Source organism: Pantoea agglomerans, assembly GCF_021397715.1.
GTDB classification, from domain to species: domain Bacteria; phylum Pseudomonadota; class Gammaproteobacteria; order Enterobacterales; family Enterobacteriaceae; genus Pantoea; species Pantoea astica.
Map to the genome: position 1 here is coordinate 3,720,579 of NZ_CP090207.1, position 57,671 is coordinate 3,778,249.

The 57,671-nt window shown below is 58.1% G+C and carries 45 protein-coding genes and 2 tRNA genes (2 of these 47 cut by a window edge); 14 read left to right on the forward strand and 33 right to left on the reverse strand.

The features are described 5' to 3' along the window. The 5 genes from LZU96_RS17750 to LZU96_RS17770 all read right to left on the reverse strand — a co-directional run. Window positions 1-2,703 carry the 5' portion of a multidrug efflux RND transporter permease subunit gene (locus LZU96_RS17750; RefSeq protein WP_233985436.1) on the reverse strand. 399 nt of this gene lie to the left of the window's left edge, so 2,703 of the gene's 3,102 nt are visible here — the first part of the coding sequence; the start codon lies at window positions 2,701-2,703; the stop codon falls past the left edge of the window. Beyond that, window positions 2,700-5,888: an efflux RND transporter permease subunit gene (locus LZU96_RS17755; protein WP_233985437.1), complete on the reverse strand. Its 3,189-nt coding sequence runs from the start codon at window positions 5,886-5,888 to the stop codon at window positions 2,700-2,702. The genes LZU96_RS17750 and LZU96_RS17755 overlap by 4 nt, the downstream gene beginning before the upstream one ends. Beyond that, the gene (locus LZU96_RS17760) at window positions 5,885-7,120 is read right to left on the reverse strand and encodes an efflux RND transporter periplasmic adaptor subunit (RefSeq protein ID WP_233985438.1); all 1,236 of its coding nucleotides are present in this window, start codon (window positions 7,118-7,120) and stop codon (window positions 5,885-5,887) included. The genes LZU96_RS17755 and LZU96_RS17760 overlap by 4 nt, the downstream gene beginning before the upstream one ends. Before the next feature lie 477 nt (window positions 7,121-7,597). Continuing rightward, complete coding sequence (locus LZU96_RS17765) at window positions 7,598-9,325, reverse strand: penicillin-binding transpeptidase domain-containing protein (protein ID WP_233985439.1); 1,728 nt, start codon at window positions 9,323-9,325, stop codon at window positions 7,598-7,600. Between the two features lie 279 nt (window positions 9,326-9,604). After that, window positions 9,605-11,878 (reverse strand): molybdopterin guanine dinucleotide-containing S/N-oxide reductase, encoded by a 2,274-nt coding sequence (locus LZU96_RS17770; RefSeq protein WP_233985440.1) that lies wholly within the window; start codon window positions 11,876-11,878, stop codon window positions 9,605-9,607. Between the two features lie 192 nt (window positions 11,879-12,070). Between LZU96_RS17770 and galR the strand changes: the two genes are divergently transcribed. Then, window positions 12,071-13,075 (forward strand): HTH-type transcriptional regulator GalR, encoded by a 1,005-nt coding sequence (gene galR, locus LZU96_RS17775; protein WP_233985441.1) that lies wholly within the window; start codon window positions 12,071-12,073, stop codon window positions 13,073-13,075. A 30-nt stretch (window positions 13,076-13,105) separates the two neighbouring features. On the opposite strand, the gene LZU96_RS17780 is transcribed toward galR, so the two are convergent. Continuing rightward, a complete protein-coding gene (locus LZU96_RS17780) occupies window positions 13,106-15,505 on the reverse strand; it encodes a beta-N-acetylhexosaminidase (protein ID WP_233985442.1) in 2,400 nt (799 codons plus the stop codon). A gap of 250 nt (window positions 15,506-15,755) precedes the next feature. On the opposite strand from LZU96_RS17780, the gene nrdD reads away from it, so the two are divergent. After that, window positions 15,756-17,891, forward strand: coding sequence for an anaerobic ribonucleoside-triphosphate reductase (nrdD, locus tag LZU96_RS17785; RefSeq protein WP_233985443.1), 2,136 nt, complete (start codon window positions 15,756-15,758; stop codon window positions 17,889-17,891). Beyond that, complete coding sequence (gene nrdG / locus LZU96_RS17790) at window positions 17,888-18,355, forward strand: anaerobic ribonucleoside-triphosphate reductase-activating protein (RefSeq protein WP_233985444.1); 468 nt, start codon at window positions 17,888-17,890, stop codon at window positions 18,353-18,355. The genes nrdD and nrdG overlap by 4 nt, the downstream gene beginning before the upstream one ends. Here the strand turns inward: nrdG and LZU96_RS17795 are convergent. Next, on the reverse strand, window positions 18,347-18,982 hold the full coding sequence (locus LZU96_RS17795; RefSeq protein ID WP_233985445.1) for an NAD-dependent epimerase/dehydratase family protein: 636 nt from the start codon (window positions 18,980-18,982) through the stop codon (window positions 18,347-18,349). The genes nrdG and LZU96_RS17795 overlap by 9 nt on opposite strands. A 144-nt stretch (window positions 18,983-19,126) precedes the next feature. Here LZU96_RS17795 and LZU96_RS17800 point away from each other — a divergent pair, with 144 nt between their 5' ends. Continuing rightward, window positions 19,127-19,648 (forward strand): type 1 glutamine amidotransferase domain-containing protein, encoded by a 522-nt coding sequence (locus tag LZU96_RS17800; RefSeq protein WP_233985446.1) that lies wholly within the window; start codon window positions 19,127-19,129, stop codon window positions 19,646-19,648. A gap of 34 nt (window positions 19,649-19,682) precedes the next feature. Here LZU96_RS17800 and LZU96_RS17805 read toward each other — a convergent pair whose 3' ends face one another. Continuing rightward, window positions 19,683-20,111: a YhbP family protein gene (locus LZU96_RS17805; protein WP_233988227.1), complete on the reverse strand. Its 429-nt coding sequence runs from the start codon at window positions 20,109-20,111 to the stop codon at window positions 19,683-19,685. Window positions 20,112-20,196: 85 nt separating this feature from the next. Here LZU96_RS17805 and LZU96_RS17810 point away from each other — a divergent pair, with 85 nt between their 5' ends. Continuing rightward, window positions 20,197-20,496, forward strand: a complete 300-nt coding sequence (locus LZU96_RS17810; protein WP_233985447.1) for a GIY-YIG nuclease family protein — start codon at window positions 20,197-20,199, stop codon at window positions 20,494-20,496. Here the strand turns inward: LZU96_RS17810 and LZU96_RS17815 are convergent. Further along, window positions 20,480-20,986: a GNAT family N-acetyltransferase gene (locus LZU96_RS17815; protein WP_233985448.1), complete on the reverse strand. Its 507-nt coding sequence runs from the start codon at window positions 20,984-20,986 to the stop codon at window positions 20,480-20,482. The two genes, LZU96_RS17810 and LZU96_RS17815, sit on opposite strands and share 17 nt — an antisense overlap. Further along, the gene (gene ubiT / locus LZU96_RS17820) at window positions 20,980-21,504 is read right to left on the reverse strand and encodes a ubiquinone anaerobic biosynthesis accessory factor UbiT (RefSeq protein ID WP_233985449.1); all 525 of its coding nucleotides are present in this window, start codon (window positions 21,502-21,504) and stop codon (window positions 20,980-20,982) included. Before ubiT ends, LZU96_RS17815 begins: the two co-directional genes overlap by 7 nt. 204 nt (window positions 21,505-21,708) lie before the next feature. Between ubiT and ubiU the strand changes: the two genes are divergently transcribed. From ubiU to LZU96_RS17835, 3 genes are all read left to right on the forward strand, one after another. Further along, the gene (gene ubiU, locus LZU96_RS17825; protein WP_094122284.1) at window positions 21,709-22,704 is read left to right on the forward strand and encodes a ubiquinone anaerobic biosynthesis protein UbiU; all 996 of its coding nucleotides are present in this window, start codon (window positions 21,709-21,711) and stop codon (window positions 22,702-22,704) included. A 9-nt stretch (window positions 22,705-22,713) separates the two neighbouring features. Beyond that, window positions 22,714-23,592 carry a U32 family peptidase gene (locus tag LZU96_RS17830; protein WP_233988228.1) on the forward strand — a complete coding sequence of 293 codons (879 nt, stop codon included), beginning with the start codon at window positions 22,714-22,716 and terminating at the stop codon, window positions 23,590-23,592. A 116-nt stretch (window positions 23,593-23,708) separates the two neighbouring features. Further along, window positions 23,709-24,719 (forward strand): luciferase-like monooxygenase, encoded by a 1,011-nt coding sequence (locus tag LZU96_RS17835; RefSeq protein WP_233985450.1) that lies wholly within the window; start codon window positions 23,709-23,711, stop codon window positions 24,717-24,719. Here the strand turns inward: LZU96_RS17835 and LZU96_RS17840 are convergent. Next, entirely contained in the window at window positions 24,681-25,640 is a 960-nt protein-coding gene (locus LZU96_RS17840) for an AraC family transcriptional regulator (RefSeq protein ID WP_233985451.1), read from the reverse strand. The two genes, LZU96_RS17835 and LZU96_RS17840, sit on opposite strands and share 39 nt — an antisense overlap. 185 nt (window positions 25,641-25,825) lie before the next feature. Here LZU96_RS17840 and LZU96_RS17845 point away from each other — a divergent pair, with 185 nt between their 5' ends. Then, window positions 25,826-26,572 carry an SDR family NAD(P)-dependent oxidoreductase gene (locus tag LZU96_RS17845; RefSeq protein WP_233985452.1) on the forward strand — a complete coding sequence of 249 codons (747 nt, stop codon included), beginning with the start codon at window positions 25,826-25,828 and terminating at the stop codon, window positions 26,570-26,572. A 57-nt stretch (window positions 26,573-26,629) separates the two neighbouring features. Here the strand turns inward: LZU96_RS17845 and LZU96_RS17850 are convergent, their stop codons facing one another. The 17 genes from LZU96_RS17850 to rlmE all read right to left on the reverse strand — a co-directional run bounded on the left by LZU96_RS17850 (window position 26,630) and on the right by rlmE (window position 44,641). Continuing rightward, window positions 26,630-28,546: a DEAD/DEAH family ATP-dependent RNA helicase gene (locus LZU96_RS17850; protein ID WP_233985453.1), complete on the reverse strand. Its 1,917-nt coding sequence runs from the start codon at window positions 28,544-28,546 to the stop codon at window positions 26,630-26,632. Between the two features lie 16 nt (window positions 28,547-28,562). Next, window positions 28,563-28,619 carry a protein YrbN gene (gene yrbN, locus LZU96_RS23630; protein ID WP_098053093.1) on the reverse strand — a complete coding sequence of 19 codons (57 nt, stop codon included), beginning with the start codon at window positions 28,617-28,619 and terminating at the stop codon, window positions 28,563-28,565. 105 nt (window positions 28,620-28,724) lie between these two features. Continuing rightward, window positions 28,725-29,609 carry a lipoprotein NlpI gene (gene nlpI / locus LZU96_RS17855; protein ID WP_233985454.1) on the reverse strand — a complete coding sequence of 295 codons (885 nt, stop codon included), beginning with the start codon at window positions 29,607-29,609 and terminating at the stop codon, window positions 28,725-28,727. Between the two features lie 129 nt (window positions 29,610-29,738). Continuing rightward, entirely contained in the window at window positions 29,739-31,874 is a 2,136-nt protein-coding gene (gene pnp / locus LZU96_RS17860) for a polyribonucleotide nucleotidyltransferase (protein WP_094122277.1), read from the reverse strand. Window positions 31,875-32,185: 311 nt separating this feature from the next. Then, a complete protein-coding gene (rpsO, locus tag LZU96_RS17865) occupies window positions 32,186-32,455 on the reverse strand; it encodes a 30S ribosomal protein S15 (protein WP_003851063.1) in 270 nt (89 codons plus the stop codon). A 131-nt stretch (window positions 32,456-32,586) separates the two neighbouring features. After that, window positions 32,587-33,531, reverse strand: coding sequence for a tRNA pseudouridine(55) synthase TruB (gene truB / locus LZU96_RS17870; protein WP_233985455.1), 945 nt, complete (start codon window positions 33,529-33,531; stop codon window positions 32,587-32,589). After that, a complete protein-coding gene (gene rbfA / locus LZU96_RS17875) occupies window positions 33,531-33,938 on the reverse strand; it encodes a 30S ribosome-binding factor RbfA (protein ID WP_233988229.1) in 408 nt (135 codons plus the stop codon). The genes truB and rbfA overlap by 1 nt, the downstream gene beginning before the upstream one ends. A gap of 65 nt (window positions 33,939-34,003) precedes the next feature. Next, window positions 34,004-36,697: a translation initiation factor IF-2 gene (infB, locus tag LZU96_RS17880; RefSeq protein WP_233985456.1), complete on the reverse strand. Its 2,694-nt coding sequence runs from the start codon at window positions 36,695-36,697 to the stop codon at window positions 34,004-34,006. A gap of 17 nt (window positions 36,698-36,714) precedes the next feature. Beyond that, the gene (nusA, locus tag LZU96_RS17885; RefSeq protein WP_031375412.1) at window positions 36,715-38,202 is read right to left on the reverse strand and encodes a transcription termination factor NusA; all 1,488 of its coding nucleotides are present in this window, start codon (window positions 38,200-38,202) and stop codon (window positions 36,715-36,717) included. Between the two features lie 24 nt (window positions 38,203-38,226). Further along, window positions 38,227-38,679, reverse strand: coding sequence for a ribosome maturation factor RimP (gene rimP / locus LZU96_RS17890; protein ID WP_031375413.1), 453 nt, complete (start codon window positions 38,677-38,679; stop codon window positions 38,227-38,229). A gap of 211 nt (window positions 38,680-38,890) precedes the next feature. Next, a tRNA-Met gene (locus tag LZU96_RS17895) sits at window positions 38,891-38,967 on the reverse strand. Between the two features lie 59 nt (window positions 38,968-39,026). After that, a tRNA-Leu gene (locus LZU96_RS17900) sits at window positions 39,027-39,113 on the reverse strand. Between the two features lie 49 nt (window positions 39,114-39,162). Next, window positions 39,163-39,501, reverse strand: coding sequence for a preprotein translocase subunit SecG (gene secG / locus LZU96_RS17905; RefSeq protein WP_233985457.1), 339 nt, complete (start codon window positions 39,499-39,501; stop codon window positions 39,163-39,165). Window positions 39,502-39,718: 217 nt separating this feature from the next. Then, the gene (gene glmM, locus LZU96_RS17910) at window positions 39,719-41,053 is read right to left on the reverse strand and encodes a phosphoglucosamine mutase (protein ID WP_233985458.1); all 1,335 of its coding nucleotides are present in this window, start codon (window positions 41,051-41,053) and stop codon (window positions 39,719-39,721) included. Continuing rightward, window positions 41,050-41,889, reverse strand: coding sequence for a dihydropteroate synthase (gene folP, locus LZU96_RS17915; protein ID WP_233985459.1), 840 nt, complete (start codon window positions 41,887-41,889; stop codon window positions 41,050-41,052). Before folP ends, glmM begins: the two co-directional genes overlap by 4 nt. 80 nt (window positions 41,890-41,969) lie before the next feature. Then, window positions 41,970-43,898: an ATP-dependent zinc metalloprotease FtsH gene (gene ftsH, locus LZU96_RS17920; RefSeq protein WP_094122268.1), complete on the reverse strand. Its 1,929-nt coding sequence runs from the start codon at window positions 43,896-43,898 to the stop codon at window positions 41,970-41,972. Between the two features lie 113 nt (window positions 43,899-44,011). Further along, a complete protein-coding gene (gene rlmE / locus LZU96_RS17925) occupies window positions 44,012-44,641 on the reverse strand; it encodes a 23S rRNA (uridine(2552)-2'-O)-methyltransferase RlmE (RefSeq protein WP_031375418.1) in 630 nt (209 codons plus the stop codon). Window positions 44,642-44,768: 127 nt separating this feature from the next. On the opposite strand from rlmE, the gene yhbY reads away from it, so the two are divergent. After that, window positions 44,769-45,062: a ribosome assembly RNA-binding protein YhbY gene (gene yhbY, locus LZU96_RS17930; RefSeq protein WP_008925418.1), complete on the forward strand. Its 294-nt coding sequence runs from the start codon at window positions 44,769-44,771 to the stop codon at window positions 45,060-45,062. Window positions 45,063-45,168: 106 nt separating this feature from the next. Here the strand turns inward: yhbY and greA are convergent, their stop codons facing one another. Beyond that, window positions 45,169-45,645, reverse strand: a complete 477-nt coding sequence (greA, locus tag LZU96_RS17935) for a transcription elongation factor GreA (RefSeq protein WP_094122267.1) — start codon at window positions 45,643-45,645, stop codon at window positions 45,169-45,171. 248 nt (window positions 45,646-45,893) lie between these two features. Here greA and dacB point away from each other — a divergent pair, with 248 nt between their 5' ends. Further along, window positions 45,894-47,327, forward strand: coding sequence for a serine-type D-Ala-D-Ala carboxypeptidase (gene dacB / locus LZU96_RS17940; protein WP_233985460.1), 1,434 nt, complete (start codon window positions 45,894-45,896; stop codon window positions 47,325-47,327). A 239-nt stretch (window positions 47,328-47,566) separates the two neighbouring features. Here the strand turns inward: dacB and LZU96_RS17945 are convergent, their stop codons facing one another. Further along, complete coding sequence (locus tag LZU96_RS17945) at window positions 47,567-49,822, reverse strand: TonB-dependent siderophore receptor (RefSeq protein ID WP_233985461.1); 2,256 nt, start codon at window positions 49,820-49,822, stop codon at window positions 47,567-47,569. A 252-nt stretch (window positions 49,823-50,074) separates the two neighbouring features. Between LZU96_RS17945 and fes the strand changes: the two genes are divergently transcribed. Genes fes through LZU96_RS17960 form a run of 3 tightly spaced genes read left to right on the forward strand, consistent with a single transcriptional unit; the run spans window position 50,075 to window position 55,461 of the window. Next, on the forward strand, window positions 50,075-51,292 hold the full coding sequence (fes, locus tag LZU96_RS17950) for an enterochelin esterase (RefSeq protein WP_233985462.1): 1,218 nt from the start codon (window positions 50,075-50,077) through the stop codon (window positions 51,290-51,292). Window positions 51,293-51,332: 40 nt separating this feature from the next. Then, window positions 51,333-51,542 (forward strand): MbtH family protein, encoded by a 210-nt coding sequence (locus tag LZU96_RS17955; protein ID WP_233985463.1) that lies wholly within the window; start codon window positions 51,333-51,335, stop codon window positions 51,540-51,542. Next, window positions 51,535-55,461 (forward strand): enterobactin synthase subunit F, encoded by a 3,927-nt coding sequence (locus tag LZU96_RS17960; RefSeq protein ID WP_233985464.1) that lies wholly within the window; start codon window positions 51,535-51,537, stop codon window positions 55,459-55,461. Before LZU96_RS17955 ends, LZU96_RS17960 begins: the two co-directional genes overlap by 8 nt. A 53-nt stretch (window positions 55,462-55,514) precedes the next feature. Here LZU96_RS17960 and LZU96_RS17965 read toward each other — a convergent pair whose 3' ends face one another. The 3 genes in view from LZU96_RS17965 to fepD are tightly spaced (each overlapping or abutting the next) and all read right to left on the reverse strand, a layout consistent with a single transcriptional unit that may run on beyond the window. After that, window positions 55,515-56,312: an ATP-binding cassette domain-containing protein gene (locus LZU96_RS17965; protein WP_233985465.1), complete on the reverse strand. Its 798-nt coding sequence runs from the start codon at window positions 56,310-56,312 to the stop codon at window positions 55,515-55,517. Continuing rightward, window positions 56,309-57,289 carry an iron-enterobactin ABC transporter permease gene (gene fepG, locus LZU96_RS17970; RefSeq protein WP_233985466.1) on the reverse strand — a complete coding sequence of 327 codons (981 nt, stop codon included), beginning with the start codon at window positions 57,287-57,289 and terminating at the stop codon, window positions 56,309-56,311. Before fepG ends, LZU96_RS17965 begins: the two co-directional genes overlap by 4 nt. Beyond that, window positions 57,286-57,671: the final stretch of a Fe(3+)-siderophore ABC transporter permease gene (gene fepD / locus LZU96_RS17975; RefSeq protein WP_233985467.1), read on the reverse strand. 604 nt of this gene lie beyond the right edge of the window; only the last 386 of its 990 coding nucleotides appear in the window; its start codon lies off the right edge, out of view; the stop codon is at window positions 57,286-57,288. Before fepD ends, fepG begins: the two co-directional genes overlap by 4 nt.

A 57,671-nucleotide genomic window follows, 5' to 3' on the forward strand; every position in this document is an offset into this window, starting at 1 on the left:
CAGCAGTAGCAGCGCACCGACGCCCGCCGACGGCAGCGTCGACAGAATGGTCAGCGGATGGATATAGCTCTCATACAGTACGCCGAGCACGATATAGACCGCCGCCAGCGCCGCCAGAATCAGCCACGGCATCGTGGCGGTGAGCTGAGAAAAGGCCGCCGCCGTCCCGGCAAAACCGGCCTGGATGGTGGCGGGCAGGCCCAGCTTCGCCATCGCCTGCTTGATCAGGACCTGCGCCTGCTCCAGCGAGACGCCATCATTGAGGTTAAACGCCACGGTGCTGGTGGCGGACTGGCCCTGATGGGTGACGGCCAGCGGCGCGTTGCCGCCGCTGAAGCGGGTAAAGGCCGACAGCGGAACCCGATCGCCGCTGTCGTTAATCACATACAGCTGTTGCAGCATCGACGGATTGGCGGTGTCGCTATCCTGCAACGACATCACCACGTGATACTGATTCAGGGTGTGATAAAGCGTGGCGATCTGCCGCTGGCTGAAGGCGTTATTCAGCAAGGTATCCAGCATCTGCACGTTGACCCCAAGCCGGGTAGCGCGGTCACGATCGATGGTCAGCTCAACTTCCTGGCCACCGGTCTGTGAATCGGAGTCGACGCTGTTGAGCTGCGGGATCGCTGCCAGCGCCGCCTGCACTTTCGGCGTCCAGCTGCGCAGCAGATCGAGATCGTCAGCCTGTAAGCTGTACTGGTAGGTGGCATTGGCGCTGCGTCCGCCTATGTGCAAATCCTGCGCCGCCATCAGGAACATCTGCGCGCCGGGGATCTGGCTGGTTTTGCGGCTCAGCCGGTTGGCCACTTCGGTAGCGGTGGCGTCACGCTGATCGAAATCTTTCAGCCGGACAAAGAAGTTGGCGCTGTTGCGTGCGCCGAACATCCCGCTGCCCATCGACGACATCACGCTCTCTACTGCCGGATCGGACTCGATGATTTTGGTGAACATCAGCATCTTTGGCTTCATCGCCTGGAATGAGATGTTCTGGTCAGCGCGTAACGCACCCATCAGCAGCCCGGTATCCTGATTCGGGAAGAAGCCCTTCTGCACCACCGAATAGAGAAACAGGTTGAGCAGCACCGTCAGCAGCAGGCTGAGCAGCGTGAGTTTCTGATGGCGCATCACCCACTCCAGCCCGCGCGAATAGGCCGCCAGCAGCCGATTCAGCAGGTTCTCAATTGCCTGGTAGAGCGGGTGCGGCCGCTGCCTGACCGGCGGTTTCGGTTTCAACAGCCGCGCACAGAGCATCGGCGTCAGGCTGAGAGAGACAAACAGCGAAATCAGCAGCGAGACGGTGAGCGTCACCGCGAATTCGCGGAACAGCCGCCCGACGATGCTGCCCATCAGCAGGATCGGAATAAACACCGCGATCAGCGACACGGTCATCGACAGCACGGTGAAACTGACCTCCTGCGCCCCGCGCAGCGCCGCCCGCAGCGGACTCAGCCCGCGCTCAATGTGGCGGGTAATGTTCTCCAGCACCACAATCGCATCATCAACCACGAAGCCGGTGGCGATAATCAGCGCCATCAGCGACAGGTTATCCAGGCTGTAGCCGAGCAGATACATCACCGCGCAGGTGCCGATCAGCGACACCGGCAGTGCCAGCGCCGGAATGATCACCGCCTGCAGATTACGCAGGAAAACAAACACCACCGCAATCACCAGCAGTACCGCGATCAGCAGCGTCTCTTCGGTGTCATACAGCGAGGCGCGCACGCCAGGCGAGCGGTCTACCACGATCTGTAACCGGGTATCCGCTGGCAGATCTTTTTCCAGCTGCGGTAGCTGCGCTTTAATGGCGTCGATGGTGTCGAGCATATTGGCGCCCGCCTGGCGCTTGATGCCGATCATCACCGAAGGCGTGGCATTGAGAAAACCGGCCTGATAGCGATCTTCCACCGAGTCATAGACCGTGGCGACATCATGCAGCCGCACCGCTTTGCCCTGCTGATAGCTGACGATCAGATCGCGGTAGCTGGCCGCCTTCTCCAGCTGGCCGTTGCTGTCGACCAGCCATGACTGCCCGCTGCCCTGTAAGATCCCTTTGGGCAGATTGGTGGTGCTGTTGGCCACCGCGCTGCGCACCGTATCCAGCGAGATGCCGTAATGGGTCAGCTTCAGCGGTTGCAGATCGATCCGTACCGCCGGTAAGGCGCTGCCCATCAGTGAGACTTCGCCGACGCCGTTGACCTGTCCCATCGCCTGTTCGATTTTGCTCTCGGCCAGATCGTAGAGCTCGCCGGGCGTGCGGGTGGCGGAAGTCAGCGCCAGCATCACGATCGGCGCGTCTGACGGGTTGGCTTTACGGTAGGTGGGCAGCGACGCCATCGCGCTCGGCAGCAGGCTGCGCGCCGCGTTGATCGCCGCCTGCACGTCACGCGCCGCGCCGTTGATATCGCGGTCCAGCTCAAACTGCAGAATGATGCTGCTGGAGCCCTGCGAGCTGCTGGAGGTCATCTCAGTGATACCGGCAATCTGCCCAAGTGAACGCTCCAGCGGCGTGGCGACGGTCGCCGCCATGGTTTCCGGGCTGGCGCCTGCCAGGCTGGCGCTGACCATGATGGTCGGGAAATCGACCTGCGGCAGCGGCGCGACCGGCAGCAGCCGATAGCCGAGTATACCGAGCAGCAGAATCGCCAGCGTCAGCAGCAGCGTCGCCACCGGACGAAAGATAAACAGCCGGGTCAGATTCATTGTCCGCTCCGCGCCTGCTGCTGACGGCGTTTCACCCAGCGATTACCGCGCTGCGCCAGCCCATCAAACCACAGGTAGATCACCGGCGTGGAGAACAGCGTCAGCACCTGGCTGACAATCAGCCCGCCGACAATCACCAGCCCCAGCGGCTGACGCAACTCTGCGCCGGAGCCGGACGCCAGCATCAGCGGCAGCGCACCGAGCAGCGCCGCCATAGTGGTCATCAGAATCGGCCGGAAGCGCAGCAGACAGGCCTGGTGGATCGCCTCACGCGGGCTGAGGTGCTGCTGATGCTCCGCCTCCAGCGCGAAGTCAATCATCATAATGGCGTTCTTCTTGACGATGCCGATCAGCAGGATGACGCCGATCAGCGCAATCAGGCTGAACTCGGTGCCCGCCAGCAGCAGCGTCAGCAGCGCCCCGACTGCCGCCGACGGCAGCGTCGAGAGGATAGTGACCGGGTGAATAAAACTTTCATACAGAATGCCGAGCACCACATACATGGTGATCAGCGCCGCCAGAATCAGCCACAGGGTGTTGCTGGTGGCGCTCTGGAACGCGGAGGTTTCACCCTGATAGCGCAGGGTAATGCTCTGCGGCAGAGCAAGCTGCTGCTGCACCGCCGCGATCGCCTGCTGTCCCTGCTCCAGCGAATAGCCGGGATTGAGGTTGAAGGAGATCATCACTGCCGGAAACTGGTTCAGCCGCATGTGCATCAGTGAACCGGTGCGCAGGTGGATGGTGGCAATCGAGGTCAGTTTTACCATCCCGCTGCTGGCCGTGCTGCTGCTGGTTGAGGTGCTGGTCGTTGCGGTTGTCGTGCTGCTGGAGGTGGAGGTGCTGCTCTCCGTGCTGTCAGAGGGTTGCAGCCAGAGATCATCAAACGACGCCGGCCCCTGCTGCCAGGCTGGTGCCACTTCCAGCACCACCCGATACTGATTCGACTGGGTGAAGATGGTCGACACCAGCCGCTGACCGAAAGCGTTGTAGAGCGCGGTATCCATATCCGCCGCCGTGATGCCGTAGCGGGCGGCCTTGTCGCGGTTCAGCTCCACGTAGGCGACGCGCCCCTGATCCTGCAGGTTGCTCACCACGCCGTTGAACTCCGGCCGCTGCTGCAGGGCCGCTACCAGCGCAGGCGACCATTTTACCAGGTTCTCGCTGTCGGCGTCGTCAAGGGTGAACTGATACTGGCTCGGTGAGACCTGATCGTTAACGGTCAGATCCTGCGCCGGTTGCAGATAGAGCTGAATGCCGGTTACGCCAGCGGTGGCCTGCTGCAGTTGCTTAATCACTTCGTCCGCCCTGACGTCACGCGAGGCAAACGGCTTGAGGTTGATCTGCAGGCGGCCACTGTTGAGGCTGCTGTTGGTACCGTCAATGCCGATGGTCGAGGAGACGCTCTCTACCGCCGGATTTTTCATGATCAGCGCCGACAGCGCCTGCTGCCGGGTCGCCATGGTGCTGAAGGAAACATCCTGCGACGCGACGGTGACACCCTGAATCAGGCCGGTATCCTGAGTCGGGAAGAAGCCCTTCGGCACCACCAGATAGAGCAGCGCGGTCAGGGCTACCGTCGCCAGCGCCACCAGCAGCGTCAGTTTCTGGTGGTTCAGCACCACCGTCAGCAGCCGGTCATAGCCGCCAATCAGGCGATCGAACAGCGCGCCGCCTTTGCGGGCAAAGGTGGATTGCCGTTCTGGCGGAATGTGACGCAGCAGATAAGCGCACAGCATCGGCGTCAGGGTCAGCGACACCACCATCGATACCAGAATCGCTACCGCCAGGGTGATAGCAAACTCACGGAACAGCCGCCCCACCACGTCGCCCATGAACAGCAGCGGGATCAGCACCGCAATCAGCGAAAAGGTCAGCGAGATGATGGTAAAACCAATCTGCTGTGATCCTTTCAGCGCCGCTTCCAGCGGGGTTTCGCCCTGCTCCAGCCGCCGGGAGATGTTCTCGACCACCACAATCGCGTCGTCGATGACAAAACCGGTGGCGATGGTCAGCGCCATCAGCGACAGGTTATTGAGGCTGAAGCCCGCCAGATACATCACGCCAAAGGTGCCAATCAGCGACAGCGGCACCGCCACACTGGGGATCAGCGTCGCCGCCACGTTACGCAGGAACAGGAAGGTCACCATCACCACCAGCGCAATCGACAGCATCAGTTCAAACTGCACGTCACTGATCGAGGCGCGAATAGTCTGGGTGCGATCGGAGAGGATGGTCATCTTCACGCCATCCGGCAGCGCCGCCTGCAGCACCGGCAGCTGCGCCTTGATGTTGTCCACTACCTGAATCACGTTGGCGCCGGGCTGGCGCTGCACGTTGATCACAATCGCCGGCTGGTTGTTGGCCCACGCCGACTGGAAACTGTTTTCCGGGCCCTGCTCAATGTGGGCGATATCCCTGAGTCGCAGCGCCGCGCCCTTCTCATAGCTGAGGATCAGGTTGCCGTACTCCGCGGCGGTGCGCAGCTGATCGTTGGCATCGATGGTCACCGAATGATATTTGCCGTCAAAGCCGCCTTTAGAGCCGTTGACGTTGCTGTTGCCAATCAGCGTATTGACCGCTTCCAGCGTCAGATTATGGGCAGCAAGCGCCTTAGGGTTGATCTGTACCCGAATCGCCGGCTGATGTCCGCCCGCCAGCGTCACCATCCCGACGCCGGAAATCTGCGACAGCTTGAGCGCCACCCGGGTATTCACCAGATCCTGCACCTGGGTCAGCGGCAGCGTATCGGAAGTGGCCGCCAGCGTAATCACCGCGCTGTCCGCCGGATTGACCTTTTTATAGGTCGGCGGATTGGGCAGATCGTCAGGCAGCAGGCTGTCTGCGGCGTTGATCGCGGCCTGCACCTCCTGCTCGGCGACGTCCAGCGACAGTTCGAGGCTGAATTTCAGCGTAATCACCGACGAGCCGCTGGCGCTGGCGGAGGTCATCTGACTCAGCCCGGCCATCTGGCCCAGCTGCCGTTCCAGCGGCGCGGTCACTGACGACGCCATCACATCCGGGCTGGCGCCGGGATAGAGCGTGGTGACCTGAATGGTCGGATAATCAACCTGCGGCAGCGCCGAGGTCGAGAGAAATTTATAGGCAAAAATGCCGGCAATCAGCACGCCGACCATCAGCAGGATGGTGGCGACCGGACGCAGAATAAACAGCCGTGACGGATTCATTTGGCCTCAGCGCTTGCCGGTGCGGGCGTCTCATCCGCCAGCGCGACCTTGCTGCCGTTGGTCAGCCGATCGATGCCTTCGGTAACCAGCCGATCGCCCGGCGCGACGCCGCTGAGGACCGCCTGATGATCGTCGTCAACCACCGGACCGGTGGTGACCGGTTTACGCGTGACGCTCTTGTCCTGATTGATAACAAAGACAAAGCTGCCGTCACTGCTTAACTGCAGCGCCTGGGCCGGGATCACCGTCACCCCTTTCAGCACCCGGGTTTGCAGCCGCAGGTTGACGAACTGGTTGGCAAACAGCGACTCATCCTGGTTGGCGAAAATCGCTTTCAGTTCGACGCTGCCGGTGGCGGTATCGATCTGGTTGCTGATGTATTTCACCTCGCCGCTGCCAAGAACCTGCTGGTTATCCTGATCAAACAGGGTGGCGGGCAGGCTCTGGCCCTGATGCAGGGCGCTCACCAGCGTCGGGATTTCGCTCTGCGGCACGCTGAAGGTGACCGCGGCGGGCTGCATCTGGGTGATGGTTACCAGGCCAGTGCTGCTGGAGGCCTGCACCATGTTGCCGGGATCGACCTGACGCAGGCCAACCCGACCGCTGATCGGCGCGGTAATGCGCGCATATTCGATGCTCAGCCTGGCGCTGGCGATCTGCGCCTGATCGGCGGCCACTGCGCCGCGATACTGCCCTACCGTGGCGATCTGGCTATCCAGATCCTGACGCGACAGCGAATCCTGCGCCGCCAGCTTGCGGTAGCGTGCCAGCGTCAGTTCGGCGCTTTTCAGCAGCGCCTGGTTCTGGTTGAGTTCGCCCTGAACCTGATTCAGCGTCGCCTGGTAGCTGCGCGGATCGATCTGCGCCAGCAGCTGACCGGCGCTGACCTGCTGGCCTTCAGTGAAGAAGACCTGCTGCAGTTGACCATCGACCCGGCTGGTGACCGTTACGCTGGCGTTGGGGATCACCGTGCCCAGCGCATTCAGCCAGACCGGCACATCGGCGCGGGTCGCCACACCGCTGTGTACCAGCGTCGCGCCGTCGCCCATCCTGCCGGGCGCACCGCGCCCACCCGGTGGCATCATCGCCCCGCCTGGTGGCATCGCTCCGCCCGGTGCTTTACCCATCGGCAACAGACGCCAGGCCACGCCAGCGATAATCGCCGCCACAATCAATAAAAGCAGCCATTTCAGCCAGCCGGAACGCCCAGAGCGTAAGTGGTGAGTCATCATCGAACTCTTCAGATAAACAGAAAAAGACCATCCCGGAGGATGCGGAATATGAAGTGAGTTACCGGCAGTGGCTGATGGCGCGGCGGCAAATCTGCCAGCATGAAAACCGCCCGCCGGGGCCTCACGGCGGGCATTATCGGTGAAATGTTACGCGCCTTTCTATCGGCAAAGGGTAAGGGTTTCGTTAAGAACAATGATGATGTTGACGGCACGCGCTGGCGGGAAAAATGCGGCCGGTGCGCTCTGCCCGGTACAGGCAAAAAAAAACCCACGCATCTGCGTGGGTTGGTGCAATAACAGGGTAATCACTGCCGAAGCGGTGTTGTTTTCACACCCATCAATACCTCTGGGACCTCTATCCTCGCACTGTTTCGTGCCGCAGCAACAGAGGGAAAACGCAACCGAATTCGGGGAAGTGCAACGAGGTGTGAATAATTCTCACACCTTCCTTACACTCTGATTTCATTCGGATTTATCTTACTTATTAGCCGCTACCGCGCTGTAAATCGCATCCGGCGCAATGTTCATATGCTTCAGCACCGGTCCCATGATGTTGCCAAATACCGGCGCGGCCACCGAGCCACCGAAGTGATCGCCGGCGGTCGGATGGTTAATCATCACCACCAGCGCCACTTCCGGATGACTGGCGGGCGCGATGCCGGCCGTATAGTTGACGTAGCCGCCATCATATTTGCCGCTGTTACCCATCTTTTCGGCGGTACCGGTTTTGGTCGCCAGACGGTAGCCCGGCACCGCGGCTTTCAACCCGGTCCCGCCCGGTAACACATCACTCTCCAGCATGTGTACCACCTCTTTCACCGTTTCCGGATTCGCCACCTGCCGTCCCATCACCGGTGGCGTGACCCGGGTGATCGACAGCGGACGGTAGATGCCGTAAGAGCCGAGCGTGGCGTATTCGCGGGCAATCTGCAGCGGCGTGACGCGCAGACCATAGCCAAAGGAGAAGGTGGCGCGCTCGATATCGGCCCAGCGGGTGCGATGCAGCGGGAAATAACCGACGCTTTCGCCGGTCAGCCCTAAGCCGGTGGGTTTGCCCAGGCCGAACGCATGATAGGTGTTTACCAGCGCTTCGGCGGGCATCGCCAGCGCGAGGTGTGATACCCCGATGTCGCTCGATTTTTGCAGAATGCCGGTCATCGTCAGGCGCGGCCAGTGTCCCACGTCGCGGATCAGGTGACCGTTAACGCTGTAAGGCGTGGTGTCGATCACCGAGTCCGGGCGCACCAGGTGGCGCTCCAGCGCTTCCATCACCACTAACGGCTTAACGGTCGAGCCCGGTTCGTAGCTGTCATTGATGGCAGAGTTACGCATCTGCGCGGGGGTGGCCCCTTCATAGTTGTTGGGGTTGAACGACGGATAGGAGGCCATCGCCAGAATTTCGCCGGTATCAATCTTCACCAGCACCGCCGCGCCCGAGTCCGCCTTGTTCAGCAGCACGCCATCGCGCAGTTTGCTGTAGAGCGTGTATTGATCGAATTTGTCGATACTGAGCTGCACCGTCGGCGGCTGCGTTGGCGGCTGATAGTTAATCATCGCGATGATGTTGCCCGCAGCGTCCTGGCGATAAACCTCTTTGCCCGGCTCGCCCTGTAACACCTTGTCAAAGCCCTTCTCCAGCCCGTTAAGGCCGACATTATCCGCGCCGACGATACCAATCAGCGGCGCAGAGGCCTCACTCATCGGGTAGAAACGGCTGTCGTCGTAGACCTCACTGATGCCTTTCAGCTTCAGCTCTTTAATATCTTTGGCGATACCCAGTTCGATTTTACGTCCCAGATAGAGAAAGCGACGTTTCGGATTGGCGGTGATCTGCGCAGCGAGTTGCTCCGGACGGGTATTCAGCGCGGCGGCGAGATAGGCCCATTTAGCACTGGTAAAGTCGGGGTTGCTCTCCAGCACCCGGAGCGGATCGGCGATCACATCGCGCGACGGTACGCTGAGCGCCAGCGCTTCGCCGTTACGATCCAGTAAGGTGCCGCGGCTGGTGGGCAGCGTGACGGTACGCAGCGAACGCTGATCGGCTTCGTGTTCCAGCATCGGCTGGTTAAGAAACTGCAGATCCGCAACGCGCGCCAGCAGCACCACCATGCAGGCCAGCACACCAAGGCAGATAAGACGGAAGCGAAAAGGGTTAAACGGGGCTTTGATCTGGTCTTTTCCCAGTAGTTTTTTAATCCGGGGCATGGCAATCCGCTGCGCTAAAGAGATAAAAGAGGGCTTAATTGAGCAGTTATAAAGAAAGCGCTGACCGGTTAACAGGAAAACTGTGTATCAGTTCGTTATCGGCCGCTGAATGGCGGGCAAAAAAAACCTGCGCATCTGCGCAGGTTGGTGTAATCAAGAAAATCTATTGATGTTCACCCATCAATACCTCTGGGACCCTGACTGTAGCAAGCGGGCTTAATCGGCTGCTATCGCACAAACGCAACAGTTACCGGCAAAGTGTAACCAGCCATGAGATCCTTACGCTATTTTGCAATCCTGATGTTTTTTGATTTCCACCAGGCAACTCATGGCGTTAGGTCCCTGAGTCAGTGACGAAGTGCCAATATCCAGCGTCAGCACGTTGGGGTTGCCCGCGCGATCCCAGGGCTGCCACGCCTGACCAAAACCGGGATCAAACCAGGCGCCGGTGGCGATAATCACCACGCCCTGCGTCAGTCCATCGGTCAGGCGCACGCCCGCCAGTATCACGCCGCGTGCGTTACTGACCTCAATCTCGTCACCGTCCACGATACCGCGCGCCGCCGCATCCAGCGGATGCATATAGAGCGTCTCATGACCGGCGGTTTTATTGCCCTGCACCGTTTCGGTAGCATCGAGCTGGCTGTGCAGCCGGTCCGAGGGCTGGATCGAGATCATGTGCAGCGGATAGTCGCGGCCGATCGGCGCACCCAGCCACTCCTGCGGTTCGCGCCACTCCGGATGACCGGCAAAATCATCAAGCTGGTAGTCGGCAATCGTCTGGCTGAACAGCTCGATTTTGCCGCTGGCGGTGTTGATCGGGTTGGCCTGCGGATCGGCGCGGAACGCATCCATAAAGACGTAAGGTTTGCCGCCCTGCGGGATCTCCACAAAGCCGCGCTGCCAGAACGCCTCAAACTCCGGGAAGTCGATGCCTTTGCGCTGGTGCGCCACGGCACACTGCTGGTAGAGATGCGCAATCCACTGCATCTCGTTGCGCCCTTCGGTGAAGGTGTCGCGGTAGCCAAGCCGCTCCGCCAGATCGGCAAAGATATCGAAATCATTGCGCGCCTGATGCTGCGGTTTGATCGCCTGATGCATCGCCAGTACAAAGCGGTCGCGTGACGATCCGCCAATGTCGTTGCGCTCCAGCGTAGTGGTGGCGGGCAGCACGATATCGGCCATCTGCGCCGCCGGCGTCCAGACAATATCCTGCACCACCACGGTGTCAGGCCGCTGCCAGCCCGCCACCAGCCGGTTGAGCTGCTGATGATGGTGGAACGGATTGCCGCCCGCCCAGTGCACCATATGAATGTCAGGATAGTGCAGCGTCTCGCCCTGGAAGCTGTAGGGCTGACCGGGATTGAGCAGCATATCGCTGATACGCGCCACCGGAATCGACAGGCCCGATGGATTAGGACCGGTACTCATCATCGGTGCCGGTCCCTCCTGGCGCGGATTGCCGACGCTGTTCATCGACCCGTGACCAAAAGAGAAGCCCGCGCCCGGCAGACCGGGCTGACCCAGCATCGATGACAGCGCGATCATCATACAGTAAGGCTGCTCGCCGCGATGGGCGCGCTGAACCGAATAGGAACAGGTGATAAAGCTGCGTTTGCCGATCAGCTGCTGCGCCAGTTGCACGATGCGGTCAGCCGGGATGCCGGTGATGCGGCTGGCCCAGCCGGCGGTTTTCGCCACGCCGTCGGTTTCGCCCAGCAGATAAGCGCGCAGCTGCGGCCAGCCGGTGCAGTGGCTGGCGAGAAAGGCCTCGTCCACCGCGCCGCGCTGGGTGATCTCATAGCCCAGCGCCAGCATCAGCGCCACGTCAGTATTCGGGCGAATCGGTATCCACTCGGCGTTAACGAACGCCGGGCAGTCGTCGCGCATCGGGCTGATATTGATCACCGGCGTGCCTTTAGCTGCCAGCTGCTCCAGCGCCGGTTTCAGGCTGTGCTGCCCGGCACCGCCCGAGGCGACCTGGGCGTTCTTCAGCGCCAGTCCGCCAAAGGCGACAAAAATTTCCGCGTGTTCCACCACTTCCGGCCAGTCGGTAACGCGACCGGTCAGTGGCATATAGGTGCCAATCACATAGGGCAGGAAAAATTGCGCTGCGCCCCAGCTGTAGTTGCCCTGCTGATCGACGCCGCCGCCGCCCTGAAAATAGAAGCGGCGAATCAGGGTGCGGGCGTGGTTCACTCGTCCGGCGGATGACCAGCCGTACGAGCCGTTGAAAATGCCCGAGGCACCGTAACGTTCGCGGATGCGGCGGTTCTCTTCCGCCACCAGATCGAGCGCGGTTTCCCAGTCAACGGCAACAAAATCTTCCCGGCCGCGCAGCGTGCGATCGCTGTTCTCTCGGGACTTCAGCCACGAGCGACGCACCATCGGCTGGCGAATGCGTTTATCGGAGTAGACCAGTTCAGGAATGGTGTTGATCATCGGCGAGGGATCGGCATCGGCAAAAAAGGGTTCGCACCCGATCAGGCGATCGTTTTCAGTGACGGCGGTGAAGGCGCCCCAGTGCGCCAGATGTGGCACTTTGGTTTTCATCGTTGTTTTTCACGGCAGAGAGTGAGGAATAATCAGCATACCATGCCGTGCGGTCCTGACAGAAGACGTGGCGGAGAGCCTGATTTTGCCGCCTTTTGCGACGTCGCTGACATTCTGCTGGCTTGATGTGGCGGCCCTTTTCCGTAACACTGATGCGATGTGTAAACGTTTTCCCCGGAAGCAGGTAAACGCATGGCTACCATAAAGGATGTTGCCCGACTGGCTGGCGTTTCTGTCGCCACAGTCTCCCGTGTAATCAATAATTCTCCCAAGGCCAGCGACAGCTCACGCCAGGCGGTTAGCCAGGCGATGGAGCAACTTCAGTATCACCCAAACGCCAATGCGCGCGCACTGGCGCAACAATCGACCGAAACGCTCGGGCTGATTGTCGGCGACGTGTCTGACCCGTTTTTTGGCGCGATGGTCAAAGCGGTCGATGAAGTGGCAGGTAAAACCGGCAACTTTTTGCTGATTGGTAACGGTTACCACAATGAGCAAAAAGAGCGGCAGGCGATCGAGCAGCTGATGCGTCACCGCTGCGCGGCGCTGGTGGTGCACGCCAAGAAAATCCCGGATGCTGAACTGGAGCAGTTAATGAAGCAGGTGCCGGGCATGGTGCTGCTTAACCGGCTGATTAAAGGCTTCGAGAAGCGCTGTATCGCACTCGACGATCGCTACGGCGCATGGCTGGCAACCCGTCACCTGATCCAGCAGGGCCATCAGAATATCGCCTTCATCTGTTCAACCCACACCATCTCCGATGCCGAAGATCGGTTGCAGGGCTACTACGATGCGCTGAAAGAGCACGGTCTGCCGTGCAGCGATCGGCTGGTCACCTGGGGCGAACCGGATGAAGTGGGCGGCGAAACGGCGATGACTGAACTGCTGGGACGCGGCAAAAACTTCACCGCGGTCGCCTGTTACAACGATTCGATGGCCGCCGGTGCGCTGGCGGTGCTCAGCGATAATGGTGTTCGCGTGCCGGAAGAGATGTCGCTGATTGGCTTCGACGACGTGCTGGTCTCCCGTTACGTGCGCCCGCGTCTCACCACCGTGCGTTATCCGATTATCACCATGGCGCAACAGGCCGCTGAGCTGGCGCTGGCGCTGGCTAACGACCAGCCGCTGCCGGAAGTGACCCATATGTTCAGTCCGACGCTGGTGCGTCGCCATTCGGTCAGCGGTCCGGCATCCTGAAAATGTGCGGCCGGGTCCGGCCGCATGGGGCTATTTAAAGGCGCGCAGTAGCGTCTCCAGCGGCCTGACCAGCGCAATTACCGTCTCGTCCTGCACCTCAGCCGCCGCGTCCAGCGTGGCGTGCATCTGTGCCACTTCGCTGGCCCCAAACGCCTGATTACGGGCATAAGCATTAACCAGTTCGATCCCCATCCGGCTCAGTGCATCCACCTGTTGCGCGCTGTGTACCAGCGGCTGCAGCAGATAGCTGGCCCTGAGCACCGGCATCACCTGCGCGCTGTTAGCCTGCCAGCGCTGCAGCTGATGGCGAAGGGCCGCTGCCGCGTCCGGGTCACTGCGATTGGCGATCAGCGCAGCGACCTGTTGCGCCAGCTGACGCACCGGCTCACTTTCGGCAGGCAGCACATCGGCCAGCCGGTTTAACGGTTCATGATAATCATAATGACCGGCCTGAAACTTCAGATGCTGACGGGTGTAATACTGCGCCGGTTCCAGCACCTCGGCCAGCACCTGCAGCGGAGTGATATCGCTGCGGTTCGCCAGTCGCATCATCTGACGCTCCGCCTGGGCATGTTGCTGCGTGCCAACAGAGATGCTGCTCCAGCGATCTATTACCGCCAGCCGCCGATACATCTCCTCGCTATCGGTGACGTTCTGAGCGGACCATAATCGCTCGGCGACCACAAAGGCGCGCGGCCAGAGTTTGGTATCAATAATCTGGCTGTTGATGTTTTCAGCCCACAGCGCCGCCTCACCGCCCAGCAGATTTTGCTGCATCTGCTGCGGTGTCGGCAGCACCGGCACCATCCCGGCCGGCACCTGCGGCAACGATTTGCCGGTGACCGGATAGCGCACGTTTCCCACCAGGAAATAGCCGCTGAGCATCTGCGGTTGCAGCGTTACCACCGGCTGCAATGGCCCCATCCAGCTGTCGACGTGAAAACGCACCTGTTGCGTTGATAACCAGTCGATCTGGCTGACCATCCGCCGGGCTTTGCCCGCAAAGTCGATAAAGCCGCGCCAGCCCTGTTGCCCCTCGATCAGCGTAAAACTGCCCTGCACCGGACTGCCTTTCAGGCGCGGCAGAGTAAACGCCCAGCTTTGCGCCTGTTCGCCCGGCTGCAGCTGATCCTCACCGTTCAGCGCCTGCGGAAAAACCTCGTTGCGGTAGTGATAACTGGCGGGCTGCGGCTGATCGAGATAGAAGCCGGTCGAGAGGATGCCGCGCATGTTCTCTTTGGCGACCTCGCTCAATGCATCCTGGCCCTGCCACGACTGGATCAGAATGCTGCGCGGCAGATCGGGATGGGCGATCTCATCCCAGCCCATCATCTGACGCTGATGCTTCTCCAGAATCTTCTCCAGCCGCTGATTAAAATAAGCCTGTAGCGCATGGGCATCTTTCAGGCCGCGATCGCGCATAAATTGCTGAATGTGCGGCGATTGATTCCACTGGGTCGGATCGACCTCATCGCCGCCGATATGCAGCCAGGGATCGGGGAAGATCGCCGCCAGTTCGCCCACCAGATCGTCGATCACCTGATAAACCTGCTCATTGCTGGGATCGAGTAAGGGTTTAAACACGCCCCAGCCACGCTCCATCTGATAAGGGCCCGGCGCGCTGATCAGTTCCGGCATGGCCACCGCCAGCGCCGAGGCGTGGCCTGGCAGATCCAGCTCCGGCACCACCCGCACGCCGCGATCGGTCGCGTACTGCACGATGTCGCGCATCTGCTGCTGGGTGTAATAGCGGCCGTCGCTGGCTTTCTGCTGCAGCTGCGGATAGCGGCTGGAGGCAAAACGCCAGCCCTGATCATCGGTCAGGTGCCAGTGAAAAACGTTCATTCGGGCGGCAGCGATGCCATCAATTTGCCGTTTCAGGGCCTCCATCGGCATAAAGTGGCGCGCGCTGTCGATCAGTATGCCACGCCATGGAAACCGCGGCTGGTCATCAATGGTGACGTAAGGAAGCGTGACGCCCCGGTCGCCGTTCTGAATCAGCTGTAACAGCGTTTCCATGCCGCGCATCGCACCAAACCGGCTGGGGGCGGTGAGCAGCACGCCGTTGCCATCAATCTGCAGATGATAGCGCTCGTCACTGTCGGGCTGCGGAAGAGGATCAACGGCGTCAGCGATCACAATGCGGATGGTCGGTTTTGCCACCGGCTGGCTGGCGGGCAGCAGCGGCCAGCCGGTCTGATTGCCGATGCGCTCCAGCCAGCGCGCCTCGGCACCGGCCAGATGATCGCCGGTAATCTGCAGGGTTAGCTGCGGCGTCAGGGTCAGCGACCCGCCGCTGGCTGGCTGCTCAACCCGCTGCGGCCAGGGCATCAGGGGCAGCTTTTCAGCCTGGGCGGCCGGGACCAGCGCCAGATTCATCAGGCAGCTGAGCGCCCCACAACCAGCAATCAGAGAACGGGGTAACCACATTGGCGGGCATCCTTGTAGAGTCAATGACTTATCACGGGCAAACCCTGATTAAAGTTGTTTCGCGCTGTTAAGCAAGTTAATCCATTAAGAAATTTGAACTAAAGGCGGAAATAGTTAACATCCGACGCTTTTTTCTGCCGCTCTCGTCCTTCCTTGTTGCAGGTCAAAATCCGATCGATTAATTCACAACAATAACTACATGTTGGGACTAGAATCCTGCAAATACCCATATATAGTCTCTGGAGGGATAATGGCGACGGTAGTAATTAAGCGTGACGGATGCCGCACAGGCTTTGATGCACAACGGATTCAGCAGGCCGTGGCTGCTGCTGCACGCGCGGCAGCAGTGGATGATGCGGCCTGGTGCGAGCAGGTGGCGCAACGCGTCAGTGCGCAACTGACCGATCGCCAGGAAGTGGATATCCGCGAGATCCAGTGCGCCGTTGAAGAGACGCTGATGGCCGGTCCTTATCCCCAGCTGGCCCGGACCTATATCGAATATCGCCACGATCGCGACGTTGCGCGCGATCGCCAGAGCCAGTTACATCACGCCATTCGCGGGCTGGTCGATCAGACCAACGCCGCCCTGCTGAATGAAAATGCCAATAAAGACAGCAAAGTGATCCCGACCCAGCGCGATCTGCTGGCCGGGATCGTGGCGAAGCACTATGCGCAGCAGCAGATCCTGCCTCGTGACGTGGTGCTGGCCCATGAGCGCGGCGAGATCCACTACCACGATCTCGACTACTCGCCCTTCTTCCCGATGTTTAACTGCATGTTGATCGATCTGAAAGGGATGCTGACCAACGGCTTTAAAATGGGCAATGCTGAGATTGAACCACCTAAGTCGATCGCCACTGCGACCGCCGTGACTGCGCAGATCATCGCCCAGGTCGCCAGCCATATTTATGGCGGCACCACCATCAACCGGATTGATGAGGTGCTGGCACCTTTTGTTGAGCTGAGTTATCAGCGCCATCACGCCATCGCCGTGGAGTGGCAGATCCCGCAGGCGGAGCAGTATGCGCAGCAGCGCACCGAAAAAGAGTGCTACGACGCCTTTCAGTCGCTGGAGTATGAGGTCAATACTCTGCACACCGCCAACGGTCAGACGCCGTTTGTCACCTTTGGCTTCGGGCTGGGCACCGACTGGGCGGCCCGACTGATCCAGCAGTCGATTCTGCGCAACCGGCTGGCCGGCCTGGGCAAGAACCGTAAAACCGCGGTATTCCCGAAACTGGTGTTCAGTATTCGTGAAGGGGTCAACCGTCGCGCCGGCGATGTTAACTACGACATCAAGCAGCTGGCGCTGGAATGCGCCAGTAAGCGTATGTATCCCGACATCCTCAATTACGATCAGGTGGTCCAGGTCACCGGATCGTTTAAGACCCCAATGGGCTGCCGCAGCTTCCTTGGCGTCTATGAAGAGAATGGCGAGCAGATCCACGAAGGCCGCAACAACATCGGCGTAATCAGCCTCAACCTGCCGCGTATTGCGCTGGAGGCGGCGGGTGACGACGCACGCTTCTGGGCCCTGCTGGATGAACGTCTGCTGCTGGCGAAGCGGGCCCTGATGACCCGCGTGGCGCGGCTGGAGAAGACGAAAGCGCGGGTAGCGCCGATCCTCTATATGGAAGGGGCCTGCGGCGTTCGGCTGAATGCCGATGATGAGGTCGGACCGATCTTCCGCAACGGGCGGGCGTCGCTGTCGCTGGGCTATATCGGCCTGCATGAAACCCTGAATGCACTGAGCGGCGGCGAGCGTCATCCCTACGATGACCCGGCCCTGCGCGCCAAAGGCGTGGAGATTATCGCCCATCTGCGCGCCGCCACCGACCGCTGGAAAGAGGAGACCGGCTACGGCTTCAGCCTCTACAGTACCCCGAGTGAAAACCTGTGCGATCGCTTCTGCCGGCTGGATGCGGCGGAGTTTGGCGTGGTGCCCGGCGTCACCGACAAAGGCTACTACACCAACAGCTTCCATCTCGACGTTGAGAAGAAGGTGAATCCATACGACAAAATTGACTTTGAAGCGCCCTATCCGCCGCTGGCGAATGGCGGTTTCATCTGTTACGGCGAGTACCCCAACATTCAGCACAACCTCAAAGCGCTGGAAGATGTCTGGGATTACAGCTATGACCGCGTGCCTTATTACGGCACCAATACCCCGATTGATGAGTGCTACGAGTGCGGTTTCAACGGCGAATTTACCTGCACCAGCCGCGGCTTTACCTGCCCGCAGTGCGGCAATCACGATCCGGCGCGCGTCTCGGTGACCCGGCGAGTCTGTGGCTATCTCGGCAGCCCGGATGCACGACCGTTTAACGCCGGTAAGCAGCAGGAAGTGCAGCGCCGGGTGAAACATCTTGAGGGTCCGCTGGGATGATGCATATCCATCGCTATTACGATGTGGATATCGTTAACGGGCCGGGCACGCGCTGTACCCTGTTTGTCGCCGGCTGCGAGCATCAGTGTCGCGGCTGCTACAACCAGAGCACCTGGCGGCTCGACTCTGGCGTGCCGTTCACCGTGGCGATGGAAGAGCAGCTGCTGGCCGATTTGCAGGATACCCGCATCCCGCGTCAGGGACTGTCGCTGAGCGGCGGCGATCCGCTGCATCCGCATAACGTGCCGCACATTCGCCGGCTGGTGAAACGGGTACGGCAGATGTGCGACGGCAAAGATATCTGGCTCTGGACCGGTTACCGGATGCAGGAGCTCAATGCGGCGCAGCGCGAGGTGCTGGATTATCTCGACGTGCTGATTGATGGCCGCTTCGTTGAAGCAGAAAAAGATCTCACTCTGCCCTGGCGCGGCAGCCGCAATCAGCGCATCTGGCAGTTACGCTGAGTGCCGGGGAATATCACCCGACTCGATAACGGTCACGCTGTCGCCGCCCGGCGTAAAGGCCTGCTGATGCAGGCAGCGCGCCACGTCGCGCGCGGTCACGGAACGCCAGTTGCCTGGCAGCAGCCTGAACAGCGGCGCCATCAGACTCTCTCCGGGGCGCGTCTGCGCCCGATCCCCCAGTAACAACGAAGGCCGCACCAGCGTCAGGCGCGGCCAGCCCTGATGCCGCAGCGCATTCTCCATTTCGCCTTTAACCCGATTGTAGAAAAACGGTGAGTGTCGGTTCGCACCGTGTGCGCTGACCACCAGCATCTGCTTTGCCCCCAGCCGTAAACCGCTCAGGCCGCTGTCGACCACCAACGTGTAATCGACATGGATAAAGGCCTGCTTGCTGCCCGCCTGTTTGCGCGTCGTTCCCAGACAGCAAAACACCGTGTCCAGCGAGGTCTGCAACGGGCCAAGCACGTCGGTGAGATCGGCTTCAACCGGATTGATCACCTTGCGCATCGCGGGCAGCGCCCGTCGGGTCGGCGCAATGATTTCATCCACCCGCGGGTCGTCAATCAGTAAGCGCAGCAGATGCGATCCGACTAATCCGGTGGCACCAGTCAGTAATACGCGATTCATCTCAGATTCATCCTTATTTCACTGCTCACAGGTTAAAAGATAGCTGATCTACACGGCTCGGCTTGCGTTCTGGCGGTGAGCGGCCAGGCTTAACAGGTTATTGAGGAAAGCGCATCCTGCGCTCCACCGTTTAAGGAGGAAAAGATGAGCAAGAAAGTTGCGGTGTTAATTACCGATGAATTTGAAGACTCAGAATTTACCTCACCGGCCGAAAGTTACAAAGGCGCTGGCTTTGAGGTGATCACCATCGAGAAGCAAGCGGGTAACGTCGTCAAAGGTAAACAGGGCGAAGCGGAAGTGACCATCGATCGCGGTATTGATGAGGTCAGCCCAGCCGAGTTTGACGCACTTCTGCTGCCAGGCGGTCATTCGCCCGACGCGCTGCGCGGCGACGATCGCTTTGTCGCCTTTACCAAAGAATTTGTTGCCAGCGGCAAACCGATCTTTGCGATCTGCCACGGCCCACAGCTGCTGATCAGCGCCAATGGCGTGCGCGGCCGCAAGATGACCAGTGTCAAAGCAATTGCTATTGACCTGATCAATGCCGGTGCTGACTTCCACGATAAAGAAGTCGTGGTGGATGACGATAAGCTGGTGACCAGCCGGACGCCAGACGATCTGCCCGCATTTAATCGCGAATCCCTGCGGATCCTCGAAGCGATTTAAGCTGTTGTGCCCTTCTCCGGCCGGAGAGGGGCGCTTATCCTTGCCGCACCCAGGCAATCTTCTTGCCGAAGCCCAACGCGTTATCCGTCATCTTCACCTCATCCAGCTGGATCTCCCACAACGGGGCTGACACTTTGCGTGCAATCGGGAATCGTCGCTGATAGGCGCTGCGTGCCGCGCTTTCCGCTTCGCCCTCTAACTGCACGATCTGGCCGCGATACTGCACCCCTTTAATCAGCAGCACGCTTCTGGGCTGGCCGTTAACCGTGCCAGCTACCTGCGGGTTTTTCATCACCAGCAGCCCGTGGCGGGTATCCGATTCGGTCATGATCCAGAACGCCATGCGTGTTTCATCGAAAACGTAATAGCAGTTGGCGCACCACAGCTCATCATCGGCGGTACAGCAGAGAGAAAGGACGTGCTGCTTTCTGAGATAGCGGACAAGATGGGCATGGTCGGACAAGGTGATCTCCTGGCTGCGTACCGGATAGCGGCAGGCGGCGAAGCGCGCTACACTGCCCGGCACTGTTTTTCTGGAATCGATTGCGATGAGTCAGCACTGGCAACTCTACATCGTCCGCACGGCGAAAGGGAGCCTTTACACCGGTATCACCACCGACGTTCCGCGCCGGGTGGATCAGCATCAGCGTGGGCGCGGTGCCCGCGCGCTGCGCGGCAAAGGCCCGCTGGATCTGGTCTTTCACTGTGAGGCGGGCGATCGTGCCAGCGCCTCCAGACTGGAGTACCGGGTTAAACAACTGACGCGCCAGCAGAAGTTGCGGTTAGTGGCGAGCCAGCCGGTCAGTCTGGAAAGCTGGCTGGGTGAGCCGGTTAAGGCTGACGGTTAAACGGCTCCGCGAAGTCGATGCGCCCTTCGGCATCCTCGAAAGCATTATCCGCCAGCCGATAAACCTGAAAAGCCGCTTCGCTGCCGGGCCAGCGGCTGTGCAGGCCATAGCGTGCCGCAGGCTCAAAGCCGAAACGGTTAAACAGCGCCGGATCGCCCAGCACCACAACCGCGCTATAGCCAAACTCATTCAGCGTATCCAGCCCTTCATAAATCAGCTGCTTAGCGATGCCCTGACCGCGCAGACTTTCGTCCACCGCCAGCGGTGCCAGCGCCACCCAGCCGCGATCTTCGCCCTGCACGCTGACCGGACTGAAAGCCGCATAGCCCAGCACCTGGCCCTCTTCATCAGTCGCAACCACGCCTAAGGTCAGCAGGCCATCCTCACGCAGCGCCTGGGTCAGCTCAGCTTCGGCTGAACGGTCAAAACAGCGTCGGAGTAAGCTGTCGATGCCAGCGGCATCCACGCCAATCTCGGTACGAATCAACATACAGCACCCGCGCGCGCCTGTGCGGCTTTCGCGTCCTGTTTCATTCCGGCTTCGGCGAACGTCGCCATCTGCTGAATCGCCGTGCGTAATGCGGTGGGCATGGCGTCGAGTTCAATTGCATCCATTACGTTCTTCACCTCCAGTCCCAGCTCGGTGTCACCTTCAATCGCCAGACGGCGCTGAAAGAACAGCATGTCAGGATCTGCTTTGCGTGCTGCCACCAGCAATAAGTCGTTGGCATTGCCCCGAAACCAGACATCCGCTTCGGCGTGCTGCAATACCGCCAGTCGGCCATCCTGCATCGTGGTGATCCATCGCAGATTGACATCCGCAATCTCAATGCCGAGCAGGCGTCCTTCCAGAAAGTCTAACTCACCTTCAGCCAAAGCATGACGAAATTGCCAGTTCAGGAGTTGTTGCAAAAGCAACTTCTTAACCGGGAATGGGGTTAGCGCTACAGGTAAGCCTAAGATTTCAGGCGCCTTTTTCACAATTGTGGCATGTAACCGCTCTAACACTCTCTTCACTCCCTTCAGAAAATTTTACGTATATTGCCATATCCTTTTCTGCGCGCCTCCTCTGAGATCAATAAAAACTGCTGAGCGATGATGAAAAAATCATCACCAGCGAGGATCAATTGGAATTTCACTGCCTCAAATCAACGTTTGCCCGCAGGCAGATGCCTAGACTCGACGCCCATCCGCATGTCGAGAGGATTACCGATGGAACTGCTCTGCCCGGCAGGAAATTTACCCGCAGTGCGCACCGCCGTAGAGAATGGCGCTGATGCGGTCTATGTGGGACTGAAAGATGATACCAATGCCCGCCACTTTGCGGGCCTCAACTTCACCGATAAAAAGCTGGCAGAAGCCGCACGCTATCTGCATCAGCATCGCCGCAAACTGCATGTGGCCATCAATACCTTTGCCCATCCGGATGGCATGGGACGCTGGCAGCGGGCGATTGACGTGGCGGCGCAAAACGGCGCAGACGCGCTGATCCTGGCTGATATTGCCACGCTGGAGTATGCCGCGACGCGCTATCCAGAGGTTGAACGCCATCTGTCGGTGCAGGCTTCCGCCACTAACCTTGAGGCCATTCGCTTTTATCACCGTCACTTCAATTTACACCGGGTCGTGCTGCCACGGGTGTTGTCGATTCATCAGGTGAAACAGCTTGCCCGCTCAACGCCGGTGCCGCTGGAGGTGTTCGCTTTCGGCAGCCTGTGCATTATGGCGGAAGGCCGTTGCTATCTCTCATCATGGCTGACCGGTGAATCACCCAACAGCGCCGGCGCCTGCTCGCCCGCGAAGTTTGTGCGCTGGCAGCAGACGCCGCAGGGTATGGAGTCACGGCTGAATGAAGTACTGATTGACCGCTATGCGCCCGACGAAAGCGCAGGCTATCCCACCTTATGTAAAGGGCGCTATCAGGTTAACGATCAGCGCTATCACGTGCTGGAAGAACCCACCAGCCTCAATACGCTGGAACTGCTGCCGGAACTGCTGCGGGCCGGCATCGCCTCGGTGAAAATCGAAGGCCGTCAGCGCAGCCCGGCCTACGTGGCTGACGTGGCGCGCGTCTGGCGTCAGGCGATCGATCGCTGTCAGGCACAGCCGGAGCAGTTTGGGGTCACGCCGGAGTGGATGCAGACGCTGGGCGATCTGTCCGAAGGCACCCAGACCACGCTGGGCGCCTATCACCGTGAATGGCAATAAGGAGTCATGATGCAATATGCCCTGGGGCCGGTGCTCTGGTACTGGCCAACTGACACGCTGGAGCAGTTTTACCAGCAGGCCGCGCGCAGCAGTGCGGATATCATCTACCTTGGCGAAGCGGTATGCAGCAAACGGCGCGCCACCGCCTATGCGGACTGGATGGCACTGGCACGTGAACTGGCGGCCAGTGGTAAACAGGTGGTGCTCAGCACGCTGGCGCTGCTGCAGTCGCCGTCAGAACTGAAAGAGCTACAGCGCTACGTCGAAAATGGCGAGTTTCTGATTGAAGCCAATGATATCGGCACGGTGAACATGGCTGCCGAACGTCATCTGCCGTTTGTCGCCGGGCCGACGCTGAATGTCTATAACGCCGAAACGCTGCAGCTGCTGGTCAAAGAAGGCATGACCCGCTGGTGCATGCCGGTCGAGATGTCGCGTGACTGGCTGTTGCAGTTGCTGCAGCAGTGCGAAGAGCGCGGTATCCGCCAGCAGTTTGAGGTGGAGGTGCTGGGCTATGGTCATCTGCCGCTGGCGCTGTCGGCACGCTGCTTCACCGCGCGTTCAGAGAATCGGGCTAAAGATGCCTGTGAAACCTGCTGCATCAACTATCCCACAGGTCGTCGCGTCTTATCGCAGGAAGGTCAGCAGGTCTTCGTGCTCAACGGCATTCAGACCATGAGTGGCTACTGCTATAACCTCGGCAACGATCTGGTGGGCATGCACAACCGGGTCGATTGCGTACGGCTCTCACCGCAGGATTGCACCACCCTGGCGGAGATCGATCGCTTCCGCGCCAATGAAAATGGTCAGGCACCGCTGATGATGGCCAAAGGCAACGACTGCAACGGCTACTGGCGCAAACTGGCGGGCATGACGCTGGCATCCTGAGTGGAAAGCACATACCGACTATATTCCTGCCGGGGTTAGCAGTTTTAATATAAGGAATGATGCGTAATACTAAAAGGTGCAGATTTTAACGTCTGCGCCTTATAACGGGAGTAGCCATGTCTGAGAAAAAACCTATTCGTTTGTCCGTGCTGGATCTGGCGCCGATTCCCCAGGGGCTGACCGCGCGTGAGGCGTTCCATACCTCGCTGGCGCTGGCGCGTCAGGCTGAAAAGCTGGGATATCAGCGTTACTGGCTGGCTGAACATCACAACATGACGGGCATTGCCAGCGCCGCGACCTCGGTGCTGATAGGTTATCTGGCGGCGAACACCGACACGCTGCAGCTGGGCTCGGGCGGTATTATGCTGCCTAATCATGCGCCGCTGGTGATTGCCGAGCAGTTTGGCACCCTGGCCTCGCTCTATCCCGGCCGTATCGATCTGGGTTTAGGCCGGGCGCCAGGCTCCGACCAGCGCACCATGATGGCCTTACGCCGCCATCTCTCCAGTATGCATGCCGATACCTTCCCGGACGATGTGGCTGAGCTGATTAGCTGGTTCGATGCCGAACCGGGCGATCAGCCGCCGGTGCAACCGGTGCCGGGTCTGGGTCTGAAGATTCCGGTCTGGCTGCTGGGCTCCAGCCTTTACAGCGCTCAGCTGTCAGCCCGAATGGGGCTGCCGTTCGCCTTTGCCTCGCATTTCGCCCCGGACCAGTTGTTCCAGGCGCTGCATGTCTACCGTGAGAATTTCCAGCCTTCGGCGCGCCTCGAAAAACCGTACGCGATGGTCTGCATCAACGTAGTAGCCGCCGACAGCGAGCGCGATGCGCGCTTCCTGTTTACCTCGCAGCAGCAGCAGTTTATTAATCTGCGCCGCGGTAAGCCAGGCCCGTTACCGGCACCGGTAGAGAACATGGATAATCTCTGGTCACCTTCTGAGCAGTATGGCGTACAGCAGGCGCTCAGCATGTCACTGGTCGGTGACACCGATAAAGTGCGTCACGGACTGGCCTCGCTGATGCGCGAAACCCAGGCTGACGAGATCATGGTCAACGGCCAGATTTTTGATACTGAAGCGCGTCTGCGTTCATTCGCCATTGCGATGGAGGCGGCCCACAGTCTGTAATCCGGTTTGCGGCGGACGCAACGCCTCTGCGCCCGCCGCCAGCTGCCGACTGTCACGCGCCGGTGAGCAGCCATAAAACCGGCTGTATTCCCGGCTGAACTGCGATGCACTCTGATACCCCACCCGATAGCCCGCCGTACCGGCATCCAGCTTCTCCACCCGCATCAGCCGTCTTGCCTCATTCAGCCGCAGCTGTTTCTGATACTGCATCGGCGTCATGGCGGTGACCGCCTTGAAGTGATGATGCAGCGACGAGACGCTCATCCCCACGCTGCTGGCGAGTTGATCGATCTTCAGCGGCTGATGAAAGTTTTCCCGTAGCCAGCGCGCTGCCTGCGCCACACGGTTGCCGGGTCGCTCAGCCAGCGCCATATTCAGGATGCGCGGCCCTTCCGGTCCGGTCAGTAACCGGTAAAAGATCTCCTGCTCAATCAATGGTGCCAGTGCGGCGATATCCTGCGGCTGGTCCAGTAAACGCACCAGCCGAATCACCGCATCGACCAGCAGCGGCGACATCTTATGTACCGTAATGCCACGTTCGCTGCCCGCCTGCGCCAGCGGCAGCGTAGGCGGAAACTGTTCGAGATAGCGCATCAGCCGCGATTCATTGATGGCAATACCAATGCCGAGATTAGGCTTTTCCGGCGTGGCAACGGTCACGCAGGAGCGCACCGGCATATCCAGTGTCACCAGCAAGAGATCGCCCGGTCCGTAATGCAGCACCTCATCGCCGATATGCAGCGCCTTGCCGCCCTGCGCCACCAGCGCGAAGCTGGCCCATTGGGCAATGTGCATCGGTTCGCTGGGCGCAGAGCTTCGGCCAAAAAACAGGCAATCAATGGCGCTGTTGTGCCGCCCGTCAGTGGGTGCGTGGCGGTCAATCAACTGCGCCAGCGCCTGCCATCTATCATTTTCTGTCATCAATCTTCCCGCTTCTGCCAGCCGCTACATCAGGCTATCGATATTACCTGAAGTTATTTCCAACGCCCGCCTCGCGCCATCACTTTTGCAGGATTGTGCAAAAAGCTTGCAGGATTGCGCTACCCACATCCGGGGGTCAGCGCGCATAGTCTGGCTACGCGATCATTACGGCAGAGAACAAAATTATGAAAGCACTGGAAAACAGCGTCGCGCTGGTGACGGGTGCGTCAAAAGGGATTGGCGCGGCGATCGCCATCGCTTTTGCCGCCGCTGGCGCGCGCGTGATAGTGAACTATCGACAGGACGAGCCAGGTGCCGCCGATGTGGTGAGTGATATCCGCTCACTGGGCAGCGAAGCCGTGGCGGTTCAGGCGGATGTCTCACAGCCGCGGGATGTGGAGCGGCTGTTTGCCTCCACCGTGGCGCAGTTCGGCGCACCCGATATTGTGGTTAACAATGCCGGCAGTTTTCATCACGGTGATTTTGCCGCCCTGACGCTGGAGGCGATGCGCCAGCAGCTCGACGTCAATCTGCTCGGCACTCTGCTGGTGTGTCAGCAGGCGATTCACCACTTTCCGCCGCACGGCGGCAGCATTATCAATCTCAGCGCCCTGAACAGCAAAAACAGTACGCCGGGCTCGGTGCTGTGGGCCGCCACCAAAGGGGCTATCGATACCCTGACTCAAGGTCTGGCGCGTGAACTGGGTCCGAAAAATATCCGGGTCAACGCATTAGCGCCGGGCATGATTCTGACCGAAGGTTTGCTGGCAGCGAAGAAATTCAGCCCGCAGCTAAAGGCGCAAATGCTGGCGGCGACGCCGCTGGGACGTTTTGGTCTGCCGGAGGATGTTGCGCAGGTAGCGCTGTTTCTGGCGTCTGAGGAGTCTGCTTATGTCAGCGGCGAGCGCGTGATGATCAGCGGCGGCGCCTGACAGAGACAAAAAAAGGGAAGCCCGAAGGCTTCCCTTTTTATCACGACTTAGCGTCTGTTATGCGTCACGACGACGTGGTGCTGCGGCACCGCCATCTTCACGACGTGGACCACGACCGCCTTCACGGTTGAAGCTGCGTCCGCCTTCACGACCACCTTCACGGCGTTCAGAAGAGAAGCGACGACCACCTTCACGGTTTGCGCCCGCGCCTGCACCTGCAGGACCACGACGCTCACCACCACCGGCTGGACGACGATCGCCACGGCCTTCGTTCGGCTGTGCATCACCCAGTAACTGCATATTCATCGGCTTGTTCAGAATACGGGTACGGGTGAAGTGCTGCAGCACATCGCCTGGCATGCCTTTCGGCAGCTCGATGGTTGAGTGGGTGCCGAACAGCTTGATGTTACCGATGTAACGGCTGCTGATGTCGCCTTCATTAGCGATAGCGCCAACGATGTGACGAACTTCAACACCATCATCGCGACCCACTTCAATGCGGTAGAGCTGCATTTCGCCAACGTCACGACGTTCGCGACGTGGACGGTCGCCATCACGGCTTTCACGTGGACCACGTGAGTCACGCGCTTCACGGCTGTCACGACGGCCATCACGCTCGTCACGATCGCGGTATTCGCGGCGTGCCGGACGCGGTGCTTCTGGTGGCAGAATCAGAGGACGTTCGCCCTGTGCCATCTTCAGCAGTGCAGCTGCCAGCGTTTCCAGATCCATCTCTTCTTCTGGCTGCATTTTAGCCAGCAGCGCACGGTACTGATCCAGATCGCTGCTTTCCAGCTGCTGCTGAACTTTAGCGGCAAACTTGGCCAGACGACGCTCACCCAGCAGTTCTGCGTTTGGCAGCTCAACTTCAGGGATAGTCAGCTTCATGGTACGTTCGATGTTACGCAGCAGACGACGCTCGCGGTTCTCAACGAACAGCAGGGCGCGACCCGCACGGCCCGCACGACCGGTACGGCCGATACGGTGAACGTAAGATTCTGCATCCATCGGGATGTCGTAGTTAACGACCAGGCTGATACGCTCAACGTCCAGGCCACGGGCCGCAACGTCAGTCGCAATCAGGATGTCGAGACGACCATCTTTCAGGCGCTCCAGCGTCTGCTCACGCAGTGCCTGGTTCATGTCACCGTTCAGCGCGGCGCTGTTATAGCCACTGCGCTCCAGCGCTTCAGCCACTTCCATCGTTGCGTTTTTAGTCCGCACGAAGATGATGGCAGCATCAAAGTCTTCCGCTTCAAGGAAGCGAACCAGCGCATCTGTTTTACGACCGTAAGCGGTCCAGTAGCTCTGGCTGATATCAGGACGCGTCGTCATGCTTGACTGAATGCGCACTTCCTGAGGATCTTTCATGAAACGTTTAGTAATGCGGCGAATCGCTTCCGGCATGGTAGCCGAGAACAGCGCCGTCTGATGATCGGCTGGGATCTGCGCCATGATGGTTTCAACGTCTTCGATGAAGCCCATACGCAGCATTTCATCCGCTTCGTCCAGCACCAGGCCGCGCAGGTTAGAGAGATCTAACGTGCCGCGTTTCAGGTGGTCAAGCAGACGACCAGGCGTACCCACGACAACCTGAGGTCCCTGGCGCAGTGCGCGCAGCTGGACGTCATAACGCTGGCCGCCGTACAGGGCAACCACGTTCAGGCCACGCATATGTTTAGAGAATTCGGTAACTGCTTCAGCAACCTGTACCGCCAGTTCGCGGGTCGGTGCCAGCACCAGGATTTGTGGCGCTTTAACAGTAGGATCAATGTTGTGTAACAGCGGCAGCGAGAAGGCCGCAGTTTTACCACTCCCGGTCTGCGCCATGCCTAACACGTCACGGCCCGCCAGCAGGTGAGGAATACACTCAGCCTGGATTGGGGATGGCTTAACGTAGCCCATGCCATTCAGTGATTCAAGGATGTCGGCGTTCAGGCCAAGGTCAGCAAAAGTGGTTTGAATATCAGTCATGTAGTACACGTGCCTCTTAGATTGCGGCGGCCAGTCTACATAACTCGTCGTGAAAACTTTCAGTCATTTTCATCAAAAAGTGTGAACCGGCTCAAATTAGAAGTTTTGACGAACAGAAAAGCCCTCATCCCTGAAGATGATGACTTGACAGGTTTTACAGGCAATTAAAGTTCGTCAGCTATTGCTGGTCAGATTCTGATAAATCGTCTTGTGCCTGGCCGAGTTGCGCCAGTTCCAACAATGCGTATCGGTGTTCAACAAAGTTATTGACGTTGTTGGCCACCGCCAGTTTGAACAACGCTTTCGCGTCGTCCTTCTCCCCCAGACTTAGGTAGTACTTACCTAAATAGAAGTTGGTTTCACTGAGATGTTCAGCGAGCGAGGTGTTATCCGTTGCGTCCGCCTGGAGACTTTCCATCAACGACTTTTCGTTGATGTCACCCAGGTAGAACTCGACAATATTCCATCCCCATTGGTCTCTGACCGCTTTGTCGTGACGCTGTTGAAGCGCGACTTTTGCCTTGTCGACATCCATCTCACGTTCAACGAGATAGAGCCACAGACTGCGGAAAGGATCGTTAGGATCGTCTTGATAAAACGCCAGCAGATCATCTTGCGCTAACTTGTATCGACCGCCGTAATAGAGGGCGATACCACGGTTTAAATGCGCATAGTTGTAAGTTGGATCAAGCTCAAGTACAGAATCAAACGCTTCATAGGCGGCATCAAAGTTGCCCGCCTGCGTTAAATATATGCCTAAGTAGTTAAACACTTCTGGCATATCTGGTCTTATAGACAGCGCTTGCGAAAAATCGTTCCGCGCTAATGCCCGCAGACCTAAACTATCATACAACACTCCGCGCTCATATAACAGCTGTGCGCGTTCATCATCGGTGAGGGCGCGACTGGCAAGAATTTGTTCCATGCGCGCCAGAATCACTTCCTGCTGCAGTGTGGGCTGTAGAGGTACTGCAAGAACTTCGTTCTTACGCCAATTGGAGTTGCTGCATCCTGCCAGCGTCAAAGCTGTCGCAACAAAACACCAGCGCAGAAAAGGCTTCATTTCCCACTCCCGAATACAAACATTGGGATAACCATCCTGTTACCCGCCTGCTGTGCACAAGGATTCCCGCCCTCGCGATGACACAAACGCCTCTCCCTGCCAGGCAAGGAGAGGCAAATCAGCAACGACTTATTCCGCGTCAGGTGTGCTCACCGCTGCAGCTTCTTCAGTCTGCGGCTTAGATTCTGTCGCTTCTTTGATGCTCAGACGGACACGGCCCTGGCGATCAACTTCCATCACCTTAACCGGAACTTCCTGACCCATCTGCAGATAGTCAGTCACTTTCTCAACGCGCTTATCAGCGATCTGAGAAATGTGAACCAGACCTTCTTTACCGCCGCCGATAGCAACGAAGGCACCGAAGTCAACGATGCGGGTCACTTTACCACTGTAAATGCGGCCCACTTCGATCTCTGCGGTGATCTCTTCGATACGACGAATGGCTTCTTTCGCTTTCAGACCATCGGTCGCAGCAATTTTCACTGTGCCATCATCTTCGATTTCGATCGTAGTGCCAGTCTCTTCGGTCAGTGCACGAATCACTGAGCCGCCTTTACCGATCACATCTTTGATCTTGTCAGAGCTGATTTTGATGGTGTAAATGCGTGGCGCAAATTCAGAAATCTCAGTACGCGGCGTGCTGATAGCCTGTTCCATAACGCCGAGAATGTGCAGACGCGCACCCCTGGCCTGGTTCAGCGCTTCCTGCATGATTTCACGCGTGATGCCTTCGATTTTGATGTCCATCTGCAGCGCGGTGATACCTTCACGGCTACCGGCTACTTTGAAGTCCATATCGCCAAGGTGATCTTCGTCGCCGAGGATGTCAGACAGAACCACAAACTTCTCGTCTTCTTTCACCAGACCCATCGCGATACCGGCAACAGCAGCCTTGATCGGAACGCCTGCATCCATCAGCGCCAGTGAGGCACCACAGACAGAGGCCATTGATGAGGAGCCGTTTGACTCGGTGATTTCAGACACCACACGAACGGTGTACGGGAATTCTTCCGCTTTTGGCATCACGGCCAACACGCCGCGCTTCGCCAGACGACCGTGACCAATTTCACGACGCTTAGGCGAGCCAACCATACCGGTCTCACCAACAGAGTACGGAGGGAAGTTGTAGTGGAACAGGAAGCTGTCGGTACGTTCGCCCATCAGCTCATCCAGGTTCTGCGCATCGCGGGTGGTACCCAGCGTTGCGGTGACCAGCGCCTGCGTTTCACCACGGGTGAACAGCGAAGAACCGTGAGTACGTGGCAGCACGCCTGTACGCACATCCAGACCACGGATCATGTCTTTCTCACGACCGTCGATGCGCGGCTCGCCGTTCAGGATGCGGGTACGAACCACATTCTTTTCAAGGCTGTGAACGATATCGCCAATTTCAGCGCTATCCAGTGTTTCATCTTCAGCCAGCAGCGCAGCGATAGTTTCATCTTTGATCACGCCAACCTGGGTATAACGCTCCTGCTTATCCGTGATGCGGTAAGCATCGCTGATACGCGATTCAGCCAGCGCAGCCACGCGAGAAATCAGCGCGGTGTTGGCGGCTTCTGGCTGCCAGTCCCAGCGAGGTTTGCCCGCTTCAGCAACCAGTGCATTAATGTTTTCGATAACAACCTGCTGCTGATCGTGGCCAAAGACCACGGCGCCCAGCATCTGCTCTTCTGACAGGATCTCAGCTTCAGATTCCACCATCAGAACGGCATTCTGCGTACCGGCTACCACCAGATCCAGACGAGACTGTTTCAGCTCATCGGCCGTTGGGTTCAGCACATATTGATCGTTGATATAGCCGACGCGCGCCGAGCCGATTGGGCCGTTAAATGGCAGGCCAGAAAGTGCCAGCGCAGCAGACGCACCGATCATGGCCACGATGTCCGGGTGAACCTGTGGGTTTACGGAAACCACGGTTGCAATAACCTGAACTTCGTTAACAAAGCCTTCCGGGAACAGCGGGCGAATCGGGCGGTCAATCAGACGCGCAATCAGCGTTTCGCCTTCGCTTGGGCGGCCTTCGCGACGGAAGAAGCTACCCGGGATACGACCAGCAGCGTAAGTACGCTCCTGATAGTTTACGGTCAGTGGGAAGAAGTCCTGACCTGGTTTAGATTTTTTCTGACCTACAACGGTGACGAACACCGCGGTATCGTCCATGCTCACCATAACAGCGGCAGTTGCCTGGCGAGCCATCATGCCGGTTTCCAGCGTGACGGTATGTTGACCATATTGGAATTTGCGTACGATCGGATTCAGCAAAATCAAAGTCCTTAACTTCGGGGCACGGCTATCTGAAGCCTGCCATTGATCACCGATCTTCAGTTGCATCCCTCGCGACTAATGACAACCCTTAACCGCCCCTGCGGTAAAGCCTCTCATTAGCCGCGCGAAACTCTGCAAACAAAGATCACACTAAGCAACAATACATGAGTTTGGTCCGGATTGCTGCCGATTGCTCGAAAAAAGGGGCCATAAAGGCCCCCTCTTCACGAAACTCGCACAAATCCGATCGCAAGACACGTCTGGTGCAGAAACTCTGCATAACGCCCCGGCGACCCGATTTTTCAGACTTAGCGACGCAGACCGAGACTTTCGATCAGGCTGCTGTAGCGTGCAACGTCTTTACGCTTCAGGTAGTCCAGCAGCTTACGACGCTGAGATACCATGCGCAGCAGACCGCGGCGGCTGTGGTGGTCTTTTTTGTGCTCAGAGAAGTGACCCTGCAGATGGGTAATCTGCGCGGTCAACAGGGCAACCTGAACTTCAGTTGAACCGCTGTCGTTAGCACCACGGCCATATTTAGCAACGATCTCTGCTTTAGCTTCTACGCTTAGAGACATAATAAACTCCAGTAAAAAATGAATGTATGGGTGCCGATCTCTAATTCAGCATCCCGCTTTAAAGCCGCGCTATTCTACTCTTCGGCTGATAGCAACGCAAATGCGCTATCAGCGAAAAAGCGACACGCCGCTTAATCCTGATATTCAACCACTAAACGCCGCGGTGCCACGCGGCCATCGTCGGCGATTTCCGCCATACCGATAAATTTACGCGCTTCACCTTCAGTGACACGCACCAGCCCCTGTGCCGGCACATTGCTGGCCTGCACCGGCTGACCCTGTTTGAAGTATGCCGCAACCGCAGACAACAAATTCACTTCAGGGAAATCTGCGGCAGGACTGTCCATCGGCAACAGCAGCGGGTCCAGCTGGGTTTCCAGCGCAATCCCGGCTTCGGTCGCCTCAGCCAGTAAGCTATGGAGCTGTTCCAGCGTCACCATCCGCTCATAGGGATAGCGTGCAACCTGCACCCGACGCAGCATGATAACGTGCGCACCACAGCCGAGTTTCTCGCCCAGATCATCAATGATAGTGCGGATATAGGTCCCTTTGGAGCAGTGGATTTCCAGCTCCAGCTCATCACCTTCCCAGCGAATAAATTGCAATTCGTAGACGGTGATGGGACGCGGCTCGCGCGCAATCTCAATGCCCTGGCGCGCATATTCATACAGCGGTCGGCCCTGATGCTTTAACGCGGAAAACATCGACGGCACCTGCAGCGTTTCGCCGCGGAAGCCTTCCAGCGCCGTATCCAGTTCTGCCTGGGTAAAGTTCACCGGACGCGTCTGCACCACGTTGCCATCGGCATCAGAGGTATCGGTACGCTCACCAAGGCGAGCGATGACCCGATAACGCTTGTCGGAGTCCAGCAGATACTGCGAAAACTTAGTCGCTTCACCCAGGCAAATCGGCAGCATGCCGGTGGCAAGCGGATCAAGCGCGCCGGTATGTCCTGCGCGGTTGGCGTTAAAAATACGCTTCACTTTCTGCAGCACATCATTCGACGAGACGCCTTGTGGCTTATCCAGCAACAACACGCCATGGACGTCGCGACCGCGACGACGCGGACGACTCATTACGCCTCCTCGTCATCACCGGTGGCGTCAGGGCCACGGCGCTCGGCATCGTTTTTCACGACGCTGCTGACGAGGTTAGACATGCGCATCCCTTCGATCAACGAGTTGTCGTAGAAGAAGGTCAGCTCAGGCACGATACGCAGGCGCATCGCTTTGCCGAGCAGAATGCGGATATAACCTGACGCTTCTTTCAGCGCTTTCAGGCCATTTTTAACCGCTTCTTCATCTTTATCATTCAGGAAGGTCACGAACACTTTGGCGTAGGCCAGGTCACGTGAGACTTCAACCCCGGAGACGGTAACCATCATGCCAAGACGCGGATCTTTAATCTCGCGTTGCAGGATCATCGCAATCTCTTTTTGCAGCTCTTGTGAAACGCGCTGCGGGCGACCAAATTCTTTCGCCATCATTATTTCTCCCAAATAATTCGGGAGGCCAGTGGCCTCCCAAATTGCATCACATCAGCAGTGACTTACGCGATGGTGCGTTTAACTTCAATCACTTCAAAGACTTCGATCATGTCGCCAACGCGGACATCGTTGTAGTTCTTCACGCCGATACCGCACTCCATGCCGTTACGCACTTCGTTGACGTCATCTTTAAAGCGACGGAGTGACTCCAGCTCGCCTTCGTAAATCACCACGTTGTCACGCAGGACGCGGATTGGATTGTGACGCTTGATGTTACCTTCGGTCACCATACAACCTGCCACGGCACCGAATTTCGGTGACTTGAACACGTCGCGGACTTCAGCCAGACCAATGATCTGCTGTTTGTATTCCGGCGCCAGCATACCGCTCATCGCCGCTTTCACTTCGTCAATCAGGTTATAGATGACGGAGTAGTAGCGCAGATCCAGGCTTTCGGCATCGATGACGCGACGCGCAGAGGCATCGGCACGGACGTTAAAGCCCAGAAGGATGGCGTTGGAGGCCGCAGCCAGCGTCGCATCGGTTTCGGTAATCCCGCCCACGCCTGAACCGACAATCTTCACCTTCACTTCGTCGGTGGAGAGTTTTAGCAGGGAGTCGGAGATCGCTTCCACAGAACCCTGAACGTCAGCTTTCAGCACGATGTTCAGTTCAGACACTTCGCCTTCGGTCATGTTAGCAAACATGTTCTCCAGCTTAGATTTCTGCTGGCGAGCCAGTTTAACTTCGCGGAATTTGCCCTGACGATAAAGTGCCACTTCACGCGCTTTCTTCTCGTCACGGACCACGGTCGCTTCATCACCGGCAGCCGGTACGCCGGACAGACCCAGGATCTCAACCGGGATAGATGGACCCGCTTCCATGACTTCGCGACCCAGTTCGTCACGCATAGCACGAACGCGGCCATACTCGAAGCCACACAGCACGATGTCGCCTTTGTTCAGCGTACCTTCACGCACCAACACGGTTGCCACCGGACCACGACCTTTGTCGAGGAACGATTCGATCACCACGCCGCTCGCCATACCTTCACGGATAGCGGTCAGTTCCAATACTTCCGCCTGCAGCAGGATAGCGTTAAGCAGATCGTCAATGCCGGTACCCGCTTTCGCAGAGACGTTAACGAACATGTTTTCGCCGCCCCACTCTTCCGGAATGATACCGTACTGAGTCAGTTCGTTTTTAACGCGATCCGGATCGGCTTCAGGCTTATCACACTTGTTCACCGCAACCACAACCGGCACTTTGGCCGCTTTGGCGTGCTGAATAGCTTCGACAGTCTGTGGCATCACGCCATCGTCTGCTGCCACCACCAGGATAACGATGTCCGTTGCCTGCGCACCACGTGCACGCATCGCGGTAAACGCGGCGTGGCCTGGGGTGTCGAGGAAGGTGACCATGCCGTTATCGGTTTCAACGTGGTAAGCACCGATGTGCTGGGTAATGCCGCCCGCTTCGCCAGAGGCGATTTTGGTTGAGCGGATGTAATCCAGCAGGGAGGTTTTACCGTGGTCGACGTGGCCCATGATGGTCACAACCGGCGCGCGGGATTCCTGCGCTGCATCGGTATCACGATCGTCCATTACCGCTTCTTCCAGCTCGTTTTCACGACGCAGGGTCACTTTGTGGCCCATCTCTTCGGCAACGAGTTGTGCAGTTTCCTGATCGATAACCTGGTTGATGGTCGCCATAGCGCCCATCTTCATCATCGCTTTGATGACCAGAGAACCTTTCACCGCCATTTTGTTCGCCAGTTCGGCTACGGTGATAGTTTCGCCAATCACGACATCGCGGTTAACCGCTTGTGCCGGCTTGTTAAAGCCCTGCTGCAAGGCGCTTGGTTTGCGATGCTTACCGCCTTTACCACCACGAATCTGCGCACGCGCTTCTTCACGGTCAGTTTTGGCTTCAGAATGTTTGTTGCCTTTTTTCGCCGGACGCGCCGCTTTAGCGGTGGTGCGCGCACGCGCACGACCCGCTTCAACCTGACGGTCGTTTTCATCTTCAGCCTGACGGGCATGGGTGGAAGTGGTGACGTGATAGTCGCCTTTATCTTCTTCTTCCGGTTTTTCCCATTCCGCTGATTTCTCTTCGGCCAGACGGCGGGCTTCTTCTGCTACGAGGCGGGCAGCCTCTTCAAGCTTACGGCGGGCTTCTTCTTCAGCTTTACGCTTCAGTTCGGCAGCTTCAGCTTCGCGACGGGCTTTATCGGACTGCGCAGCCTTGGTCACTTCGTCGGTAGGTTGATTTGTCACTTTCTCATTTTCCGCTGCTGCACGTTTGGCCTTGTCAGCGGCTTCGCGCTTGGCTTTCTCTTCGGCTTCACGTTGCGCTTTCTGTTCAGCTTCGCGACGGGCTTTTTCTTCAGCCTCGCGTTGCGCCTGCTCTTCCGCTTCACGCTGCGCCTCGGCTTCTGCTTCGGCCTGAGCTTGCTCAGACTCTGCATCACCTTTCACGTATGTGCGCTTTTTGCGGACTTCGATTTGCACCGACTTACTTTTACCCCCGGTGCCTGGAATATTCAAGGTGCTGCGCGTTTTACGCTGCAGCGTCAGCTTAGCTGAACCGACCTGACCGTGCTCACGATTCAGGTGAGACAATAAGGTTTCTTTCTCGTGCTGGGTCACTGCGTCATTTTCAGACTTAGGGATCCCCGCATCAGCAAATTGCTGTACCAGGCGATCGACCGGAGTCTGAATTTCTGCGGCCAGCGATTTTACGGTTACATCTGTCATGCTGTTCCTTCCTGTTATTACGCGTCATCGCCGAACCAGCAGATATTACGGGCGGCCATAATCAGCGCGCCGGCTTGCTCATCAGACATGCCTTCAATATCCGTCAGATCGTCAACACCTTGCTCAGCGAGATCTTCCAGCGTGCAAACGCCTTTCGACGCCAGGCGGAAAGCCAGAGCACGATCCAGACCTTCAAGATTCAGAAGATCCTCAGCGGGCTGCTGGTTACCAAGGCTCTCTTCTTTCGCCAGTGCCAGGGTGGTTAACGCATTTTTTGCTCGTTCACGCAGGGCTTCAATGGTCTCTTCGTCGAGGCCGTCAATTTCCAACAGCTCGTTGATTGGCACGTAGGCCAGTTCTTCCAGCGAAGAGAAGCCCTCTTCCACCAGTACGGTGGCGAACTCTTCGTCGATGTCGAGATGTTTGGTGAACATATCGATTGCTGCATGGGCTTCAGCCTGATGTTTGGCCTGCAGATCATCGACGGTCATTACGTTCAGCTCCCAGCCACTCAGCTGTGAAGCGAGACGCACGTTTTGGCCGTTACGGCCGATCGCCTGAGCCAGATTGCCAGCTTCTACGGCGATATCCATGGTGTGGTTATCTTCATCAACCACGATTGACGCCACATCAGCCGGCGCCATAGCGTTGATAACAAACTGCGCCGGGTTGTCGTCCCACAGCACGATATCGATACGCTCGCCACCCAGTTCACTGGAAACCGCCTGGACACGCGCGCCGCGCATACCCACACAGGCACCGACCGGATCGATACGTTTGTCGTTGGTCTTGACTGCAATTTTAGCGCGCGAGCCCGGATCACGAGCAGCGGCTTTAATTTCAATCACTTCTTCGCCAATTTCTGGCACTTCAATGCGGAACAGTTCAATCAGCATTTCCGGTTTGGAACGCGTCACGAACAGTTGCGCGCCACGCGCTTCCGGGCGAACAGAATAGAGCACGCCACGAATACGGTCGCCTGGGCGGAAGTTTTCACGCGGCAGCATATCTTCGCGCAGAATCACGGCTTCGGCATTGCTGCCTAAGTCGAGGGAAATATTGTCGCGGTTAACTTTCTTCACCACGCCAGTAATAATTTCGCCTTCCTGCTCACGGAACTGATCAACCACCATAGCGCGCTCAGCTTCACGCACTTTTTGCACGATAACCTGTTTAGCGGTCTGGGTGGTGATACGGTCAAAAGTGACCGATTCAATCTGATCTTCGACATATTCGCCCAGATTGAATGCTTCATCTTCGAAGCGGGCCGCATCCAGCGTGATCTCGCGCGTCGGCTGCGTCACCTCTTCTACGATTTCCCAACGGCGGAACGTATCGAAATCGCCACTTCTGCGATCAATGCTGACGCGTACGTCAATTTCTTGCTCGTACTTTTTCTTGGTCGCAGTCGCCAGCGCGCTCTCCAGCGCTTCGAAGATTTTCTCACGCGGCAGGGCTTTTTCGTTAGAAACGGCTTCTACAACAGCTAAGATCTCTTTGTTCATCCTGGTTAGCCTCAATCCGGACTTTTAAAAGTGGGGGACCAGGTTCGCTTTCTGAATATTACTCAGCGCGAACACTTCATCGTTACCCTCAACGTTCACCGTGATCATCTCGCCATCAACGGACTTGATGATTCCCTGCCATTTACGGCGGTTCTGAACGGCCATACGCAGCACCAGACTCACTTCATCGCCCATAAAACGGACATAGTGTTCTGCAGTGAACAGAGGACGATCGAGTCCCGGTGAGGAGACTTCAAGGTTGTAAGGCACGGTAATGGGATCTTCCACATCCATTACGGCACTTACCTGGTGGCTGACATCGGCGCAATCATCGACATTGATGCCATCTTCACTATCAATATAGATGCGCAGGGTTGATGTGCGACCACGAACGAATTCAATTCCAACCAGTTCGTAGCCCAGCGCTTCTACCGGAGCCGATACCAACTCTGTCAATTTTTGCTCTAATGTGGACAAGCCCACCCCCAAGACATAAAAAAAGGGCCTATAGCCCAGTATTACGATTCGCTAATAACAAAAAACCCCGAATATTCGGGGCTTTTAATCACTGGACCCTGTACGCCGCGATGCGGCCCGGACTCCATCCAAAGAATTTTCTTTCAAAAATGAGCCGTGAATGCGTCCGTCGATGCACACAGTATATTTGAAAAAGAACTCAAAGGGAAAGTGGTTGCGGGGGCCGGATTTGAACCGACGACCTTCGGGTTATGAGCCCGACGAGCTACCAGGCTGCTCCACCCCGCGTCCGAAAACGTGGCGAATAATACGCCAAACCTGCATAAAATGCAAGTAATACTAAGATTTGGTACCGAGGACGGGACTTGAACCCGTAAGCCCAATCGGGCACTACCACCTCAAGGTAGCGTGTCTACCAATTCCACCACCACGGCACTGCTTCTGACACTTCACTGACCACAACGATTCGTTGTGCTGACGATCTTACTTAGGAATATCGCTGCCCGGCGTAACCGGTTGAGCTGGCTTTTCAGTCTGTTGAGAAGACTGCGCCGGCGCAGAAAGATTTTCCCACTCGCTTCCTTTCGACGCTTTATTACTGTTCAGGTTACCGAGAACCAGGCTGATGATGAAGAACAATGCCGCTAAGATGCCGGTAGTACGCGTCATGAAATTGCCTGAACCCGTAGAACCAAACAGCGTACCGGATGCGCCTGCACCGAATGAGGCTCCCATATCAGCGCCTTTGCCTTGCTGCAGCATGATCATACCCACGAGGGCGATAGCTACAATAAGGAAAACAACTAAAAGAGCTTCGTACATATTCAACCTGTTCCTTGCACGATAATCGTACAGTTAAAGCTTCAACCAGTATTGATGGGGAGTCTCGTCATCACCCATCAGAAGCGGGTGTGAATACTAACCAAAGGCGGATACCTCTGCAAGCGCAATTTTCATCACCCCAACCGATTGCAGAAAAAAACGCCATCCCGGTGATTTTACAGGCGGTTCGGTAACCTGCGAACCGCCTGTCAGCGCATTAAAATGCCTTTACCTGGTCGGCAATCCGGTTGGCCAGCTCGGTAACCTGGGCTTCGTTTTCGCCTTCCACCATCACCCGAATCAACGGTTCAGTGCCTGACTTGCGCAGTAACACCCGACCACGACCCGCCAGCGCTTTTTCCACTTCTACCGTTGCGGTCTTCACCGCTTCGCTCTGCAGCGGATCGCCTTCGCCGGTAAAACGCACGTTGACCAGCACCTGAGGCAGCATTTTCATGCCGCTGCACAGGTCATGCAGGCTCATGTGGTTGCGTACCATCGCAGTAAGTACTTGCAAACTTGCCACGATACCGTCGCCGGTGGTGGTTTTATCCAGCAGAATCACATGACCGGAGTTCTCCGCGCCCAGCCGCCAGCCTTTCTCCTGCATCTTCTCCAGCACATAGCGGTCACCCACTTTTGCCCTGGCAAACGGAATACCGAGCTGCTTCAGTGCTAACTCCAGGCCCATATTGCTCATCAGCGTGCCGACGACGCCGCCGCGCAGCTGGCCCTGACGTAGCCCTTCACGCGCGATGATGTAGAGAATCTGGTCGCCATCGACCTTTTCGCCCAGGTGGTCAATCATCATGATGCGATCGCCGTCACCATCATAGGCCAGCCCGATATCCGCTTTTTCCGCCAGCACCCGCTGTTGCAGCATTTTCAGATCGGTCGCGCCGCACTCTTTGTTGATGTTCATCCCATCTGGCTGAGTGGCAATAGCGATGACCGTGGCACCAAGCTCACGCAGCACATTGGGTGCAATGTGGTAGGTCGCGCCGTTGGCACAGTCGACCACGATTTTCAGGCCGTTGAGGTTAAGCTCGCTGGGAAAAGTGCCCTTACAAAATTCAATGTAGCGTCCGGCGGCATCAACGATACGGCTGGCACGGCCCAGCAAGGCGGATTCGACACAGGTAATCGGTTTTTCCATCTCCAGTTCGATCGCCTCTTCAACATCGTCCGGCAACTTAGTGCCTTCAGAGGAGAAGAATTTAATGCCGTTATCGTCGAACGGATTATGCGAGGCCGAAATCACGATCCCCGCTTCTGCGCGGAAGGTCCGGGTCAGATAGGCGATAGCTGGCGTCGGCATCGGCCCGGTAAAGGCCGCGGTCAGGCCAGCGGCAGCCAGACCGGCTTCTAAGGCTGACTCCAGCATGTAGCCGGAGATGCGCGTGTCCTTACCGATAATGATCTTTTTCGAACCGTGACGCGCCAGCACTTTCCCTGCGGCCCAGCCCAGCTTCAGGACGAAATCAGGGGTGATTGGCGCTTCACCGACTTTGCCACGAATGCCATCTGTACCGAAATATTTACGATTACTCATGATGCTCCTTTTGCTCTTCGGGTCGCTTCGACCACGCGCATCGCTTCGGCCGTCTCTTTAACATCATGAGCACGGATAATCTGTGCTCCCTGCATGGCAGCGATGACCGCGCAGCTCAGGCTGCCGGTTAAACGCTGTGACGGACCGACATTCAACAACTGACCTATCATCGATTTGCGCGACATGCCTACCAGCAGAGGCAGGCCGAAATGGTGAAAATCGCTGAGGTGAGCCAGCAGTTCATAGTTGTGGCTAAGATTTTTACCGAAACCGAAGCCCGGGTCGAGTATCAGCCGCTCTTTTTTGATTCCTGCCGCTTCGCAACGCGCAATCTGCTGTGCGAAGTAAGTGTCCACTTCGCTCAGGATGTTTTCATAGTGCGGCGCCTGCTGCATGGTGCGGGGTTCGCCCTGCATATGCATTAAACAGACCGGCAGACCGGTCGCAGCGGCAGCTTCCAGCGCACCTGGCTCGGAGAGCGAGCGAACGTCATTAATGATGTGAGCGCCCACTCGCGCTGATTCACGAATCACCTCAGCTTTGGAGGTGTCAACCGAGATCCAGACCTCGAAACGCTGGGCAATCGCTTCGACCACCGGAATGACGCGCTCCAGCTCCTGCTCGACGCTGACCTCATCTGCCCCCGGACGGGTCGATTCACCGCCGACATCGATGATGGTCGCGCCAGCATTGACCATCTCATTGGTGTGCGTCAGCGCATCGACCAGCGCGTTATGTTTACCGCCATCGGAAAAGGAGTCGGGCGTGACATTTAAAATACCCATCACATGGGGAAAGGATAAATCGAGATGGGAATCACCGGCGAACAACTTCATGGCGAATCACTCCTTGCTGATCAATATCTGGATGTAAAAAACCCCGGACCAGCCGGGGTTTTGTCTGACGAGGTGACGTCTTATTTATCGAACTGCTCTGACATGGTGTTGCCTGGGTTTGGCGTACGCGGTTCATCGACCGGACGCGGCGCCTTTGGCGTGCCGTTGCTGTCAGAGTTGCTGCTGCCTGGGTCTTCCCAGCCCGCTGGCGGACGCACTTCGCGGCGCGCCATCAGGTCGTCGATCTGTGGTGCATCAATGGTTTCATACTTCATCAGCGCGTCTTTCATCGCGTGAAGGATGTCCATGTTCTCACCCAGAATGCGGCGAGCACGCTGGTAGTTGCTGTCGATCAGGTGTTTAACTTCCTGGTCGATAATGCGGGCAGTTTCATCGGACATATGTTTCGCTTTCGCGACGGAACGTCCAAGGAACACTTCACCCTCTTCTTCAGCATACAGCAGTGGACCCAGTTTCTCTGAGAAGCCCCACTGCGTCACCATGTTACGCGCCAGGTTAGTCGCGACTTTGATGTCGTTCGACGCACCGGTAGAAACACGTTCCGCACCGTAGATGATCTCTTCGGCCAGACGACCGCCGTACAGCGTTGAAATCTGGCTTTCCAGTTTCTGACGGCTGGCGCTGATCGCGTCGCCTTCAGGCAGGAAGAAGGTCACACCCAGCGCACGACCGCGCGGAATGATGGTCACTTTGTGCACCGGATCGTGCTCTGGCACCAGGCGTCCGATAATGGCATGGCCTGCTTCGTGATACGCGGTTGACTCTTTCTGCGCTTCCGTCATCACCATGGAGCGACGTTCCGCACCCATCATGATTTTGTCTTTCGCTTTCTCAAACTCAACCATCGACACCACACGCTTGTTCGAACGGGCAGCAAACAGCGCCGCTTCGTTGACAAGGTTAGCCAGGTCAGCACCGGAGAAGCCCGGCGTACCACGCGCAATGATTGCTGCATCGATATCGGTCGCCAGCGGCACACGGCGCATATGCACTTTCAGAATCTGCTCACGGCCACGTACGTCTGGCAAGCCCACCACAACCTGACGGTCGAAGCGGCCTGGACGCAGCAGCGCCGGGTCAAGCACGTCAGGACGGTTAGTTGCGGCGATAACGATAATGCCTTCGTTACCTTCGAAACCATCCATCTCAACCAGCATCTGGTTCAGCGTCTGCTCACGTTCATCATGACCACCGCCTAAACCTGCGCCACGCTGACGGCCTACCGCATCGATCTCATCGATAAAGATGATGCACGGCGCGGCTTTTTTGGCCTGTTCGAACATGTCACGCACACGGGATGCGCCGACACCGACAAACATTTCAACGAAGTCAGAACCGGAGATGGTAAAGAAAGGCACCTTCGCTTCACCGGCAATTGCTTTCGCCAGCAGGGTTTTACCGGTACCCGGAGGACCGACCATCAGCACGCCTTTCGGAATCTTACCGCCCAGCTTCTGGAAGCGGCTCGGTTCACGCAGATATTCCACCAGCTCGGCGACTTCCTCTTTCGCTTCGTCACACCCGGCAACGTCGGCGAAAGTGGTTTTAATCTGGTCTTCCGTCAGCATGCGGGCTTTGCTCTTGCCGAAGGACATCGCGCCCTTGCCGCCGCCGCCCTGCATTTGACGCATAAAGAAGATCCACACACCGATCAGCAGCAGCATCGGGAACCACGAAATGAAGATCGAGGCCAGCAGGCTTGGCTCTTCCGGTGGTTCGCCAACCACTTTGACGTTTTTGGTCAAGAGGTTATCGAGCAACTTGGGATCATTGACAGGAATGTAGGTGGTATATTTATTGCTGTCTTTTTTAATAACGTTAATTTCACGCCCGTTAATACGTGCCTCGCGGACCTGATCCTGGTTCACTTCCGACAGGAAGGTTGAATAATCAACCCTACGGCCATTCGACTCGCTGGGCCCAAAGCTCTGGAATACTGACATCAGCACGACCGCGATGACTAACCAGAGAATCAGGTTTTTCGCCATGTCACTCAAGGGATTAACCTCATATTACAACGGTGTTAACAGATAGCGTAGGGTACTATAGATCCTTCATACATGGAATCGCAGCAAAACTGCGGACTTCTCCAGCAATTTGGTTATAGTTTGCGCCCAGTCGCCACAATGTACACTTCACGTGAACGTGACCGTGAAGCGTCCGGCTTACGAATTTTCACTTTCGTAAACAGGGAGCGAATTTCCCGCAGGTATTCATCGAAGCCATCTCCCTGAAACACTTTCACTACAAAGCTGCCGCCAGGTGCCAGGATATCACGACACATTTCCAGCGCCAGCTCGACTAAATACATCGACCGGGGAATATCTACGGCAGGTGTACCACTCATGTTCGGTGCCATATCGGACATGACAACCTGAACTTTCTGATCGCCGACGCGCTCAAGCAGCGCATTAATCACCGATTCTTCACGAAAATCGCCCTGAAGGAAATCGACACCGACAATCGGATCCATAGGCAGGATATCACAGGCAATAACGCGCCCTTTGTTCCCAATTTGCTGTACCACATATTGTGACCAGCCACCGGGTGCAGCACCCAGATCTACCACGGTCATGCCGGGTTTGAAAAGCTTGTCACCCTGTTGTATTTCATCAAGTTTAAACCAGGCGCGCGAACGCAACCCTTTTTTCTGCGCCTGAAGCACATATTTATCGCTAAAGTGTTCCTGGAGCCAGCGGCTGGAGCTGGCCGAACGCTTTTTACCCGTCATAATATTTCCAACTAAATCGTCATCGTAGCGATAAACCTGCACGCAATGGGTTGCGTCGATTTGGTGATATACCCGAGATGGCGGTAGAATGAACCGTTTTCAATCCCTGAGTAAGTAAAAAACTACGATGAATCTAAGTACCAAACAAAAACAGCACCTCAAGGGCCTCGCCCATCCGCTCAAGCCAGTGGTTATGCTGGGTGGTAATGGCCTGACCGAAGGCGTGCTGGCCGAAATCGAGCAGGCTCTGGCCCATCACGAACTGATCAAGGTGAAAATTGCCTCAGAAGATCGTGAAACAAAGCAGCTGATCGTTGAGGCTATCGTGCGTGAAACCGGCGCCAGCAACGTACAGGTGATCGGCAAAACGCTGGTGCTGTATCGCCCTTCTAAAGAGAGCAAAATTTCTCTGCCACGTTAAGTGGGCAAAGAAAGTGCCATGCTCTTACCTCAGATAAAAGGCCGCAGTGCGGCCTTTTTCCTTTCTTTACATTGTGCTTTAACGCTTTTCAAAGCGTAGCAACATCTTAAAGGTATTCCACCTTCAGGATTTCATATTCAACATCGCCGCCAGGGGTTTTGATAATGGCCACATCATCAGCCTCTTTACCCACCAGGCCACGTGCCATCGGTGAATTGACCGAAATCAGATTTTGCTTAAAATCCGCTTCGTCATCACCCACGATACGATAGGTCGACTCTTCATCGGTCTCGATATTCAGCACGGTAACCGTCGCGCCGAAAATCACGCGGCCGGTTTTTGGCATCTGGGTCACGTCAATGACCTGCGCATTGGAGAGTTTGGCTTCAATCTCCTGAATGCGGCCTTCACAGAAACCCTGTTCTTCACGTGCGGCATGGTATTCCGCATTCTCTTTCAGGTCGCCATGCTCGCGCGCGTCAGCGATAGAGGCAATAATGCGCGGACGCTTCACGGTTTTCAGCTCGTTCAGCTCTTCGCGCAATCTTTCAGCGCCTCTTAACGTCATCGGAATCTGATTCATTTAAGCTCCTCGTCATCTATCCTGTTTAACGGTGTCATCCTGACCGGTGACTGCAGAAAAAAGCGTTCTGCGACGCATTAGCCCGTTTTGCAAACAAAAGAATCCTGACCCAGAAAGCATTCCGGGCCAGAAAAGGGTTTTGCAATTTGATACGTATTTTACCCCAGAGTTCACTGCGGGTCATCGTTTACTTTCCACCGTCCAGCGACGTAGTATTGACGGCTTCACCTGCCAGTTACCGCGAGATTATGCGATTTTCACGACTTGTTACCGGATTAACCTGTGCATTTATGCTGCAGGCACAAGCAGCGCCAGTTGATGAATACATGCAGTATCTGCCAGACGGCGCCAATCTGGCGCTGATGGTGCAGAAAGTGGGTGCATCAACGCCGATTATTGATTACCACGGAAAACAGATGGCGTTACCCGCCAGTACCATGAAGGTGGTGACAGCGCTGGCGGCCTTACTGGAACTGGGCGGAGATTACCGTTTTCAGACCACCTTTGAGACCAAAGGCGCGCTGGTCGATGGCACGCTGAACGGTGATTTAGTGGCGCGTTTTGCCGGCGATCCCACATTAAGTCGCCAGGATCTGCGCAACATGGTGGCAGCGTTAAAGAAACAGGGCATCACCCATATTAAAGGCAATCTGGTGATTGATACCTCGGTTTTTGCCAGCCATGACATGGCGCCAGGCTGGCCGTGGAACGACCTGACCCAGTGCTTTAGCGCGCCGCCAGGTGCCGCTATCGTGGATAAAAACTGTTTTTCTGTCTCGCTCTACAGCGCGAATACGCCGGGCGAGAATGCGTTTGTTCGTATCGCCTCCTATTATCCGGCGCACATGTACAGCCAGGTACGCACCATCGGCCGCAACAGCGGCGAAGGACAATATTGCGAACTGGACGTGGTGCCGGGCGAACTCAATCGCTACACCCTGACCGGCTGTATGCGTCAACGCGCCGAACCGTTGCCGCTGGCCTTTGCCGTACAGGATGGCGCGGCCTGGGCGGGCGAAATCCTGAAAGCGGAACTGCGGGCGGCGGAGATCGATTACAGCGGGCATCTGGTACGTCAGTCGCAGGCCACCGAGCCAGGCACGGTGCTGGCCTCGACCCAGTCGGCGCCGCTGCATACTCTGTTGCACACCATGCTGAAGAAGTCGGACAACATGATTGCGGATACGGTGTTCCGTACCATTGGTCATCACTACTTCAACGTGCCGGGGACGTTCCGTGCCGGACAGGACGCGATTCGTCGTATCCTGAAAGCCAAAGCCAATATCGACATGGGTAATAGCATTCAGGTTGATGGTTCGGGCCTGTCGCGTCACGACCTGATTTCGCCGCAAACCATGATGCAGGTGTTGCAATACATTGCAAAGAATGACAGCACGCTGGATTACATCTCGATGCTGCCGCTGGCCGGTTATGACGGCACGCTGCAGTACCGTGGCGGTCTGCATGAGGCGGGACTGGATGGCAAAGTGTCGGCGAAAACCGGTTCACTGCAGGGGGTTTATAACCTGGCGGGCTTTATCACCACCTCCAGCGGCGCGCGGGTGGCATTCGTTCAGTTCCTTTCCGGTTATGCGGTCCCGCCGGAAGATCAGCGTACCCGCCGTATTCCGCTGGTGCGATTTGAGAGCCGGCTCTACCGCGATATTAATCAGAACAACTGATAAAGCAGAGATAAAAAATGCAGCAGGCGATCGACCTGCTGCATTTTTTTGATAAAGTCCGGTCACGTCAGCGATAAGACCGAGCCTGCACGGGAAACAGCGGCAGTTCGGAAAGACGTTTAAGCCAATTCCTGGCCGCTCAGCCCGTGCCGTCCGTGGCGCGGGACGCTTCCCTTCCCTGCCCCTGTTCCCTGCGCGTGGAGCATATTAACTGCGGCAGAGTCATCCGGCTAACTCCATCAGAAGCGGGTGTTGACACTCATATAGTAAGTGCGGCCCGATTCGTTAAAGGTATTGGCACCGGCACCGTAGAGATAAGCGCCCGTCGTGGCGTTACCGGTGGTCTGCGCATTGCCTTCGCGGAAGTGGCGTTTATCGAACAGGTTGTCGATCCCGACGGTGACGCTGGCATATTTATTAACGTCATAGGTGCCGCTCATGCCCACTACCGAGTAAGGGCTGACTTCATCGGTGGCGCTGCCGGTGACCGGATTGCCTTTGTAGTCATACTTTTTCGGCGTCTGTTTGCCATACCAGGTCAGCGTGGTTTGCAGCGACAGATCCTGCGTTGCCTGCCAGCTCAGCGTCGAGTTAAGCGTATATTCCGGGATCACCGACAGCCGATCGCCGGTCTCTTTGTTCTTGCTTTGCAGCATGTAGGTGAAGTTATTGTTCCAGCTTACGCTCTCAGAGAATGGCACGTTGACCGTTCCTTCCAGCCCTTCCACCACCGCTTTCGGCACGTTTTCCCATTTATAGATGTCGGTTTTACCGTTCGAAGCGGTACCGGTTGGCAGCGTGCCCGCCTCAATCTTATTGCGGTAGTCGTTGCGGAACCAGGTCAGACCGGCCTGATAACCCTCATGCTTCCACTCCAGCCCAATCTCTTTATTGATGCTGTTTTCCGCTTTTAAATCGTCGTTGCCCATCAGATAACAGGCACCGGTGCTGGCGGCGCAGCCCTGGCCGTTGCTGTAAAGCAGGTAGTTAGGGTTGGTCTGATACAGACTCGGTGCTTTGTAGGCGCGGGCTATCCCCATTTTCAGCGTGAAGTCATCGCCTAATCCTTGTGACAGGTTAAGTGACGGGCTCCAGTTATTGCCCACGATGGAGTGATGATCGAAACGCAGCGCTGGCGTCAGCATGGTGCTGTCGGTCAGTTCAATGTTGTCTTCAGCAAACAGCGAGAAGATTTCCGCCTGCGAATAGGGGCTGCGTCCGGTGGTAGCGACGCCGGGGATTGAACCGTAATTGGCCGCCTGGGTCGTCGAGGAGGGGTCCTTCATCCGCTGCTGGTTCCATTCGGTGCCAAGAGTCGCGGTCTGGTTGACCAGCCATTCGAACGGAATACTGATTTCGCTGTGCAGCAGCACATCATCCAGCTGGATGGTATTAAAGTTGCTGTTGGAGAAGATCCCTTCGGTGCCGCCCGCCAGCCCTTCATTCAGGCGCGAGTTACGGGTGTTCTCGTACTGCGCATAGGTATCGGTGCTGATGCCGTTATCCCACGCGCCGGTCCACTTCAGCGAGAAGTTCTGACGATAGAGGCGGTTGGTCTCTTCACCATATTTACTTTTCACCAGCGCATTGGTGTTGGTGTTCTGGGTATCACCGGCGTACAGGTTGCCCTGACGGCTATAGCCAGCGCCAAACTCCAGCGCCTGCATCGGCGCAAAGGCCCAGCGCAGTAAGGCGTGAACATCTTTATTCACCGAACCTTCACGGCCTGACGGGTAAGAACCGGCATAGTTGCCGGTACGCTCAGCGGCATGACCTTCATTAATGTCGTAAGCATCAGCCTGGGTTTTTGCCAGCCCGCCATACAGCCGGAAGCTAAAGTCGTCGCCTAACGGCCCTTCGAGGCTAAAGTTTGTACGCCTGGTTGCGCCCTCATCCTTATGCTGCGGCACGTTGTAATAGCCGCTCCAGGAGCCGTGCCATTGATTATCCATCTGTTTTTTGGTGATGATGTTCACTACCCCGCCTGCGGCACCGTTACCGTAACGGGCGGCGGCCGGACCGCGAATGACATCAATCCGCTCAATAAGCTCTGGCGGAACCCAGTTCGTGTCGCCGCGCGTATCACGCTCGCCCCGCCAGCCAAGACGCACCGAGTTGCGGCTGGTGACCGGCAGGCCATCGATTAAAATCAGGGTATTTTCCGGGCCCATGCCGCGAATATCGATCTGGCGATTGTTACCGCGCTGGCCACTGGTGGAGTTCCCGGTCAGGTTAACGCCGGGCATGGTACGAATGATTTCAGAGACGTCGCGCGCAGGCGGATGTTTTTTAATTTCGTCCGCGGTGATGGTGGAGACACCGGGCGCCTGAAGCGTCTGCTGAGCGGCCGTCACCGTCATGGTGGTTTCGCTGGCGGTATCGGAGGCGTTGCTGGTGATGCCTGGCTCAGCGGCTGCTGCACCGGTAGAAATGAGAGAGGTGGTGAAACCCAGTTCAATCATAATGGCTAAAGAAAGCCGGGATAACGTTTTCATTTTTTTATTCCTGGATTGCCAGCGAAAGGCTACTGCCGGCGCGCCGGTGAAAAGGTAAGTACCTTGCCTGCAACGCATTCCAGTTCTCTGCGGACCCTTATCAGGCGACCTTACACCTGGTCCAAAGCCCGATACGGCAGAGAGGATGCGCGCGCTCCCTGTAGAGCGGAAACACCCTATTGCAAATGAAAATAATTATCAATACTATTATTCCTAACATGCATGACCCTAATCAAGTGCAGTGATCAACTGATGGCGCGTATGACGTGGTTAAACGAAGTGACCGGCAGTGACGCCTGGTGGCAACAGCAGCAGCAACAGGGCATTCCCCTGATTGAACCCGGTGAAGAAGGCACCTGCCAGGTCACCTTCTTCTGGCGTGATCCGCAGGGCGATGAGTCACACTCAGCCACGCGCCGCGTCTGGATCAATATCACCGGCGTGACCGATCATCATCAATCCGCTGCGCCCTCCTCCTTAATACGCGTTCCCCATACCGATGTCTGGTGGTGGCAAACCACTCTGCCCGCTGACTGGCGCGGCAGCTACTGCCTGATGCCCGATAGCCAGGCGCAGACCTTCGACGGTCAGACCGATATGCAGGCGCTGCGGCAATGGTGGCGCGAAAAATTCCCAGCGGCACAGGCTGATCCGCTTAATCCACTGCGCGGCTGGGCAGGCGGCCGTGGGATGGCGGTTTCACCGCTGCATCTGCCGCAGGCGCCCGATCAATCGCTGTGGCGCGATGTTGATCGCGGCCATCCGGCGGATATTCCGCTGCAATCACTGTTGTGGCGCAGCGAACGGCTGGGCAATCAGCGTAACGTATGGATTTACTGTAGCGGTGAGGCGCATCCCGCTGAACGTCCACTGGCGTTACTGCTGGATGGTCAGTTCTGGGCGCAAACCATGCCGGTTGCCGGTCCGCTCCGGCAGCTCACCGCCGCCGGCGAACTGCCACCAGCGGTCTATGTGATGATCGATATCATCGATCGCGAACACCGCAGTCGTGAACTGCCCTGCAATCCCGATTTCTGGCTGGCGGTTCAGCTCGAGCTGCTGCCGCTGATTCAGCAAACCCTCCCCTGTCGGGTGGCAGACGGCAGCACGCTGGTGGCGGGACAGAGTTTTGGCGGGCTCTCCGCAGCCTACGCCACCTTAAACTGGCCGGAGACCTTTGGTGCCGCCATCAGCCTTTCCGGCTCCTTCTGGTGGCCGGAACGCGGTAACCCCAACGGCTGGCTACCGCAACAACTACAACAAGGTTTGCTGCAGGCAGCGCCGCGCCGCTTTTACCTCGAAGCAGGACGGCGTGAGCGGCTGATTCTGTCAGCGAATCAACAATTTGAGCGTGATTTAATCGCGGCCGGACATCAGGTCAGCTATCGCCCGGTTGAAGGGGGACACGATGCGCTGTGCTGGCGCGGCGGCCTGCTGGCCGGACTTAAAGCAATGTGGCAATACCCCTGATTCGCTTATCTCGCCCGCACTGCATGGGCAGGAGACCGATATGCAACAACTCAACCCCTTTGACGATCCGCAGCAGGAATGTCGCGTACTGATCAATAATCAGCAGCAGTACAGCCTGTGGCCCGCCTTCCGGGCCGTTCCGGCAGGCTGGCAGCCGGTGTTTGGACCGCAGCCCCAGGCGCTTTGCCTGAGCTGGCTGAATGAAAACTGGCACGATATTCGCCCGAAGCGCGGGAGCGACGATGTCTGAGATCACCATGACCCCAAATCTGACTGAACAGAAAACGTTACCGCTGGTGGCCGCTCAGCCTGGCATCTGGATAGCAGACCAGCTCTCTCCGCACGCCAATGCCTACGCGGTGGCGCACTTTGTCGAGCTGCGCGGGGCGATCAACAGCGCGCTGCTGGCCAAAGCCATCGTTGCCGGTATGCAGGAAGCGGACACGCTGAATATGGCGTTCGGCGAGCAGGAGGGCGAACCCCTGCAGTGGCCTGCGCCGCAGCGCTTTGCTGAGCCGCAGGTGATTGACCTGCGCAGTTCAGCCGATCCAGTAGCTGCGGCACGGGCGCTGATGCAGCAGGATATGTCCGGTGACCTGCGGGTGCTGAGCGGCGCGCCGCTTTATCATCACAGCCTGCTGCGGTTAAGTGACGATCACTGGTACTGGTATCAGCGTTATCACCATCTGGTGGTCGATGGCTTCAGTTTTACCGCCCTGACCCGCCGTATCGCCAATCTCTACAGCGCCTGGCAGCGCGATGAAGCGCCGGAGCCGACGCCCTTTACCCCGTTCAGTGAGGTGGTTGACGAGTACCTGCGCTATCAGCAATCCACCGGCTGGCAGCGTGATGCGCAGTTCTGGCGTGAAAAAGGCGCACAGCTCCCCGCGCCCGCCTCGCTGTCCGATCTGCCGCTGGCCGGTCAGAGCGCCAGTACCGATCTGCTGCGACATACCTTTGCGCTGGATCGCAGCGCATTTCAGACGTTGCTGACGCATACCCGACAGCAGCAGCTCAGCGCGGCGGACACCGCCATTGCGCTGGTCTCGCTGTGGCTGGCGCGTCTCAGCGGGCAAAACGACTTTGCGGCAGGTTTCATCTTTATGCGCCGCATCGGTTCCGCGGCACTGTGCGCCACCGGTCCGGTGATCAATGTGCTGCCGATGGCGGTACACAGCGACCCGGCCCAGCCGCTGAGCGTACTGGCAGCGCAGCTGGCGGGCGAAATAAAGAAAATGCGTCGTCATCAGCGCTACGATGCCGAGCAGGTGCAGCGTGATCTTGGCCGCTCCGGCGACAGCGATCCGCTCTACGGGCCGGTCATCAACCTCAAGATGTTCGATTACCAGCTCGATTTTGCCGGTATTGAAGGCGTAACCCACCAGCTCGCCTCCGGCCCGGTGCGCGATCTGGAAATTGCTATCTACCTCAGCGAGCAGGGCGATGTGACGCTGGAGCTGCTGGCAAACGCCGAGCGCTACCGCGAAACGACCCTGAAGCAGCACGCCAGCCGCTTTGCGCTGATGCTGTCACAGCTGGCCGCCAGTCCCGACGCTCCGTGCGGCGAACTGGATATGCTGACGCCCGCTGAACATCAGCAGTTAGCGGCTCTCAATAACACCACGATGCCATTGCCGGCGGAGACGCTGAGCAGCCTGCTGTTCAGCCAGGCACAGCGTACTCCGCTGGCACCGGCGCTGGCGGATGAGGCGCATCAGCTCAGTTATCAGCAGATGCAGCAGCAGGTCGCGGCGCTGGCGCAGCAGTTGGTTGCGCAGGGCGTGGCGCCGGGCGATATCGTCGCCGTCGCACTGCCGCGCTCGATCTTCCTGTCGCTGGCGCTGCAGGCCATCGTCAGCGCGGGCGCCACTTATCTGCCGCTCGACACCGGCTATCCCGACGACCGCCTGCAGATGATGCTGGAAGATGCCGCGCCGAAAACCCTGATCACCTGCCGTGAACTGGCTGACCGGCTGGCGGCCCTTTCACCGGTCACGCCGCTGTTTTACGACGCGCTGCTCACGCCGGTCCGGACGGCAATCGGACAGCAGCCGCATCCACAGGATGGCGCTTACCTGATCTATACCTCCGGCTCCACCGGTCGGCCAAAAGGAGTGCTGGTCAGCCATCAGGCGATCGTCAACCGCCTGCTGTGGATGCAGGATCACTATCCACTCAGCAACGATGATGTGGTATTGCAGAAAACCCCGAGCAGCTTCGACGTGTCGGTCTGGGAATTTTTCTGGCCGCTGATAGCTGGCGCACAACTGGTGATGGCCCCGCCAGACGCGCATCGCGATCCGGAGGCGCTGCAACAGCTGTTCGCCCGCCACCGCGTTACGACGACCCATTTTGTTCCGTCGATGCTGGCTGCCTTTGTCGCCACGCTGCAGGATGATGATGCCGTGGCGCGCTGCGCGACGCTGCGCCAGGTATTCTGCAGCGGCGAAGCGTTACCGGCCGATCTGTCACGTCAGTGGCAAACGCTGACCCAGGTCGCCCTGCACAATCTCTACGGTCCGACCGAAGCAGCGGTGGATGTCAGCTACTACCCGGCATCGGGTGAGGAACTGGCGGCGGTCGAAGGTGCCAGCGTGCCGATTGGCTTCCCGGTGTGGAATACCGGCTTACGGATTCTGGATGCCGGTCTGCAACCGGTGCCGCCTGGCGTGGCCGGCGATCTCTATCTGACCGGCGTACAGCTGGCACACGGTTATCTGGATCGTCCCGACCTGACCGCCAGCCGTTTTGTTGCTGACCCATATGGCGACGGCAGCCGGATGTATCGCACCGGTGATGTTGCTCGCTGGCTGAATAACGGTGCCGTTGAATACCTTGGCCGCAGCGATGATCAGCTCAAAATTCGCGGCCAGCGCATTGAACTGAATGAGATCGATCACGCCCTGGCTGCCCTGCCCGGCGTGGCGCAGGCGGTAACGCACGCACGGGTGCTGGGCGGCGGAAACGATCAGCAGGGTGATGCCCGTCAGCTGGTGGGCTATGTGGTGGCAGATCAGCCGATTGATGCCGCAGCGATGCGGCAGGCACTGGCGACGCAGTTACCGGCACATATGGTGCCGGTCGCCATCGTCCAGCTGGCCGCGTTACCGCTCAGCAGCAACGGCAAGCTGGATCGTAAAGCGCTGCCGCTGCCAGCAACGCAAACCGCAGACGCCGGGCGCGCCCCGCATCCGGGGCTGGAAACCACGCTGGCGCAGGCGTTTACCACCCTGCTGGAGCGGGAGTCGGTCAGCGCCCAGGATGATTTCTTCGCTCTCGGCGGCCATTCGTTACTGGCGATGCGGCTGGCGGCACAGTTGCGTCGTCGCCTCAATCAGCCGGTTTCGGTCGGCCAGATTATGGTTGCCGCCACGGTGGAAAAACTGGCGGCCTTGCTGAGCAGTGAAGCGGCGGAGGCCAGCCGTGCCGGTTTTGAAGCGGTGCTGCCGCTGCGGCGCGGCAACGGGCCGACGCTGTTCTGCTTCCATCCGGCCTCCGGCTTTGCCTGGCAGTTCAGCGTGCTGCAACGCTATCTCGATGCGCGCTGGTCGCTGCTGGGTATTCAGTCGCCAGACCTCGCCAGTCCGCTCAACCAGGCACCGCATCTCGATGCGGTGTGTGAAGCGCACCTGGCAACGATTCGTCAGCAGCAGCCGCAAGGTCCTTACTATTTCCTCGGCTATTCGCTGGGCGGAACGCTGGCGCAGGGTATCGCGGCGCGGCTGGAAGCAGCAGGTGAAACCGTCGCCTTCCTCGGCCTGCTGGACACCTGGCCACCGGAGACGCAGAACTGGGATGAGAAACGCGGGGAAAACGTGCTGGACCCGGCGGTACTGGAAGAGGTGAACCGGGAGCGCGAACAGTTTATCGCCGCGCAGCGCCAGCAGGCGGGCGAAGGGATGGAGGCGCTGTTTACCACCATCGAAGCCAACTACGCCAGCTCGGTGCGACTGCTGGCCACCGCCCGCAGCGCGCACTTTACCGGTCGTGCCACCCTGTTCCTGGCGCAGCAGACGCAGCAGCCCGGTCAGGATGCCCGTCGCGCCTGGTCGCCCTACGTCGCCGAACTGGAGATCTGGCCGCTGGATTGCACCCACGTCGAGATCATTTCGCCGCGGATGTTTGAGCAGATTGGGCCACGTCTGCAGCAGTTGCTGTCAGCGTTTTAATCTGTCGGCGCGCGGCTGAGTGCTGCGCGCCTTCCCAACGGCTGAAGGCCGGATCAGCGGGCTGCGCGTCCCAGCGGCACAATCATTGGGGTATGCGCCACCGGATCGTCAACAATCATGCAGCGCAGGCCGTAAATGGCCTCAATCAGTGCCGGCGTCACGATATCAGCCGGTTTGCCTTCCGCGATAATCTCTCCATCACGCATGGCGATCAAATGGCTGGCGTAGCGACACGCCTGATTAAGGTCGTGCAGCACCACCACCAGCGTACGACCATGCTGCTGATTAAGATCCTGCATGAGTTCCAGCAGCTCAATCTGATGGGCGATATCCAGCCAGGTGGTCGGTTCATCCAGTAACAGCAGCGGCGTTTGCTGCGCCAGCACCATCGCAATCCAGACCCGCTGCCGCTGCCCGCCGGACAGCGTATCGACCTGCTGCTGTGCCAGATCGGCCACGCCGGTCGCCAGCATCGCCTGCTGCACCGCCGCTTCATCTTCCTGACGCCAGCGGCCAAACAGCGGCTGATGCGGATAACGCCCGCGCGCCACCAGTTCACTGACGCTGATGCCGGCAGGCGCATTCGAGCTTTGCGGCAGCAACCCGAGACGGCGCGCTACCTCTTTGGTGGAGTAACGGGCGATTGCATTGCCATCCAGCAGTACCTCACCCCGTAACGGCGCGGCCAGCCGGCTCAGAGTGCGCAACAGCGTCGATTTCCCGCAGGCGTTGGGGCCAATAATTACCGTCAGTTCCCCGTCAGGGATGGTGACCGACAGGTTCTCCGCCACGATCTTTTTGTCGTAACCGAGCGTCAGCGCGTCGCCCTGCAAACGTGTTGTCACTGTCATTGGCGTCGCGCCTCCCGCACCAGTAGAGCAATCAGATAAAGTCCGCCCAGGCTGACCGTGATGACGCCAACCGGCAGCTGATAGGGCAGGAAAAAGTGCTGCGCGGCGTAGTCAGCAGCGGTGAGCAGCAGCGCGCCGCACAGCGCCGCCAGCGGCAAGGCACCTTTGATGCCGCCGCACAACCGGCGGGCGATCTGCGGTGCCAGCAGGGCGATAAACGAAATCGGCCCGACCAGCGCGGTTGACGCCGCCGTCAGGATCACCCCGACCAGCATCAGCAAAATACGACTGCGCTCAACCGGAACGCCCAGCGCGCAGGCGGTATCATCGCCCATCTCCAGCAGCCGCATGCGCCGCGCCAGCAGCGCCGTCGCCAGCAGCGCCAGCAGCAGCACGCTGATCACCGGCGTGGTTTTCGCCCAGCTGATGCCGTTCAGCGAGCCAGCACTCCACAACCCGGCGCTCAGTGCCGCTTCCAGTGAAGCGCTGATAATCAGCCAGCTATTCAGCGCCATCAGCAATGCCCGCACGCTGATACCCACAATAATCAGGCGAAAAGTCTCAACACCGTTGCGCCAGCTAAACAGCCAGACCACACCCGCGGTCAGCAAGCCGCCGGTCAATGCCGCCAGCGTCATACCTTCCATATTCTGCTGAAACAGCACCAGCGCCACCAGCACACCGCTGTAAGCCCCGGTGTTAAAACCCAGAATGTCCGGACTGCCGAGCGGGTTGCGCAGCAGCGACTGAAAAATAGCGCCGCTGACGCCCAGCGCACCACCAATCAGCAGTGCCATCATCACCCGCGGCAGACGCCATTCCAGCACGATCAGCTGAATATTGCGTGCCGCCTCACCGTTGATCACCTGCCAAAGCTGAGCCGCCGGGATCGGCAAGGTGCCGCGCGTCACGCCGAGAAAGGCCAGCGCCAGACAGGCCAGCAGCAGCCAGGTGCCATTGAGTACGACGCGTTTCATACCGCACCTCTGCCAGCCTTGCGGCGCACCAGCACAATCAGCATCGGGGCACCGAGAATCGCCGTCACAATCGACACGCGCAGCTCGCCCGGCACCAGCACCCGGCCGAGAATATCGGCGGCCAGCAGCAGACAGGGCGTGATAAGAAGGGTACCCGGCAGCATCCAGCGATGATCGTTGCCGAGCAACCAGCGTGCCAGATGCGGCGTCATTAATCCGACAAAGGCAATCGGGCCTACCGCGGCCGTCGCGGCCCCGCTCAGCAAGGCAATCGCCAGCAGTCCGATCAGTTGGGTGCGGACAACGCGGGTCCCGAGCGCCGTCGCCATATCACCGCCCATGCTGAGGCTGTTGAGCGACCGGGCCAGCAGCAGCGCCAGCA

Excerpts from the sequence above, each read along its gene's own strand:
- secG (WP_233985457.1), bottom strand. The coding sequence starts at position 39,501 with ATGTACGAAGCTCTTTTAGTTGTTTTCCTTATTGTAGCTATCGCCCTC.
- rbfA (WP_233988229.1), bottom strand. The coding sequence starts at position 33,938 with ATGGCGAAAGAATTTGGTCGCCCGCAGCGCGTTTCACAAGAGCTGCAA.
- LZU96_RS17965 (WP_233985465.1), bottom strand. The coding sequence starts at position 56,312 with ATGACAGTGACAACACGTTTGCAGGGCGACGCGCTGACGCTCGGTTAC.
- rpsO (WP_003851063.1), bottom strand. The coding sequence starts at position 32,455 with ATGTCTCTAAGCGTAGAAGCTAAAGCAGAGATCGTTGCTAAATATGGC.
- LZU96_RS17800 (WP_233985446.1), top strand. The coding sequence starts at position 19,127 with ATGAGCAAGAAAGTTGCGGTGTTAATTACCGATGAATTTGAAGACTCA.
- LZU96_RS17830 (WP_233988228.1), top strand. The coding sequence starts at position 22,714 with ATGCAATATGCCCTGGGGCCGGTGCTCTGGTACTGGCCAACTGACACG.
- nrdD (WP_233985443.1), top strand. The coding sequence starts at position 15,756 with ATGGCGACGGTAGTAATTAAGCGTGACGGATGCCGCACAGGCTTTGAT.
- LZU96_RS17835 (WP_233985450.1), top strand. The coding sequence starts at position 23,709 with ATGTCTGAGAAAAAACCTATTCGTTTGTCCGTGCTGGATCTGGCGCCG.
- nrdG (WP_233985444.1), top strand. The coding sequence starts at position 17,888 with ATGATGCATATCCATCGCTATTACGATGTGGATATCGTTAACGGGCCG.
- LZU96_RS17945 (WP_233985461.1), bottom strand. The coding sequence starts at position 49,822 with ATGAAAACGTTATCCCGGCTTTCTTTAGCCATTATGATTGAACTGGGT.
- dacB (WP_233985460.1), top strand. The coding sequence starts at position 45,894 with ATGCGATTTTCACGACTTGTTACCGGATTAACCTGTGCATTTATGCTG.
- LZU96_RS17815 (WP_233985448.1), bottom strand. The coding sequence starts at position 20,986 with ATGTTGATTCGTACCGAGATTGGCGTGGATGCCGCTGGCATCGACAGC.
- fes (WP_233985462.1), top strand. The coding sequence starts at position 50,075 with ATGGCGCGTATGACGTGGTTAAACGAAGTGACCGGCAGTGACGCCTGG.
- galR (WP_233985441.1), top strand. The coding sequence starts at position 12,071 with ATGGCTACCATAAAGGATGTTGCCCGACTGGCTGGCGTTTCTGTCGCC.
- ubiU (WP_094122284.1), top strand. The coding sequence starts at position 21,709 with ATGGAACTGCTCTGCCCGGCAGGAAATTTACCCGCAGTGCGCACCGCC.
- yhbY (WP_008925418.1), top strand. The coding sequence starts at position 44,769 with ATGAATCTAAGTACCAAACAAAAACAGCACCTCAAGGGCCTCGCCCAT.
- LZU96_RS17760 (WP_233985438.1), bottom strand. The coding sequence starts at position 7,120 with ATGATGACTCACCACTTACGCTCTGGGCGTTCCGGCTGGCTGAAATGG.
- fepG (WP_233985466.1), bottom strand. The coding sequence starts at position 57,289 with ATGAAACGCGTCGTACTCAATGGCACCTGGCTGCTGCTGGCCTGTCTG.
- rlmE (WP_031375418.1), bottom strand. The coding sequence starts at position 44,641 with ATGACGGGTAAAAAGCGTTCGGCCAGCTCCAGCCGCTGGCTCCAGGAA.
- LZU96_RS17810 (WP_233985447.1), top strand. The coding sequence starts at position 20,197 with ATGAGTCAGCACTGGCAACTCTACATCGTCCGCACGGCGAAAGGGAGC.
- LZU96_RS17840 (WP_233985451.1), bottom strand. The coding sequence starts at position 25,640 with ATGACAGAAAATGATAGATGGCAGGCGCTGGCGCAGTTGATTGACCGC.
- LZU96_RS17755 (WP_233985437.1), bottom strand. The coding sequence starts at position 5,888 with ATGAATCCGTCACGGCTGTTTATTCTGCGTCCGGTCGCCACCATCCTG.
- folP (WP_233985459.1), bottom strand. The coding sequence starts at position 41,889 with ATGAAGTTGTTCGCCGGTGATTCCCATCTCGATTTATCCTTTCCCCAT.
- LZU96_RS17770 (WP_233985440.1), bottom strand. The coding sequence starts at position 11,878 with ATGAAAACCAAAGTGCCACATCTGGCGCACTGGGGCGCCTTCACCGCC.
- nusA (WP_031375412.1), bottom strand. The coding sequence starts at position 38,202 with ATGAACAAAGAGATCTTAGCTGTTGTAGAAGCCGTTTCTAACGAAAAA.
- LZU96_RS17845 (WP_233985452.1), top strand. The coding sequence starts at position 25,826 with ATGAAAGCACTGGAAAACAGCGTCGCGCTGGTGACGGGTGCGTCAAAA.
- ftsH (WP_094122268.1), bottom strand. The coding sequence starts at position 43,898 with ATGGCGAAAAACCTGATTCTCTGGTTAGTCATCGCGGTCGTGCTGATG.
- LZU96_RS17955 (WP_233985463.1), top strand. The coding sequence starts at position 51,333 with ATGCAACAACTCAACCCCTTTGACGATCCGCAGCAGGAATGTCGCGTA.
- LZU96_RS17960 (WP_233985464.1), top strand. The coding sequence starts at position 51,535 with ATGTCTGAGATCACCATGACCCCAAATCTGACTGAACAGAAAACGTTA.
- infB (WP_233985456.1), bottom strand. The coding sequence starts at position 36,697 with ATGACAGATGTAACCGTAAAATCGCTGGCCGCAGAAATTCAGACTCCG.
- glmM (WP_233985458.1), bottom strand. The coding sequence starts at position 41,053 with ATGAGTAATCGTAAATATTTCGGTACAGATGGCATTCGTGGCAAAGTC.
- LZU96_RS17780 (WP_233985442.1), bottom strand. The coding sequence starts at position 15,505 with ATGTGGTTACCCCGTTCTCTGATTGCTGGTTGTGGGGCGCTCAGCTGC.
- nlpI (WP_233985454.1), bottom strand. The coding sequence starts at position 29,609 with ATGAAGCCTTTTCTGCGCTGGTGTTTTGTTGCGACAGCTTTGACGCTG.
- LZU96_RS17850 (WP_233985453.1), bottom strand. The coding sequence starts at position 28,546 with ATGACTGATATTCAAACCACTTTTGCTGACCTTGGCCTGAACGCCGAC.
- LZU96_RS17795 (WP_233985445.1), bottom strand. The coding sequence starts at position 18,982 with ATGAATCGCGTATTACTGACTGGTGCCACCGGATTAGTCGGATCGCAT.
- greA (WP_094122267.1), bottom strand. The coding sequence starts at position 45,645 with ATGAATCAGATTCCGATGACGTTAAGAGGCGCTGAAAGATTGCGCGAA.
- LZU96_RS17765 (WP_233985439.1), bottom strand. The coding sequence starts at position 9,325 with ATGCCCCGGATTAAAAAACTACTGGGAAAAGACCAGATCAAAGCCCCG.
- truB (WP_233985455.1), bottom strand. The coding sequence starts at position 33,531 with ATGAGTCGTCCGCGTCGTCGCGGTCGCGACGTCCATGGCGTGTTGTTG.